47 protein-coding genes (2 of these 47 running past the window's edge) are annotated in these 57671 nt (G+C 63.0%); 36 read left to right on the top strand and 11 right to left on the bottom strand.

Translation table 11 applies throughout. The features are described from left to right. The 5 genes in view from BLU15_RS14305 to BLU15_RS14285 are tightly spaced (at most 32 nt apart) and all read right to left on the bottom strand, a layout consistent with a single transcriptional unit that may run on beyond the window. On the bottom strand, window positions 1-717 hold the 5' portion of the coding sequence (locus tag BLU15_RS14305) for a TfuA-like protein (RefSeq protein WP_090296022.1). 9 nt of this gene lie to the left of the window's left edge; 717 of the gene's 726 nt are visible here — the first part of the coding sequence; it begins with the start codon at window positions 715-717; the stop codon falls past the left edge of the window. Continuing rightward, entirely contained in the window at window positions 714-1961 is a 1248-nt protein-coding gene (locus BLU15_RS14300; RefSeq protein WP_090296020.1) for a YcaO-like family protein, read from the bottom strand. Before BLU15_RS14300 ends, BLU15_RS14305 begins: the two co-directional genes overlap by 4 nt. Window positions 1962-1968: 7 nt before the next feature. Next, entirely contained in the window at window positions 1969-2190 is a 222-nt protein-coding gene (locus tag BLU15_RS14295; protein ID WP_034799164.1) for a hypothetical protein, read from the bottom strand. Window positions 2191-2222: 32 nt separating this feature from the next. Continuing rightward, a complete protein-coding gene (locus BLU15_RS14290) occupies window positions 2223-4094 on the bottom strand; it encodes a hypothetical protein (RefSeq protein ID WP_060521791.1) in 1872 nt (623 codons plus the stop codon). A gap of 27 nt (window positions 4095-4121) precedes the next feature. Beyond that, a complete protein-coding gene (locus BLU15_RS14285; RefSeq protein WP_060521790.1) occupies window positions 4122-4571 on the bottom strand; it encodes a helix-turn-helix domain-containing protein in 450 nt (149 codons plus the stop codon). A 427-nt stretch (window positions 4572-4998) separates the two neighbouring features. Here BLU15_RS14285 and BLU15_RS14280 point away from each other — a divergent pair, with 427 nt between their 5' ends. The 6 genes from BLU15_RS14280 (at window position 4999) to BLU15_RS14255 (ending at window position 13722) form a co-directional block, all read left to right on the top strand. Further along, window positions 4999-7596, top strand: a complete 2598-nt coding sequence (locus tag BLU15_RS14280; protein ID WP_090296018.1) for an SH3 domain-containing protein — start codon at window positions 4999-5001, stop codon at window positions 7594-7596. A 108-nt stretch (window positions 7597-7704) separates the two neighbouring features. After that, window positions 7705-9840 carry a mechanosensitive ion channel family protein gene (locus BLU15_RS14275; RefSeq protein WP_082566551.1) on the top strand — a complete coding sequence of 712 codons (2136 nt, stop codon included), beginning with the start codon at window positions 7705-7707 and terminating at the stop codon, window positions 9838-9840. 36 nt (window positions 9841-9876) lie between these two features. Further along, a complete protein-coding gene (locus BLU15_RS14270) occupies window positions 9877-11331 on the top strand; it encodes an MltF family protein (RefSeq protein ID WP_060521787.1) in 1455 nt (484 codons plus the stop codon). A 103-nt stretch (window positions 11332-11434) separates the two neighbouring features. Then, complete coding sequence (locus BLU15_RS14265; RefSeq protein ID WP_034799172.1) at window positions 11435-11716, top strand: hypothetical protein; 282 nt, start codon at window positions 11435-11437, stop codon at window positions 11714-11716. 147 nt (window positions 11717-11863) lie between these two features. Next, window positions 11864-12961: a glycosyltransferase family 4 protein gene (locus tag BLU15_RS14260; RefSeq protein ID WP_060586098.1), complete on the top strand. Its 1098-nt coding sequence runs from the start codon at window positions 11864-11866 to the stop codon at window positions 12959-12961. Continuing rightward, window positions 12958-13722, top strand: a complete 765-nt coding sequence (locus BLU15_RS14255; RefSeq protein WP_060601577.1) for a polysaccharide deacetylase family protein — start codon at window positions 12958-12960, stop codon at window positions 13720-13722. The genes BLU15_RS14260 and BLU15_RS14255 overlap by 4 nt, the downstream gene beginning before the upstream one ends. Window positions 13723-13847: 125 nt before the next feature. Here the strand turns inward: BLU15_RS14255 and BLU15_RS14250 are convergent, their stop codons facing one another. Together BLU15_RS14250 and BLU15_RS14245 are read right to left on the bottom strand one after the other, a co-directional pair. Continuing rightward, the gene (locus BLU15_RS14250) at window positions 13848-14030 is read right to left on the bottom strand and encodes a hypothetical protein (protein ID WP_034799175.1); all 183 of its coding nucleotides are present in this window, start codon (window positions 14028-14030) and stop codon (window positions 13848-13850) included. A 96-nt stretch (window positions 14031-14126) separates the two neighbouring features. Next, window positions 14127-14960 carry an MBL fold metallo-hydrolase gene (locus tag BLU15_RS14245; protein ID WP_043613689.1) on the bottom strand — a complete coding sequence of 278 codons (834 nt, stop codon included), beginning with the start codon at window positions 14958-14960 and terminating at the stop codon, window positions 14127-14129. A 279-nt stretch (window positions 14961-15239) separates the two neighbouring features. On the opposite strand from BLU15_RS14245, the gene BLU15_RS14240 reads away from it, so the two are divergent. Continuing rightward, entirely contained in the window at window positions 15240-16433 is a 1194-nt protein-coding gene (locus BLU15_RS14240; protein ID WP_090296016.1) for a DUF3095 domain-containing protein, read from the top strand. 35 nt (window positions 16434-16468) lie between these two features. Here BLU15_RS14240 and BLU15_RS14235 read toward each other — a convergent pair whose 3' ends face one another. Continuing rightward, window positions 16469-17806 carry a nucleotide sugar dehydrogenase gene (locus BLU15_RS14235; protein WP_060530245.1) on the bottom strand — a complete coding sequence of 446 codons (1338 nt, stop codon included), beginning with the start codon at window positions 17804-17806 and terminating at the stop codon, window positions 16469-16471. A gap of 382 nt (window positions 17807-18188) precedes the next feature. Between BLU15_RS14235 and BLU15_RS14230 the strand changes: the two genes are divergently transcribed. The 10 genes from BLU15_RS14230 to BLU15_RS14185 all read left to right on the top strand — a co-directional run bounded on the left by BLU15_RS14230 (window position 18189) and on the right by BLU15_RS14185 (window position 31920). Further along, the gene (locus BLU15_RS14230; RefSeq protein ID WP_090296014.1) at window positions 18189-19538 is read left to right on the top strand and encodes an adenylate/guanylate cyclase domain-containing protein; all 1350 of its coding nucleotides are present in this window, start codon (window positions 18189-18191) and stop codon (window positions 19536-19538) included. Window positions 19539-19546: 8 nt separating this feature from the next. Then, window positions 19547-20497 carry a polysaccharide lyase gene (locus BLU15_RS14225; protein WP_060521781.1) on the top strand — a complete coding sequence of 317 codons (951 nt, stop codon included), beginning with the start codon at window positions 19547-19549 and terminating at the stop codon, window positions 20495-20497. 123 nt (window positions 20498-20620) lie between these two features. Next, complete coding sequence (locus tag BLU15_RS14220; protein ID WP_060521780.1) at window positions 20621-22513, top strand: ABC transporter ATP-binding protein; 1893 nt, start codon at window positions 20621-20623, stop codon at window positions 22511-22513. Further along, window positions 22510-24411 carry an ABC transporter substrate-binding protein gene (locus BLU15_RS14215; protein ID WP_060521779.1) on the top strand — a complete coding sequence of 634 codons (1902 nt, stop codon included), beginning with the start codon at window positions 22510-22512 and terminating at the stop codon, window positions 24409-24411. Before BLU15_RS14220 ends, BLU15_RS14215 begins: the two co-directional genes overlap by 4 nt. Window position 24412: 1 nt before the next feature. Further along, complete coding sequence (locus tag BLU15_RS14210) at window positions 24413-25411, top strand: ABC transporter permease (protein WP_043613700.1); 999 nt, start codon at window positions 24413-24415, stop codon at window positions 25409-25411. Beyond that, the gene (locus BLU15_RS14205; protein ID WP_060539369.1) at window positions 25408-26583 is read left to right on the top strand and encodes an ABC transporter permease; all 1176 of its coding nucleotides are present in this window, start codon (window positions 25408-25410) and stop codon (window positions 26581-26583) included. The genes BLU15_RS14210 and BLU15_RS14205 overlap by 4 nt, the downstream gene beginning before the upstream one ends. A gap of 70 nt (window positions 26584-26653) precedes the next feature. Then, a complete protein-coding gene (locus tag BLU15_RS14200; protein WP_060521778.1) occupies window positions 26654-27871 on the top strand; it encodes a glycosyltransferase family protein in 1218 nt (405 codons plus the stop codon). Between the two features lie 4 nt (window positions 27872-27875). Beyond that, complete coding sequence (locus BLU15_RS14195; RefSeq protein ID WP_176960292.1) at window positions 27876-29120, top strand: glycosyltransferase family 4 protein; 1245 nt, start codon at window positions 27876-27878, stop codon at window positions 29118-29120. Next, the gene (locus BLU15_RS14190; protein WP_176960291.1) at window positions 29120-30256 is read left to right on the top strand and encodes a glycosyltransferase family protein; all 1137 of its coding nucleotides are present in this window, start codon (window positions 29120-29122) and stop codon (window positions 30254-30256) included. Before BLU15_RS14195 ends, BLU15_RS14190 begins: the two co-directional genes overlap by 1 nt. 497 nt (window positions 30257-30753) lie before the next feature. Continuing rightward, complete coding sequence (locus BLU15_RS14185; RefSeq protein ID WP_090296008.1) at window positions 30754-31920, top strand: SGNH/GDSL hydrolase family protein; 1167 nt, start codon at window positions 30754-30756, stop codon at window positions 31918-31920. A gap of 97 nt (window positions 31921-32017) precedes the next feature. On the opposite strand, the gene BLU15_RS14180 is transcribed toward BLU15_RS14185, so the two are convergent. Next, the gene (locus BLU15_RS14180; RefSeq protein ID WP_060521771.1) at window positions 32018-32692 is read right to left on the bottom strand and encodes a methyltransferase domain-containing protein; all 675 of its coding nucleotides are present in this window, start codon (window positions 32690-32692) and stop codon (window positions 32018-32020) included. 302 nt (window positions 32693-32994) lie between these two features. Here BLU15_RS14180 and BLU15_RS14175 point away from each other — a divergent pair, with 302 nt between their 5' ends. The 8 genes from BLU15_RS14175 to nadE all read left to right on the top strand — a co-directional run bounded on the left by BLU15_RS14175 (window position 32995) and on the right by nadE (window position 42504). Beyond that, window positions 32995-35685 (top strand): ABC transporter transmembrane domain-containing protein, encoded by a 2691-nt coding sequence (locus BLU15_RS14175; protein WP_034799202.1) that lies wholly within the window; start codon window positions 32995-32997, stop codon window positions 35683-35685. Between the two features lie 91 nt (window positions 35686-35776). After that, on the top strand, window positions 35777-36241 hold the full coding sequence (locus BLU15_RS14170) for a cyclic nucleotide-binding domain-containing protein (protein ID WP_034799203.1): 465 nt from the start codon (window positions 35777-35779) through the stop codon (window positions 36239-36241). 137 nt (window positions 36242-36378) lie between these two features. Then, window positions 36379-37140, top strand: coding sequence for an FkbM family methyltransferase (locus BLU15_RS14165; RefSeq protein WP_034799205.1), 762 nt, complete (start codon window positions 36379-36381; stop codon window positions 37138-37140). Window positions 37141-37348: 208 nt separating this feature from the next. Next, complete coding sequence (locus BLU15_RS14160; protein ID WP_034799207.1) at window positions 37349-37552, top strand: hypothetical protein; 204 nt, start codon at window positions 37349-37351, stop codon at window positions 37550-37552. Between the two features lie 146 nt (window positions 37553-37698). After that, the gene (gene asnB / locus BLU15_RS14155; RefSeq protein WP_090296005.1) at window positions 37699-39636 is read left to right on the top strand and encodes an asparagine synthase (glutamine-hydrolyzing); all 1938 of its coding nucleotides are present in this window, start codon (window positions 37699-37701) and stop codon (window positions 39634-39636) included. A 23-nt stretch (window positions 39637-39659) separates the two neighbouring features. Further along, window positions 39660-39926 carry an acyl carrier protein gene (locus BLU15_RS14150; RefSeq protein ID WP_034799210.1) on the top strand — a complete coding sequence of 89 codons (267 nt, stop codon included), beginning with the start codon at window positions 39660-39662 and terminating at the stop codon, window positions 39924-39926. Between the two features lie 20 nt (window positions 39927-39946). Continuing rightward, the gene (locus BLU15_RS14145; protein WP_090296003.1) at window positions 39947-41497 is read left to right on the top strand and encodes a class I adenylate-forming enzyme family protein; all 1551 of its coding nucleotides are present in this window, start codon (window positions 39947-39949) and stop codon (window positions 41495-41497) included. After that, on the top strand, window positions 41494-42504 hold the full coding sequence (gene nadE, locus BLU15_RS14140) for an NAD(+) synthase (protein ID WP_090296000.1): 1011 nt from the start codon (window positions 41494-41496) through the stop codon (window positions 42502-42504). The genes BLU15_RS14145 and nadE overlap by 4 nt, the downstream gene beginning before the upstream one ends. 25 nt (window positions 42505-42529) lie before the next feature. Here the strand turns inward: nadE and BLU15_RS14135 are convergent, their stop codons facing one another. Both BLU15_RS14135 and BLU15_RS14130 read right to left on the bottom strand, forming a co-directional pair. Next, window positions 42530-43642 (bottom strand): hypothetical protein, encoded by a 1113-nt coding sequence (locus BLU15_RS14135; protein ID WP_090295996.1) that lies wholly within the window; start codon window positions 43640-43642, stop codon window positions 42530-42532. Then, the gene (locus tag BLU15_RS14130) at window positions 43639-44304 is read right to left on the bottom strand and encodes a N5-glutamine methyltransferase family protein (protein ID WP_082573034.1); all 666 of its coding nucleotides are present in this window, start codon (window positions 44302-44304) and stop codon (window positions 43639-43641) included. Before BLU15_RS14130 ends, BLU15_RS14135 begins: the two co-directional genes overlap by 4 nt. Window positions 44305-44587: 283 nt before the next feature. Here BLU15_RS14130 and BLU15_RS14125 point away from each other — a divergent pair, with 283 nt between their 5' ends. From BLU15_RS14125 to BLU15_RS14075, 11 genes are all read left to right on the top strand, one after another. Then, window positions 44588-45907 carry a lipopolysaccharide biosynthesis protein gene (locus BLU15_RS14125; protein ID WP_089043724.1) on the top strand — a complete coding sequence of 440 codons (1320 nt, stop codon included), beginning with the start codon at window positions 44588-44590 and terminating at the stop codon, window positions 45905-45907. A 40-nt stretch (window positions 45908-45947) separates the two neighbouring features. After that, complete coding sequence (locus tag BLU15_RS14120; protein WP_371589941.1) at window positions 45948-47045, top strand: GNAT family N-acetyltransferase; 1098 nt, start codon at window positions 45948-45950, stop codon at window positions 47043-47045. A gap of 127 nt (window positions 47046-47172) precedes the next feature. Then, window positions 47173-48813 carry a GumC family protein gene (locus BLU15_RS14115; protein ID WP_090295992.1) on the top strand — a complete coding sequence of 547 codons (1641 nt, stop codon included), beginning with the start codon at window positions 47173-47175 and terminating at the stop codon, window positions 48811-48813. Between the two features lie 13 nt (window positions 48814-48826). Then, window positions 48827-50158, top strand: coding sequence for an O-antigen ligase family protein (locus tag BLU15_RS14110; protein WP_090295989.1), 1332 nt, complete (start codon window positions 48827-48829; stop codon window positions 50156-50158). After that, window positions 50151-50921 carry a polysaccharide deacetylase family protein gene (locus tag BLU15_RS14105; protein WP_090295987.1) on the top strand — a complete coding sequence of 257 codons (771 nt, stop codon included), beginning with the start codon at window positions 50151-50153 and terminating at the stop codon, window positions 50919-50921. Before BLU15_RS14110 ends, BLU15_RS14105 begins: the two co-directional genes overlap by 8 nt. Before the next feature lie 8 nt (window positions 50922-50929). Further along, window positions 50930-52174 carry a glycosyltransferase family 4 protein gene (locus BLU15_RS14100; protein WP_090295984.1) on the top strand — a complete coding sequence of 415 codons (1245 nt, stop codon included), beginning with the start codon at window positions 50930-50932 and terminating at the stop codon, window positions 52172-52174. Between the two features lie 344 nt (window positions 52175-52518). After that, a complete protein-coding gene (locus BLU15_RS14095; RefSeq protein WP_244496965.1) occupies window positions 52519-53619 on the top strand; it encodes a glycosyltransferase family 4 protein in 1101 nt (366 codons plus the stop codon). Between the two features lie 173 nt (window positions 53620-53792). Further along, complete coding sequence (locus tag BLU15_RS14090) at window positions 53793-54155, top strand: VanZ family protein (protein WP_034799228.1); 363 nt, start codon at window positions 53793-53795, stop codon at window positions 54153-54155. Window positions 54156-54232: 77 nt separating this feature from the next. Further along, window positions 54233-55231, top strand: a complete 999-nt coding sequence (locus BLU15_RS14085; RefSeq protein ID WP_060521752.1) for a glycosyltransferase — start codon at window positions 54233-54235, stop codon at window positions 55229-55231. Continuing rightward, window positions 55231-57396 carry a hypothetical protein gene (locus BLU15_RS14080; protein WP_060521830.1) on the top strand — a complete coding sequence of 722 codons (2166 nt, stop codon included), beginning with the start codon at window positions 55231-55233 and terminating at the stop codon, window positions 57394-57396. The genes BLU15_RS14085 and BLU15_RS14080 overlap by 1 nt, the downstream gene beginning before the upstream one ends. Window positions 57397-57479: 83 nt before the next feature. After that, window positions 57480-57671: the start of a CBS domain-containing protein gene (locus tag BLU15_RS14075; protein WP_034799235.1), read on the top strand. It continues 228 nt past the right edge of the window; only the first 192 of its 420 coding nucleotides appear in the window; its start codon is at window positions 57480-57482; its stop codon lies beyond the right edge, outside the window.

Genomic DNA, 57671 nt, shown 5'->3' with positions numbered 1-57671 from the left:
AGCGTCAGGTTGACCGAACAACCTCTTCCACATGCTGGTAGAATTGAATTTCCAGCCTTGCGTTGCAACCGTCCGTTGGGTTGGCGTGTGTCGCAGTGCGTCCAGTAAATGTCGCGCGTCGATGCCCTTCTGGTCGACATATTCGCTCGCGAGCAGCGCGGTGAGACGGGCGGGGTCCGTCCCCGCCGGCAGTGCAACGCGCGCGACGATGCCCGACCAGTTGCGCTCCTTGTAGAACATGGCGGACGCCGTCGCGCCCATCGATGCGATGAGCGCTGGGGCAAGGGCTTGGGTCTGCGAGAGGCGCTTGAGCGTCGCATCGACGTTGACCAGCGGGAGTGTCAGCGGCAGATAGCCGAGTTCGGCCGGGCCGTGGATCAGCGCAACGTCGGCGTCGTCCACGCGGGCTCCTTCGGCGTATTGCCGGTAGATCTCGCCAATGCCGACCATGCCGAAGGGCGCGCATTCCGCCGCGCGCAGCGCGCCCATGCTCGCCGCGCCGAAGACCTGCACGCCCAGCGACAGCGCAAAGAGGATTTCCTTGTGCCAGACGGGCGCAACATTCTCGAAGTTGCCGTCGATAAGCCCGATCGCGGTTGCACCGCCCTCAACTGCGCGCAGGACGTCGCCCTGAACGGCAGGCGGGAGGATTAGGACGCTCTTGTCCGCCGCGTTTCGTGCGTCCGGCAGCGTCGGGCCAACAAAGACAACGTTCATCCGGCCTCCAGAGCACGGGCGAGCGCGCGTTCTCCGAAGCGACGCTTGCGCAGGCCGTCGGGATTTTCGAGGGCCGGAACGATGACCTTGACCACCGAGAAAGGTGCAACGCCTTCCATCAGCGGAACGACGACAACCGTCCGGACGCCAGCCGCTTCAAGCCGCCGCAGTACGTAATCGAGCTGCGCCTGAGGCCCGGCCGGGACATCGGGGGCCGCCACGCTTGTCCGGAGCGGCACGGCGGCAAACAGGCCTCGCGTTTCCTCGGGAAGGTCGCGGGTGAAGGTTTCCGGGAACACATCGTCGCGGGCGCCGCTGATATAGGTAAGCCGCGACTGGGCGGCCTCGGTCACGGCACGGATGGCGGCGCGCCGCGCCACGGGGTGGGCACCGTGGCCGATCGTGACGTCGTGATAACGCGGCTGCCTGGCCGAGAGAATGCCCGCTTCGGCGAGGGTTGCGGCATAGCAGGGGATGCCGATGTCGCTGGTCATGTCGAACAGGCGCAACTCCAGACCTGAAGAGGCGATCCGTTCCGTAAGGGCATCGAGGACAGGATCCTCCAAACTTCCCGGATCGATGCAGCCTCGGTGCTTGCCGTTCAGCGGCAGCATTCGCCACAGCGTTTCGGCGTCGCGCTCGATGCGCTCGAGCAAGCCGTGCAGGGTCGCCTCGGTCTCGGTGTTGCCCGAGGCCAGGCCATCGGAGGACTGCCAGTAACGACAATCGACGATCGTCCGGTCGAGGATTGTCGCTTCGCGCGGGACCCAGGTGGTTGCGCCGTCAAAGAGGTCGAAGCCACGGAGCCAGTCGATCGTTTCGTCGTTCTGAAGGTCCGCTTGCCCCGCCGAGATGAGCCCCGGCAGATGCAGCGTTCGATCGCCCGTTTCGGAAAGAGCCCGGCTGGTGGCCGTTCTTGTCGCGGCCGACGGCGCGCAGGCCACTGCCCGCTCGATCGCCTCCATGGCCGCCGAAACCTTGGCGTCAACGTCGGTGATGCCTTTTCCCTGGTTGATGACGATCGATCGGGCGTTGGGCGACACGGCGCTCCACACGGGAATGCCGAGCCGGTCGAGGCCGGTCAGCCGCGCGAGCCGGGTGACGCCGAGCGCCGGCAGGAATGCCTCGATCCGCCGGAACGTTTCTTCTGGCGGGCAGGCGCGATCGCTGTAGGAAAGCGGCTCGGCCGCCGGACGGCTGGAATGCTCGTCCGACGGCCGGCCAGTTTCAGCGGCTTGTGCCACGCGTGGACTAGCCGTCCATGAACCCGCCGGAAACGGAGCCGGACGAGGCCGCAACCACGGCGAGATTGACGCCCTTGTGCACCATTGCCCCGCTGTTGTTACGCAGGTCGTTGGCCGCAGCCAGCGGCCCCTGCGTCGGCGTTGCGATCTGCGAGACCGTGCCCGCATCCAGATCCGCAACCCAAAGCCGGTTGTCACCCGCCAAACCGATCACCACTACTTTTGCCATTTTCCCCTCCTGGCCGTTGCTGATGTGAGAAATTAGAAGCCCGCCTTGCGCAGGCCCTCGCAATAATGAACGCGCTGCCATTCTTCCCTAAAGGGAACGATGGTCATCCACTTGTCGAGATCAAAGTCCGGATGCACGTCGAAAGTCTTACGGACGAACTGGCGCGCTTTTTTCCGGTTGCCGAGCATGCCCCAACTTGCCGCCGACAGCCGGTCGGCAGGGGTCGGATCGCGCATGCGCTCGATATAGGCGATCGCCTGCTCATACTGGCCAAGCGAGTAGCTGGCGCCGGCCGCGGTCCAGAAATATTCGTCCGGCGCAATCGGGTTGAGATCGATTGCTGCCTGGATCTTGCGCAGGCCACCCTCGGGGCGCGAAGCTTGCACCAGCGTGTCGGCGTAGCTCGCAATCACGTTGGCGTGCTGAGGGCTCAGCGCCTCCGCCTTGTCATGGTATTCCATGCTCTCGTCGAACTGTCTCAAGTAGAGCTTGACGACGCCAAGCTCGCGATAGCCCGTTGCCAGCGTGTCGTCGGCCACCACCGCATCGCGCGCATGCCGTTCCGCAAGCGCCAGCAGCTCTGCGTCGCCGCGGGCTGTCAGCAGCCACTCGAAAAAATAGCTGCGGGCGAGCCCGCTCATCGCCGGCGCAAAGCCGGAGTTCTCATAGAGCGACTGGCGGAAACTCTTGCGCGCGCGCCGCAGCTCCGGAAGGTTGAGCTGCTTGAGATAGCGCTGCCCGAGGAGGAAGCTGCGGTACGAGCCGACATTGGTCTCGTAGGTCTGGCGATGGGTCTCGTTGCGCTCCACCTGGTTGGCGATCGCCAGCGCGATCTGGCGGGCGATTTCCCGCCGTGAGGCCATCAGCCCGTCGCCATCGAGATTGAAACGGTCGGCCCAGATCACTTCGTCATTGGCAAAGAAGATCAGTTGCGTGAAGAGCGTCAGCCGGCTGCCTTCGTCGGTCAGGCGCGTGTCGAGAATGTAGCTGATGGCGTGCTTCTGGTAGGTGCTGGCCTTGTCTGCCTGCAGGCTGATCTGTGCGGCCGTGTAGGGCGCGATCACCGAAACCGAGCGAAGCGCGCAAAGCCCGATCGTCACGTCCTCGATCAATGCGCTTGCAAATTGTGTTGCCGGACTGTCGTTCGCGCCGTTGTTCGGCGGCAGAAGCACGACGCGCGGCGGGCGCGAGTCGGCTGCCGGCTCCGACGTCGGCGCGATTATCGTCGAGACCGATCGCAATTCCGGCCTGTTGATCGCGATCGCGCCGCCGCCATTCGAGACAGCCCGTGCCTCCAGATGGTTGCCCTCAAGCTGAAACGCCTGGGTCAGGATCTTGCGCACGTCCTCGTCGAGCGGGTTGCGCTCGAGCAGCCGGGTCGCTGCCGCCTTGACCAGCTTGCGATGATTGTTCGTCGCCTCCGCTGCCGCAAGAAGCAGGCTTTCGCGCAGCAGCGCCATATGCTCGCCACGCTGCCGCTCGATCCAGCCATGCAGCGCCTGGCCCTGGGACTTCAAGTCCTTGAGGAAGTCTTCCTGGAAGGTTTCGACGGCCCACTGGAGACGGGAAAGTGGATCGCCCGCCTCACGCCCGATGGTATCGAGGTCGCTCTTGAGCCGGCTGGCGTCGAAGCGCACGGCCGACGGCGAGAAACTCAGGAAGTGACAGCCGAGTTCTTCCTGGCGCGCGCTGATGCGGGAGACCGTCTTGCGCAGATTGACGAAGGCCTGGCTCGGGACGATCTCGTCCCAAAGGAGCTTGGCGACATCGTTTCTTGACTGCTCGCTGTGGCCGCCGACGATCAGATGACACAGGATCAGCAGACCCTTTTCGGGAAACGCTACCTCACGCCCGCCGTTATCGACGAGCCGCAAGCGCCCGAGGGTCTGCAGTCTGAATGTCATCCGGTCATTCCTGTCGGGCGCGGGTGCTTAGCCGTGCAGGTCCTGAGCGTGGCTCGTGCTTGAGCGGGCGGTCTCGGTCTCCGGCGTCTGGGCAACGGCGGCGACCAGCGAGATGATCTTCTTGCGCAGCACCGGGTCCGTGATCTTCAGGAAAGCGCGGTTGAGCGCGATGCCTTCCTTCGACGAAACGAAGGACGAGATTTCGCTCGGCTCGCGCGTTGTGTCGCCGTTGCGTGCGCCGGCAGGGTCTTCACCCTCCTGGAAGAAGAAGCTCGGGTGCACGCCGAGGATATCGGCGATCGCCTGCAGACGGCTCGCGCCGATGCGGTTGGTGCCTTTTTCGTACTTCTGTACCTGCTGGAATGTGATCCCGAGACCGTCGGCCAGCTTCTCCTGGCTCAGTCCGGCCATCAACCGACGCATCCTGACGCGGGAACCGACAAAGACATCGATCTGGCTGGGGGCTTTCGTGTTCACTTGTATTTCCTCCGCACGTAGGAGTGGTCAAATCATACATATGAGTTTGCTTGAATAAATGACTCTATGCAATCACTACGGGCTAAAACACAAAGATTTGCGACGCTTTAATGATTTTACCCGGGGAGACGGGATAGCGACCGTCGCGATCGGGACAGAAGCGGGCAACCTGAAGGACCGGGGAGGGGTGGTGAAACGGCATGCGCCCCTGCGGCGCTCCGAATCGTTCCGGTATCCGGCGTTTGCTGCGGCACGCTCCGCTCCGTTGCGTCTAACTTCTCGGCGACCCGTTACGGTCGCCGTTACTGTTACGTACTTGCGCTTTGGCGATGGGCAAAGATGTCTATGGCTCAACCAGTTCCGGTGCCAGCTTCGGCTTCAGTCGTTGCGGGCGCGGGTCGGCCGCCCGGGATCTCGGAGAACCGTAATGCGCAGACTGACACTCGCCTTCACCCTCCTCGCGATTGCCGCGGTTCCGGCGCGGGCCGGGCCGGCAACGACGAGCGCCTCAGTCAATTTCCGGGAAGGACCGGGAACCGCCTCCAACAGTCTGGGGACGATCGCCGAGGGAACCGAGGTCGATGTCAAGGAATGCGACGATGCGGGCACCTGGTGCGCGGTAAGCTTCAATGGCCAGAACGGCTTCGTGAGCGGCAAGTACCTGAACGATGCCGATCCCAAGGGGCTCGGTTGGCCGCGCGCCTACAAGACCGATAGTGGCGCGACCATCACGCTCTATCAGCCGCAGATCAACGCCTGGAAGGATTTCACCGAACTCGATGCGCTGATCGCCGCCGAATACAAGCAGTCCGACGACGCCAAGCCGATCTTCGGCGTGGTTGGCGTTACTGGCAAGACCGATGCCGACAGCGCCTCCGGCCAGGTCGTCGTTTCTGATATCAAGATGACCGAGATCAACTTCTCCGTCCTCGACCGGAAGGAACTGGCGGATCTGACGCTCGAGGTCGACAAGCTGATGCCGGTCGGGACGATCACCATTTCGGAGGACAAGCTGACGGCGAGCCTCGCCGACTACCAGCGGCTCGGCAATGTCGAGGGGTTGAAGGCCGACGCGCCGCCGATCTTTATCAGCAAGAAGCCGGCGATCCTGGTGCAGACCGACGGCAAGGCCGTGTTTGCCCCGGTCAAGGGCGTCGAGGGGCTCTCCTTCACGGTCAACACCAATTGGGATCTGTTCAAGGTCGAGGCTGACGCCACTTATTACCTGCGCAACGACAAGTCATGGCTGCAATCGAAGGATCTCGCCTCGGGATGGCAGTCCGCCTCGTCGCTTCCCGACATACTCAGCAAACTGCCGGACGACGACAACTGGAAGGATGCCAAGGCGGCGATCCCGCCGCAGGCGGACAAGGTGATCGTGCCCGACGTCATCTATTCGGACAAGCCGTCGGAACTGCTCGCCTTCGACGGTGAGCCGAAACTCGAACAGGTGCCGGGCACCGGTCTCAAGGTTGCGACCAACACCGAGAGCGACGCCTTTTACCGTGACGTTGACTCAAGCTGGTACATCCTCGTATCCGGTCGCTGGTTCGCGAGTACCGCGCTCGACGGCCCCTGGACCTTCGCGACGCCCAAGCTGCCGCAGGACTTCCAGAACATTCCGCAGGATGCCGCCTATTACACGGTGCGCGCGTCCGTTCCCGGTACCTCCGAAAACGCAGAGGCGCGGCTGAAGGCGAGCATTCCCGAAAAGGCGCGTGTCTCGCTCGATGGCTCCGTCACGGTGGACGTCGCCTATAGCGGCGACCCGAAGTTCGAAACGATCGACGGGACGTCCCTGACCTACGCGGTCAACACCAACGAGACCGTCATCAAGGTCGGCGACAAGTATTTCGTGCTCAAGGACGGGGTCTGGTTCGTCGGCGATGCACCGACCGGGCCGTTCGCTGTGGCAAAGGCGGTGCCGGACGAGATCTATACCATCCCGCCGTCGTCGCCGATCTACAATGCCACCTATGTGCGCATCTACGATACCGAGCCCGACGCGGTCTGGTTCGGCTATACGATGGGTTACCTGGGTGCCTATCTCGCCTGGGACACCTTCGTCTACGGCACCGGCTGGTACTATGACGACTATTGGGATTACGGCTGGGCCGGTGGCGGTTACTGGCCCTATTATCCACGCCCGGTAACCTATGGGGTCGGCGCCTTCTATAATCCGGCCATCGGTACGTTCGGCCGCTATGGATATGCCTACGGGCCCTATCGCGGCATTGCTGCCGGTGCGGCCTACAATCCGCGCACGGGCACCTACGTTCGCGGCGCGGCCGGCTACGGACCGAACGGAGACCGCGGCTTCGTCGCCGCCTACAATCCGCGCACCGGCAACGCGGCGATGGCCCGCGGCGGACATAACGTCTACGGAAGCTGGGGCACCGCGGCCGTCAAGCACGGGTCCGATTTTGCCCGCATCAGCGGCGGCTCGACCGCCAATGGCGCCGGCGTCAATTGGCGCACGTCGGACGGGAACCATGGCTTTGTCGCCGGCGGCAAGGGCGGCGACGTCTATGCCGGCCGTGACGGAAACGTGTATCGTCGTGACGACGGACAATGGCAAAAGCGTACGCCCGACGGTTGGCAGCCAGTCCAGAAGCCTTTGATCCAGGATAGGACCAAGGTGGGCGAGCAATTCTCCGCCAATCATCCGGATGCGGCGGCGAACCTCAACCAGCGGATCGACACGCGCCAGCAAGCCGGTCAAGGCGCGGACCGCGCTCGTGCCCCCGATCATCTGGCGATCGACAATATCGGACGTCAACTTGGCAACCAGCGCTCCTTCGAACGACAGTCTTTCGATCAGCGGCCGTTGAATTTCCCGAGCAGTGGCGGAGGCGGCTTTGACCGACCCGGTGGCTTTGGTGGCGGCGGCTTTGATGGCGGTGGTTTCCACGGTGGCGGCGGCTTCCACGGCGGTGGTGGCTTTGGTGGTGGCGGTGGATTTAGCGGAGGTGGCTTCCATGGAGGCGGTGGGTTCCATGGCGGTGGTGGATTCCGTCGCCGTTGACCGCGACGCTCTTGACGTTGGCGCAACAGCCCGGTGGTATGTTAGCCTTTGTAATGATTGAGAGTCGTGCCGGTCGGGGGACGGGCATGTTCGTCGGGGGTGCTGAGAATGGGCTGTGTCGGGTCGTCGGGTCGCTTGCTTGTGGGGCCGGTCTTCGGTCTCGTGGCTTTTCTTTCCGTTGTTTTTGGGCTGGTTTCGCCAGGGCTGGCGCAGGAAGCCGCGCCGGCGGCTCCGCCCGCAAAGGTCCAGCAGCTGATCCAGCTTCTCGATGATCCGGAAGTGAAACAGTGGCTGTCGACGAAACAGGCCCCGCCCGCCACTGCGGCCGAAGCTCCGGCCGGAACGCCCGCAACCGGTGTCGTGGCGCGTTGGACCGCCGAAATCAGGCGTCATCTGACCGGCATCGGCAACGCCGTGCCGCGTGTCCTTCCGGAAATGCAGGCGGCGCGCCAGCGCCTTTCCGGCGACATGGAGAGCCATGGCGCCGCTCCCATCCTCAAAGGGTTTTTCCTGATCCTGGCGATCGGCTACGGCGCCGAATATCTCCTGCGCTGGCTGCTCGGACGCAGCCTGAAGGGGGCGGTGCTGACGGGGCCGGCCCGCACCATGCTCACACGGCTTCTGCCGCTTATCGTTTTTGCGGCTGCCAGCATGTCGGTGCTGGCGATCGCCGACTGGCCGACGCGGCTGGAAACGACGATCGCGCCGCTGCTCGGCGCCTGGATCGGAGCACGCCTTTTGATGATCATCGCCTCGGCGGTCCTGACGGGGGGACCGGTCAACGAGGGGAATGCGGACGGGCGAGGCGGTTACCTCTCGCTCACGCCCGATGAGGCCAGCTTCTGGCACCGGCATGCCCTATGGCTGATCGGTGGCGGGGCGCTCGTCTGGGGTGTCGGCGACGCGATGAGCGCGTTGTCGATTTCCGCGGACGTGCGCAATCTCATCACCGCGCTTCTTGGGCTCGTGGTCCTCGCGCTCGGGATCCTCACAGTCGTGCGGCGTCCGGTGGGGGCCGTCGTCGGTTCGCGCCGTATCGTCGGCAACGTGTTCCTGGTTGCCTTCCTGATCGTGCTTTGGCTGCTTTGGGTCGCCGGCATGGACGTGCTGTTCTGGATCGGCCTTTACGTGATCGGCTTGCCGCCGCTGCTGCGTTTCACGAGCGCCTTTACCAAGACGATGCTGGATAGCTCGGCAGAGGACGATCCGCGCGTGGTGCGCAACATCTTCATCGAGCGCGGGGCACGGCTGCTGGTCATCGCGCTTGCCGCCGGCTGGCTGGCGCTCGTCTTCAAGGTCAGCGCCACGTCGATGATGCAGGACGACGCCTTCAATCGGGTGTTCCGCGGCGTCCTGGCGGGTATCGTCATCCTGCTGGCTGCAGATCTGGTCTGGCAGCTCGTCAAGGGTTTCATCAACCTGCGCGTCAAGCAGGCCAATCACGCGACCGAAGACCCGGCCGAGCGCGCCCGCAACACCCGCCTGATGACGTTGCTGCCGATCCTGCGTAACTTTCTGGCAGCCTTCATCGCGATCGTGGCCGTGCTGATGGTGCTCTCCGGCCTTGGGGTGGAAATCGGCCCGCTGATTGCCGGCGCCGGTGTCTTCGGCGTGGCGATTGGCTTCGGCTCGCAGACGCTGGTCAAGGACGTCATCAGCGGCATCTTCTACATGATGGACGATGCCTTCCGCATCGGCGAATACATCCAGAGCGGCAGCTACAAGGGCACGGTCGAATCCTTCAGCATTCGCTCGGTCAAGCTCCGGCATCATCGCGGTCCCGTGTTCACGGTGCCTTTCGGCTCGCTCGGCGCGGTGCAGAACATGAGCCGCGACTGGGTGATCGACAAGTTCCTGATCAACGTTTCCTTCGATGCCGACGTCGCCAAGGTGAAGAAACTGGTGAAGGGCATCGGCGCCAAGCTGCTCGAAGATCCGGATATCGGGCCGCTGATCCTGGAAACGGTCAAGATGAAGGGTGTCGAGAACTTTGGCGACTACGGCATGACCTTGAGTTTCGCCATGAAGACGAAGCCGGGGGCACAGACCCAGGTCCGGCGCCGGGCGCAGGTGATGATCAAGGAATCCTTCAAGGAAAACGGCATCAACTTCGCCTCGCCGACCGTGCAGGTGGCGGGCGACGAGCAGCAGCAATCCGTCGCCGCGGCCGCCGCGACCCGCGACGCCATCGCCAAGAAGAATGCGGCCGCCGCGCTTGGCGAAGGCGGTCCGCCGCAGGAATAGCATTTCGGCAACAGGGTTCTCGGGCTGGGGGCTGACATGAAACGCGTTCTCTTGGGGCTGCTGCTTCTCGTGTTCTTCACGGGAAGCGGCGCCTTGGCACAGTCGAATGAGCAATTCCTTCGCTCGATGTTCGTCCCCCACAAGGACGACTTCGACGGAATGGAAAAGCGGCGCGTGATCCGCATCATCGTGCCTTTCAGCAAGACCATCTATTTCCTCGATCGCGGCCAGCAATTGGGCACGGCCGTCGACTTCGGAACGGCGCTCGAACACGAACTCAACAAGGGGAGGAAGAAGCAGATCGACAAGATCCGCGTCGGGTTCCTGCCGATGCCGCGGGCGCGTCTGCTCTCGGCGCTCGAAGAAGGGCTTGGCGATATCGTCATGGCCAATCTGACGATAACCGAGACGCGGCTTGCAAAGGTCGATTTCACCGCGCCGCTGTTCGACGAAGCCAAGGAGGTGCTGGTCACCGGCCCTTCGGCGCCGGCGATCACAAGCGTCGACGATTTGAGCGGGCAGGAACTGCATGTGCGCCGATCGAGCAGCTATTACGAGCACCTGGCGGCGCTCAGCGCCGGCTTCGAAAAGGCCGGTCGCGCGCCGATCACGCTGAAGGACATGGATGAGAACCTCGAGGACGAAGACGTCCTGGAGATGATCAATGCCGGCCTGCTGCCCTGGACGGTCGTCGACAAATACAAGGCGGACATCTGGGTGAAGGTGTTCACCGACCTCAAGGTGCGCGACGACATCGTCGTTTCCGACCACGGGGAGATCGCCTGGGCGATCCGCAAGGACAGCCCCAAGCTTAAAGGTGTGCTCGACGACTTCGTCAAGACCCACAAGGTCGGGACGACCTTCGGCAACATCCTGAGGAGCACCTATTACAAGGGCGACAAGATGCTGAAGCGCGCCTATGCGCCAGCCGATGTCGAACGTTTCAAGCAACTCGTGGAAATCTTCCGCACGCACGGGAAGACCTATTCCTTCGACCACCTGATGCTGATGGCGCAGGGCTACCAGGAATCGCAGCTCGATCAGTCCCGCCGCAGCCACAGGGGCGCGGTCGGCATCATGCAGTTGCTGCCATCGACCGCTGCGGACAAGGCCGTCAACATTCGCGGCATCGATAAGGACGAGAACCTCAACGTCGAAGCGGGCTCGAAATATCTGCGCTACCTTGTCGATACCTACATCGACGACCCGGCCGTCACGCCGAAAAACCAGATGCTGTTTGCCTTCGCGGCCTACAATGCCGGACCGGGAAACCTGCGCAAGTTCAGGGCCAAGGCCAAGGATATGGGGCTCGACCCGAACCTCTGGTTCGGCAATGTCGAGAATGCGGCGGCGGCGATCGTCGGGCGCGAGACGGTGCAATACGTCAGCAATATCTACAAATACTATGTCGCCTATAGCCTGCTCTCGGAGCATGATACGGAAACCACGGTCGAGAAGGCCGGCAGCACAGGGGTGGCTGCAACGCCTTAGCGAACGCGGCGGCGCGATCTGGCCGCGCTGGAAGAAGAGAAACGAAACAAGGAGTGGCAGGCACGGAGCGGTCCACGGACGGCGATGGGGCTGCCAGGTGATCATGGTGAAAAACATCCGCAGCCTTGGCGGGCTGTTTGGTCTGCTTGCTCTGTCCGCGGTGACGCTTGCGGGCTGCACGACGCCGGACCTGGAGCCGATCCCCGGCAGCATCACCTATGGCGGGCAGCCGCGCACGAAGCTGACGAAGGCGCCCGTCGGCAGCATCGTCCCGCACCGCTTCACGAGCGGCAACAGCTTCGTTCAGGAAACCTATGTCATCGAGCCGGACCGTTCGCTGAAACTGATCCGCCGGGACTACTACGATTTGCCGATCGACCGATGAACCGCTGGCGGTCGGGCCTGGTATCCCCTTGGCTGCAGACGGCGGCGCGGACGCATGCTTTCCTCTCCCGCGATCCCACCGGAAAGCGGCAAGCTCCCGGCGCGGTCGGTTGACAGGCCGCCGCGGAGAAACGATAGCTCGCTGCGGATGAAGATCGCCTTTTACGCACCGCTGAAATCCCCAGACCATCCCGTTCCTTCGGGTGATCGCCTGATGGCGCGCATGCTGGTTGCAGCACTCCGTGCGGGAGGGCACGAGGTCGCGGTCGTCTCGGACCTGCGCAGCTTCATGGCGGCCGCGTCGGACGTAGATTTTCGTGAACTGGAGCAAGCGGCGGCAGGCGAGATCATCCGCCTCCGGCAGGGGTGGATGCGCGACGGCGCCCCCGATCTATGGTTCTGCTACCATCCCTACTACAAGGCGCCGGACCTGCTCGGTCCTTCGCTTGCCGCCGAATTCACCATCCCCTACGTGACGGCAGAGGCCTCCTACTCGGCGCGGCGAAACGAGGGCGTGCGCGCGATCGCCCAACGCCACGTGCTCCAGGCCATCGAGCAGGCGGCAGTCAACATCTGCCTGACGCGCCGGGACCGGGATGGCCTGCTGGAGGCCGCGCCCGACTGCCGCCACGCGATGCTTGCCCCCTTCATCGATGCCGCCCCTTTCGTGCCGGGCGGCGGAAGCACGGATGACCTCTGCCGCATGGTCGCTGTCGCCATGATGCGCAGCGGCGACAAGCTGGACAGCTACCGCATGCTGGCGCAATCGCTGACACACATCGCCGATAGCCGCTGGACCCTGACGATCGTCGGCGACGGTCCGTGCCGCGACGAGGTGCAACAGGCCTTCTCGGCCTTGCCGTCCGACCGGCTGGACTGGCTCGGCGAAAGGAGCGCTGCCGATCTGCCGGCTATTCTTGCCGGCAGCGACCTCTACGTTTGGCCGGGCTGCGGCGAGGCCTATGGGCTTGCCTATCTCGAAGCTCAGGCGGCGGGCCTGCCAGTCGTTGCGCAGAATACCGCCGGCGTGCCGGAAGTGGTCAGGGACGGCGAGACAGGGATCCTTACGCCCGACGGCGATGCCACCGCCTTTGCGGCGGCGATGCGCGCGCTGATAGAGGATCCGGTCCTTCGGCGGAGATTGGGTACGGCTGCCGGACGGTTCGTCCACGACGAACGTTCCTTCCCTGCCGCGGCGCGGCGGCTGCGCACGATATTTGACGAGCATCTGGAGGCGACGGCATGAGACGACCCCATTGGCAGCAGCTTGCCGTCGCGCTCGACCGCGTGGCCGCGTCCGGTCGACAGGTTGATTTCTGGCTGCGGGACGACGACGCCGCCGAGCCGACGGCAGCACTCGACCGCCTGTTGTCGCTGGTTGACAAGCACCTGGTTCCGGTGGTCATCGCCGTGCCGCCCGCGCTGACGGGCGAGGCGCTTGCGCGCCGCCTCGATGGACATGCCGGCGTCAGCGTCGCGGTGCACGGCTGGGCGCACCGCAACCATGCTCCGCCCGAGGAAAAGAAACAGGAACTCGGCGCGCACCGGCCACGCTCAACGGTTCTCGATGAACTCACGGAGGGTTGCGCGCGTCTCCAGGCGCTGTTTCCGCGCAGCTTCGTGCCGATGCTGGTGCCGCCGTGGAACCGGATCGACGGCGCGCTTCTGGATGACCTGCCCGGGGTCGGTTTTGCGGCGCTGTCGGTCTTCGGTCCGGAAAAACCCTCGCTCTTCAAGCTCGTCAACACCCATGCCGATGTGATGGATTGGCAGGGAACACGCGGCTGCCGCGAGCACGCGGCGATTGTAGCAGACATCATCGCCAGGCTAAGGCAGATCTGCGGTGACGATGAAAAGAGGCGGGATCAGGCCGGGCGAACCATCGGAGTGCTCACCCATCATCTGGTTCACGACGCCGGCGTTTGGTCCTTCATGGAGGAGCTCTTCACGCTTACGGCCGCGCATCCGGCCTGTCGCTGGCGGACCGGAGCCGATCTCATAGCTTAATGATCCTTTCGCTGGCGGAAGCGTAGTTTGGCCAGCTGCCGCGACAAACAGTAGGGACGCTTGCCGCCATGTCAGGGAGGCGCGGCCGTCGGATGCGACGGCCCATGTTTTGCTGGAACACCACCTCAGCCGCTACCGGGTACGACAGTGTCGTCATCGTTGTCCGGCAGCAACCCTGAGCCGGGGGTCTTGGTCTTGTCGGTCAGTCGATCCTTTGCATGAGGACCTGCGGTTGGAAGATGCTGCCCACCCGACGGATCCTTGCCGGTTTCCTCGATCGCCTGCTGGGCCTTCTTGTCCTTGCTCATGCGGTGCTCCTTCTTTGGAAAGAAGGAATCCACGAGGCGTGAAATAGTTCCGGCCCGAATTTCGGGTAAAGGACATCCCGACGCGATTTCAGATGCTCAATCGAGCTCGACGATCTGTCCGTCGCGGGCGGCAAAGGCGCCGGGGAATGTCGCCTGGACATCGCGTTCCATGGCGGCCAACGCCTCATCGGTGCGCGACGGATCGTGGTGGAACATGGCGAGCTGCTTGACGCCGGCGGCCATCGCCAGTCGTGCGCCATGCATGCCGGTCGAGTGTCCGTAACCCTGAAAATGCTCCATCTCGCTTTCGAGATAGGTGCAGTCGTAGACGAACAGGTCGGCCCCGGCGATCAGTTCGAGCACGCCGGGATCGAGGACGCCCGGCTCGTGCTCGGTATCGTAGACGAGAGCGACGGCGCGGCCGTTCCATTCGATCCGATAGCCGACGCAGCCACCGGGATGGTTGAGGCTCGTCGTGCGGATGGTGACGCCGGCACGCGGGGTCAGCACGTCACCGGGTTTGAAGTCCATGCCGTCGAGGCTCGCTTGACAGATGTCGGGATCGACCGGGAACCATGGTGGGCGCATGAAATCGCGGATCATCTCCCGCGTGGTCATGGTGCCGTGCAGATGGCCAGACCAGAAGCGCACCGAATTGCGACATTTGTAGATGGGTTTGAAATAGGGAAGACCGATAATGTGGTCGTAGTGGCTGTGAGTGAAGAACAGATCGAACTCTTCGACGCCTTCGGCGATCAGCGCATAGCCAGCCTCGCGCAGGCCAGAGCCGGCATCGAACAGCAATACGTCCTTGCCGCATCGAATTTCGATGCAGGATGTATTTCCCCCATAGGCGACGTATTGTTGGCCGGAGACCGGCAAACTTCCTCTTACGCCCCAGAACCGCACTCGAAAGTTGTCGTCACGCATTCAGTTTCGGCTTCACTACGCACGCTTGGACCATTTTGATCCTTGTGTGACTGTTAAACAAGCACAGATGGCCACACCCCTGCAATGCCATGGGTTATTATTTGGAAACTAACCATCGCGTCGCCAAGTCCCCCTCCGGCCAAATCCGCTCCTCGCCTATCTTCTAGGCTGCAGAAACGGACTGAGGTGTCTCCTTGGTAACAGCCAATGAAACTTTTTGTTGCGCTCCCGCGTGAATTATCTGACGAACGTTAAGGGCGAGCGAAGATCGAGGCGCTGATGGCTGAGGCAATGGAAGGCCGATTTTACGATAGCGTGCCGTTGTTCGACGCCTTCGAAGGCGTCGCGGACGAAGCGAATTACCGGCCGTTGCCGGACGGCTGGCTGCTGGCCGTGGCCGATATCGTCAACTCGACCGGTGCGATTGCCGACGGCCGCTACAAGACGGTCAACATGGCCGGCGCCAGCGTCATATCCGCCCTGATGAACGTGCTCGAAGAAAAGACGATGCCCTTCGTATTCGGGGGGGATGGCGCCTTGGCGGCGCTGCCGGCATCAATGGCCGACAGGGCCTGCGACGCGCTGGCCGCGGTGAAGACCTGGGTGGCGGAGGAACTTGACCTTGAGTTGCGGACCGCGCTCGTTCCGGTCAGTGACATCCGCCAGCACGGGCTCGACATGCGCGTCGCCCGCTTCAAGGCCAGCGACGAGGTTTCCTACGCGATGTTTGCAGGCGGCGGCGCAAGCTGGGCCGAGGCGGCGATGAAGGCCGGGCGCTATCACGTCGCGGCGGCGCCTGCCGGCAGCCGGCCGGACCTGACCGGCCTTTCCTGTCGCTGGAACCCGATCGAGTCCCGCCACGGCACGATTGCCTCGATCATCGCGGTGCCGGGCGCGAAGGGCAACGGACCGGAATTCCAGGCGCTGATCGCCGACATCGTCGCGCTTGCCGACGAGGAAGGTCGCGGCGGTCACCCCGTTCCCGAGCTTGGTCCGACCGCGCGGTTCTCCTTCCAGGGGATCGACACCGAGACGCGCGCGGCCGCTCCGCGAGGGCGACGTTTCCTGAAGCGTTGCGTTATCACCGTGCAGACGCTGGCACTTTTCGTCTGCCTTCGGATGGGCTGGAACCTTGGGCCCTTCGATACGAACCGATACCGCCGCGACCTTGCCGACAACACCGACTTCCGTAAATTCGACGACGGCCTAAAAATGACGATCGATATCAGTGCCCCGTGCCTCGAACGGATCGAGGCGCGGCTGCAGCGGGCAGAGGCAGAGGGCGTCGGACACTATGGCCTGCACCGGCAGGATTCGGCGCTGATGACCTGCATCGTGCCGACGCCGATGACCCGCGACCACATACACTTCGTCGACGGCGCCTCTGGAGGCTATGCGGTGGCGGCGAGCAATCTCAAGGCCGCGCTGGCGCGCAACAAGGCTACTCAACCCTTTGCGGGTGGCGCCGGCTAGCTGTTGTGGCCACAGGGATGCGCACGACCGTTGCGCTATGCCTTGATAATGTGGCTGCCCGTCAGGCCGTTTCGATGGAAGACGTTGCGGGTATCGACGACGAGCGGCGCCCACTTGGCGAGGGCTGCGTAGTCCACCTGGTCGTGGTCGGTGGCGATCAGCACGGCGTCGAACGCCGCCACCGTGGGCTCGTCGAGCGTCACTGAACGCCGGCCCTTCAGAGCGGCATATTCGCGCGTCGGCGGGATCTCGGTAACGTAGGGGTCGTGATAGGCGGTGTGGCCGCCGCGCTCCTCGATCAGTTCGATCAGGCGCAACGATGGGCTCTCGCGAATATCGGGAACGTTCTTCTTGTAGGCGAGGCCGATGACGAGAACGGTGGAGCGGCTGAGCGCCTTGCCGGCGTGCCGGTCCAGCGCCTCGGCCAGTCGGCTGACGACGTGGCGCGGCATGGCCGAGTTGATCTCGCCGGCAAGCTCGATGAAACGCGTCGGCAGTTCGTATTCGCGCGACTTCCAGGTGAGGTAAAAAGGGTCGATCGGAATACAGTGGCCGCCGAGGCCGGGGCCGGGATAGAACGGCATATAGCCGAACGGCTTGGTTTTGGCGGCCTCGATCACTTCCCAGACGTCGATGCCCATCGCCTCGTAGACAATCTTCAATTCGTTGACGAGCGCGATGTTGACCGAGCGGAAGATGTTTTCGGTGAGTTTCACGGCTTCCGCCGTGGCGTTGGACGAGACCGGAACGACCGTCTTGACCACGGAAGCGTAGAACGCCTCCATCAGCTTTGCCGCCTCGGGGCCGTCGCCGGCGACGACCTTCGGAATGCTCACGGTCTCATAGACCGGGTTGCCCGGGTCTTCGCGCTCGGGTGAAAAGCCGACGAAAAATTCGGCGCCGGACTTGAACCCGGTTTCCTCGAGGATGCTGCGCACGATGCCATCGGTCGTACCGGGGTAGGTGGTCGATTCCAGGACGATGAGCTGCGCGGGACGCAGGGTTGCGGCGATCGCGCGCGACGTCTTTTCGACAAAGGAAAGGTCCGGGTCGCGATATTTGGTCAGGGGCGTCGGCACGCAGATGATGATGACGTCGCAGCCGGACAGTTCGAGGAAATCCGTCGTGGAACGGAAACGGCCAGCACCGCTCTCCCGGGCAAGGACAGCGTCCGAGACCGCCCCGATGTAGGACTTGCCCGCATCGAGCGCGACGATCTTGCCGGGATCAATGTCGAAACCGATGACGGAATAGCCCGCGCGCGCTGCCGCAATCGCCAATGGCAGGCCGACATAGCCGAGCCCGATGACGCCGGCCTTGGCGCTCCGGGCGGAGATGGACGACAGCAGGCTTTCGAAATGAGGTGAGGTCAAGTTTCGGTTCCGGATCTCGTGGACAGACAGGCGCGGCGCGCGAACATGTCGTGGTTTGTTGGAGAGAAACAAGCCCCAAGTCAAGCGAGGCCCGGCACCAGGGCCGCTGGCAGGCCGTTGAGCCGGCTATCAAATCTTCATGCTGCAACAGGTCGGAAAAATCTTCGTTCGCCTCTGGAAATTGGCGGCGCGCGTGAATATCTGCAACATATAAGTGCCGCATTCCGGGTGCCTGCACGTCATCGACGCCGGAATCGGTTGGAGCATTTTCTTAACGGGCACGGCTCATCATCATCCACCGCGAACATGAACCGGCAAATTGCCGGGGCGTTCGCCGTCTCCGGATGCTGACGCGGGACGGTCTGTCATGCGAGGACGCGAAATGGGCCCGACGAACGACAACGTATCCGAAATCCTCATCGACAAGGTCGCCGACTGGCTGATGCGCACATCGCTGAGCGACGCGCCGCTGGAGAGGATCGTCAAAGGCTTCTGCGAGCGGCTGGCGGCCGCCGGCTTGCCGCTGATGCGCGTCCATCTTTCCTTCTCGATGCTGCACCCGCTTTACGATGCTCTGGGCTTCACCTGGGTGCGCGGCAAGGGCGTGGAGGTCAGCGGCCTTCGGCACGAGGAACTGGCGCTTAATCCCGAGCGGTTCCTGCAGAGCCCCTACTATTACCTGCTCAACAACAATCTCGAGCATGTCCGCCGGCGCATCTACCAGGATACCCCGTCCGAATTTCCGATCTTCGACGATCTGAAGGAGCAGGGTGCGACGGACTATCTCGCCTTCATGCAGTCTCTCGGCGCCGATTCCGGCCACGGCATGGTCGGATCCTGGACGACCGATCGGCACGGCGGCTTCACGGACGATGTCATTGGCGCGCTTTTGAAGCTGCAATACCATCTGGCAGTCGCCGCGAAGATGGCGGTGCTCGGCAAGCTCGCCGACAACATGCTGACCACCTATCTCGGCTCCAGCGCTGGCCGGCGTGTGATGAGCGGCCAGGTTCGCCGCGGCGACGGCGAGACCGTGCGCGCCGTCCTCGTCATGGGCGACATGCGCCGCTCGACGATGCTGGCGGAAAAGGAAGGGCGTCAGTCCTATATCGAGACCCTGAACACCTATTTCGATGCAATCGCAGCCCCCTTCAATCGCAACGGTGGCCATATTCTGAGCTTCGTCGGTGACGGCTTCATCGCCGTCTATCCCTGTGGGCGCCACAAGGAGCCCTCGGAATATGCCGCCCGCGAGGCCTTTGCCGCCGTGCGCGCGGCAACCGCACGCATGGACATGCTGAACGGCGAGCGGCGCAAGCAGGCACGCGATCCGATCGGCTACGGCATCGGTCTGCATGTGGGCAACGTGATGTTCGGCAATGTGGGCCTGCGCGACCGGCTGACGTTCTCGGCCTTCGGCTCGGCCGTCAACGAAGTCCAGAGGTTGCAGAACCTGACCAAGAAATACGCCCACAGCGTCGTCGCGAGCGAAGCCTTCGTCAATTATTGCGGCGGCGACTGGACGGCCCTCGGCCAGGAAAAGCTCCGCGGCGTGCGGCAGAAATTCACGATCCTCTACCCCAACGACGCTGCCTTGCTCGCAAGGGCCGATGAACGATTCGACGACGTGTTGCAGGATGGACTTTCCGAGGCGGAGCATGTCATGCTGCTTCATCGCAATACGCGTCCGCTCCAGCCGCCGCGCGGCCTTATCGACAAGATGCTTCAATAGGGGGAAGAATGTTTCGCACCGTCCTTTTCGTCGCTTCCATCGTCATGGCCGGGAGCGCGATGGCGCAGCCATGGGAAACCAAGCTTTCCGACGACTTCGAGGGGCGGGATTTTGCGCCTGAGGGCGGGCTCTACTATCGCGAGAACTTCGAGCAGACCGCCGGCACGGTGGAGTTTCAGAACGAGGTCAAGCATAACGGTAATGGCGCGCTCAAGCTGAGCGTCGTTCCGACCTGTCCCGATTCGCTCGACGGTTGCAGCGAGCGGGCCGAGATCTGGGAAAAGACGGCGCTGCGCGTGCCATACGACCAGGGCGTCTGGTATGGTTTCGCGGTCAAGTTTGCCGACCCGATCCCGAATGAGGACCATCGTTATCTGATCGCCCAGTGGAAGCGCGAGATCGATCCGGGTGCCGAGGGCGATTTCAGCCCGTTCCTTGCCTTGAGGCTCGAGGCCGGCAAACTTTTCGCCACTGTGGAAACGAACTATATCGCGCCGCTCTGGGCCGGTCCTGAGGGGAAGCCGGCGAGCTGCAAACCGGGCGAGATCCCCGTATGGGGGCGGCCGGGCGTCAACCAGATGCGCATGCTGGTCGCCGCAGACAGCAACTGGGAGCTGATCGACGGCAGTCTCTTCAATGCATGCACCGATGCGATCAAGGTGACGAACCACGGCAATCCGTTGCCCGACCCGAAGTCCGGCTGGATCGATTTCGCGATCTACACGCTGCCGGGAGCCAATGGCACGGGTCGCATCGAACTCTTCGCCAACGACAAGCCAATCATCACGGTGACGGGTCATATCGGTCACGACGACAAGGGGCTCGGCAAGAACCAGTACTTCAAGTTCGGCCCCTACCGGGCGGCCGATAAAACCGACTGGACGCTGTTTTACGACGACTTCCGACGCTCGGCCAATTGCGCCGACGTGTTGAAGGGCGGTGCCTGCCCTTCGTTCTAACCATCTGAAGATGCAGGTGGGTAGAGCCTCGTCTGCAACCGGGTGTGCTGGACAGCCCTTGGAAGCTGCGCTAGTCTTTTTTTAGAGGCGGCGGATAAAAAGCAATGAGGGAAGCGTGCTGCTATGACATCTGGGGCGGACCTGCTTCGAGTTGAAGGTCTGCGGATCACATTCTCGGTGCTCGGCGGCGAAGTTCAAGCCGTCAATAACGCGAATTTCAGAATTTTGCCCGGCAAGGTGACGGCGCTCGTCGGCGAGTCCGGATCGGGGAAATCCGCAATCAGCCAGGCGGTGATGGGCATCTTGCCCAATGTCGCCAAGGTTGGTGGCAAAATTTTGTTCAACGACCCGACGACGGCTGCAAAGCCGATCGACCTGCTCTCGCTGGAGCGGGAAGGGGAGGAGATCCGCAGCCTGCGCGGCACGCGCATCAGCAAGATCTTCCAGGAGCCGATGACATCGCTGTCGCCGCTCCACACGATCGGAAACCAGATTTCCGAAGTGCTGAAGATCCACACCGACGCGGAAAAGGCGGAACGTCGGGCGCGAACGGAAGAGCTGCTCGGCTATGTGGGCTTTGCCAATCCGAAGCGCGCCTACGACATGTATCCGTTCGAGCTTTCCGGCGGCATGCGGCAACGCGCGATGATTGCCATGGCATTGATCTGCCGGCCGGCGCTGTTGATCGCCGACGAGCCGACGACGGCGCTCGACGTGACCGTTCAGGCGCAGATCCTGAAACTCCTGCGCGAGCTTCAGGTCAAACTCAACATGGCCATGCTGCTGATCACCCATGACCTTGGCGTCGTCGCCAACATGGCCGACGAGGTTGTGGTGATCTATCACGGCCAGATCGTCGAAGCGGGTCCGGTCGAGGCGATCTTCCGCAACCCGCAGCATCCCTATCTCAAGGGCCTGATGGCCGCGGTTCCGCATTTCGACATGAAGCCTGGCGAGCGGCTGAAGGCACTGCGCGAAGTGCCGGTCAAGGCCGGAACGCTGCTCGGGACCTCGGCCGCCGACCGGCGCACCGGTCCCGACGTGCTTTTGTCCGTCCGCAATGTCTCGAAGACCTATGGAACGCGCAAATCGTCCTGGTTCGGTGGTGGCGAAGATACGCTGCATCGCGCCGTCGACGATGTCAGTTTCGATATCCGCCGTGGCGAGTGCCTCGGCCTCGTCGGGGAAAGCGGCTGCGGCAAGACCACCGTCAGCAAGATCCTGATGCGGGCCGTCACGCCCGACCAGGGCTCGGTGATCTTCGACAATGGCGAGGGGCCGGTCGATGTGCTGAAAGTGCAGGGCGACGACCTTAAGGCCATGCGGTCCAAGATCCAGATGGTCTTCCAGGATCCGGTCTCCTCGCTCTCGCCGCGCATGACGGTCAAGAACATCCTCAGCGAGCCGCTCGAGATTCACGGGCGCGGAACGGGCAAATCGCGCGAAGAAACGGTGCGTTCGCTGCTGCAGGCCGTCGGCCTCGATCAGCGCTTCATCAATCGGTACCCGCACAGCTTCTCCGGTGGCCAACGCCAGCGCATCGGCATCGCCCGGGCTCTCGCGCTGGTGCCCGAACTGCTGATCTGCGACGAGCCGGTTTCCGCGCTCGACGTCTCCGTCCAGGCGCAGATCCTCAACTTGCTGAAGGACCTGCAGAAGGAGCTGGGGCTGACCTGCCTGTTCATCTCGCACAATCTGGCTGTCGTCGACTATATGGCCGACCGCATCGCCGTGATGTGTGCAGGGCGTATCGTCGAGCTGGCGCCACGCGAGGTGCTGATGCGCAATCCGGTTCATCCTTATACCAAGTCGCTGCTGGCGGCGGTTCCTTATCCGGATCTCGACCGGCCGCTGGATTTCGAACTGCTGAAGGACAGCGAAGGTTCGGACATGCGGCGTTGGGGAGCACAGTTCCGGGACGATGATGCCGGCGACGCGCTGATCCCCGCGGATCTCGGTGGTGACCACATCGTGCTGGCACGCCGATCCGTGGATGCAAGGGAGTTGCGGCCATGATCACCCGCCGAACTGTACTGGCATTGCTTGCGACCGTGGCTCTGCCGACGCGGCTCTTTGCAGCTGCAGGCGAGCCCGCATTCTGGGAAAAGCAGATTGCCGACGGCAAGCTGCCGCCGCTGGCCGAGCGCCTGCCGAAGACGCCGCGTGTCATCAACGTCGCGGCCATGGGGCGCCAGCCCGGCAAGTACGGCGGCGAGGTGCGGATGCTGATCGGCAGCGCCAAGGACATCCGCCTGATGACCATCTACGGCTATGCCCGTCTGGTCGGCTTCGACGAAGCGCTGAAGATCGAAGCGGACGTTCTCGAAAGCTTCGAAACGGTCGAGGACCGCATCTTCACCTTCCACATCCGTGAAGGCCACAAGTGGTCCGACGGCACGCCGCTGACGTCGGAGGATTTCCGCTATTGCTGGGACGACGTTCTCAACAACGAGAAGCTGAGTCCGGCCGGGCTGCCGACGGCGCTGGTCATGGATGGCGAGGCCGCCAAGTTCGAGATCATCGACGAACGCACGGTGCGCTATTCCTGGTCGACACCCAATCCTGACTTCCTGCAGAAGCTCGCCGCCCCCCAGCCGATGGTGGTGGTGATGCCGTCGGCCTACCTGAAACAGTTCCATGAGAAGTATCAGGAAGAAGACAAGCTCAAGGCGCTGATGAAGGAGGAGCGGGTGAAGAAATGGAGCCAGCTGCACATGCGCATGGCCCGTTCCTACCGCCCGGAAAACCCGGACCTGCCGACGCTGGACCCCTGGCGCAACACGACGCCGCTTCCGGCCGAACAATTCGTCTTCGAGCGCAATCCCTACTATCATCGCGTCGACGAGAACGGCCTGCAGCTACCTTATATCGACAAGTTCGTGCTTAGCGTCAGCTCCTCGGCGCTGATCCCGGCGAAGACCGGCACCGGCGAGAGCGACTTGCAGGCGACCAGTATCGACTTCGTCGACTACACCTTCCTCAAGGATTCCGAGAAGCGCTATCCGGTGAAAGTGCTTCTGTGGAAGAAGACGCAGGGCTCGCGCCTGGCGCTGCTTCCCAATCTCAACTGCTCGGATGAGGTCTGGCGGGCGCTGCTGCAGGATGTGCGCGTTCGCCGCGCGCTGTCGCTTGCGATCGACCGTACCGAAATCAACAAGGCGGTGTTCTACGGCCTGACGAAGGAAAGCGCCGATACGATTCTGCCGGACAGCCCGCTCTTCCGGCCCGAGTTTGCCAGCGCCTGGGTCGCCCACGATCCGGAACAGGCCAATGCGCTGCTCGACGAGGCAGGCCTTACGAACAAGGGCAGCGACGGCATCCGCATTCTCTCCGACGGCCGCGCAGCGCAGATCGTCGTGGAAACGGCCGGGGAAAGCACACTCGAGACGGACGTGCTGCAGCTCATCACCGACTACTGGCAGAAGGTCGGGATATCGCTCTTCATCCGGACCTCGCAACGCGACACGTTCCGCAGCCGCGCCGTCGGTGGCGAGATCATCATGTCGATGTGGTTCGGCATAGACAACGGCGTGCCGACGGCCAGCATGAACCCCGGCCAGCTTGCGCCGACCGCGGACGACCAGCTGCAATGGCCGGTCTGGGGGCTGAATTATCTTTCCCACGGTGAAATGGGCCAGGCCCCGGACCTTCCGGCAGCCGTCGAATTGACGGAACTGCTGCAGCGCTGGCGGCATTCGGCCGAGGATGCCGAGCGGACGGAGATTTGGAGCCGGATGCTCTCGATCTACACCGACCAGGTGTTCTCGATCGGCATCGTCAACGCCTCGCTCCAGCCGATCCTCGTGGCAAAGAAGCTGAGGAACGTGCCCGACACTGCGCTCTACGGTTTCGACCCCACGTGCTATTTCGGTGTCTACAAACCCGACACCTTCTGGATCGAACAGGAAGGCTGACATGCTGCGATATATTCTCTGGCGTATCGCGGCGATGGTTCCGACCCTCCTCATCATTTCCGCTCTTGTCTTCACCATCATCGAGCTGCCGCCGGGTGATTACTTCGAAAGCTATGTTGCCGAGATCAAGGCGCAGGGCGAAGGCGTCGACATGGAGCAGATCGAGGCGCTCCGGAAGGAGTACGGCTTCGATCAGCCGCCGGTGCTGCGCTACGTCTACTGGCTCGGAGGCATGCTGCAGGGCGATTTCGGCTATTCCTTCGAATACGAGCTTCCCGTGAGCGCCGTCGTCGGCGACCGCCTGTGGCTGACGATCCTCGTTTCCTTCGTCACCATCATCTTCACCTGGCTGATCGCTTTCCCGATCGGCATCTACTCGGCGACCCATCAGTACAGCTGGGGCGACTATGGCCTGTCGCTGATGGGCCTGATCGGCATCGCCATCCCCAACTTCATGCTGGCGCTGATCCTGATGTACTTCGCCAACATCTGGTTCGGGATTTCCATCGGCCACCTGATGGACCAGAAATATCTCGCTGAACCCATGAGTTGGGAAAAGGCGAAATCGATCCTCGAACACATCTGGATTCCGGTCATCATCGTTGGCGCGGCGGGAACCGCCGGCATGATCCGGCGCCTACGCGCCAACCTGCTCGACGAGTTGCAGAAGCAATATGTGGTGACGGCACGCGCCAAGGGGCTTTCGCCGATGCGCACGCTGGTGAAATATCCGCTGCGCATGGCGCTGAACTTCTTCATCTCGGATATCGGTTCGATCCTGCCGGCGATCATCTCCGGCGCGGAAATCACCGCGATCGTGCTTTCGCTCGAGACCACCGGCCCGATGTTGATCAAGGCGTTGCAGAGCCAGGACATGTATCTTGCCGGGTCGTTCCTGATGTTCCTGGCCTTCCTGACGGTGATCGGCGTGTTGATCTCCGACATCGCGCTCGCCATTCTTGATCCTCGAATTCGGCTGCAAGGCAGGAGCACCAAGTGACGTCATTTCTTCCGGCGCCCGGCGAGCCCATGCCGCACTACGTATCGACGGCTCCGTTCGATCCCTATTCCGTCGAGGCGATGACGGACGAGCAGGTGCGCGTCAACCAGGCTTCGCAGCTGCGGCTGATGTGGTGGAAATTCCGCCGTCACAAGCTCGCGCTTGCGTCCGGCGTCTTTCTCGTCGCGCTCTACCTGATGATCGTCGTCTGCGAGTTTCTGGCGCCCTATAACCTGCACACCCGCAACATGGACTATATCTATGCACCGCCGCAGGCGGTGCATCTCTTCCATGAGGGCAAGTTCGTCGGTCCCTTCGTCTACGGCCGCACGATGACGCTGGACATGGATACGCTGAAGCGCAACTACGCCGACGATACTAAGGATGTGCAGCCGCTTCGCTTCTTCTGCCGCGGCGACGGCTATCGCTTCTGGGGGCTGTTCGAAAGCAACGTGCATTTCGTCTGCCCGGCAACGGGCGGCGAGGCCTTCTTCCTCGGAACGGACCGCCTCGGGCGCGACGTGCTGTCGCGCATCATCTATGGCGCGCGGATTTCGCTGACGATCGGCCTTCTCGGCATTACCGTCAGCTTCGTGCTCGGTATCGTCATCGGCGGCCTTGCCGGCTACCACGGCGGCGTCTTCGACCTCATCGTCCAGCGTGTCATCGAGGTGCTGCAATCGATCCCGAGCATCCCGCTCTGGCTGTCGCTGGCGGCGATCATGCCGGCGACCTGGAGCCCGATCTTCATCTATCTGGCGATCACGATCATCCTCGGCCTGCTCGATTGGACCGGGCTTGCGCGCGCTGTCCGCTCGAAGCTGCTGGCCTTGCGCGAAGAAGACTATGTGCTTGCGGCCCAGCTCATGGGTGCAAGGAGCAGCCGCATCATCGGCCGGCACCTCGTGCCCGGTTTCATGTCGCATCTGATCGCCACCGCGACCATCTCTATTCCCGGCATGATCCTCGGGGAAACGGCGCTCAGCTTCCTTGGCCTCGGTCTCAGGCCGCCGATCACCAGCTGGGGCATTCTGCTGACGGAGGCGAAAAGCGTCAGCGTCATTGCCTTCTATCCCTGGCTCCTATTTCCCACAATTCCGGTCATTCTTGTGATTTTGGCGTTCAACTTCTTGGGAGATGGGTTGCGTGACGCGGCGGATCCCTACAAATGAAGCCCGGTTTGACGCAGCCATACGGCCCGCGTGAAACGGTTCATCGTACCCTGAGTGAAAGGTTTCTTGCATGATGCGGCGTTTTGAAGATGCCCGGATCCTCATGTATAGCCATGACACGTTCGGGCTCGGACACCTCAGGCGCTGCCGCACGATCGCGCATTCGCTGGTGGAAGACTATCGCGGCTTGAACATCCTGATCATTTCCGGGGCGACGATTGCCGGCGCGTTCGACTATCGCGCGCGCGTGGATTTCGTGAAGATCCCGAGCGTGATCAAGCTGCATAATGGCGACTACACCTCGCTCGACCGCCATATCGAACTCGATGAAACGCTGAAGATGCGCCAGGCGATCATTCGCCATACGGCAGAGACCTTCAAGCCGGACATCTTCATCGTCGACAAGGAGCCGATGGGCCTGCGCGGCGAGGTCGAGGAAACGCTGACCTATCTGAAAGCGCACGGCACGACGCTCGTCCTCGGCCTGCGTGAGGTCATGGATGCGCCGCACCTGCTCGAGGCAGAGTGGAAGCGGCGCGATACCATGCGCAAGATCGAGCAGTACTACGACACGATCTGGGTCTACGGCCCGCCTGATTTCTACGACCCCCTGACCGAACTCGACGTGCCGCCCGCGGTGCGCGAGCGCATGAACTTCGTCGGGTTTCTGCAGCGCAGCGTCCCGCGCGAGGAATTGCCGGGTCATAAGCCTCAGGGCGACTACATCCTCGTCACCACCGGCGGCGGCGGAGATGGGGCGGACCTGATCCACGACGTCATCCATGCCTATCAGCAGGATCCGGAGCTCACGCACAAGGCGCTGATCGTGCTAGGGCCCTACATGCCGGTCAAAAAGCGGGAAAAGCTGATCCGCAAGGGCAGCAAGATCCCCTATATCAAGATCATCGAGTTCGACAATCGCATGGAAGAGCTCATTGCCGGCGCCAAGGGCGTCGTCGCCATGGGCGGCTACAACACTTATTGCGAAATCCTCTCCTTCGACAAGCCGGCGCTGATCGTGCCGCGCATCCAGCCGCGCGAGGAGCAACTGATCCGCGCGCGCCGGGCTGCCGAGCTGGGGCTGATCGAGATGCTCCTGCCGGACGAGGCGGAGGATCCGTTACGGCTGGCGGCGGCGCTGAGGGCGCTGCCCTATCGTGAGCCACCGTCGAAAAGTAGCGCCAACGGCCTGCGGCTGGAAGGCCTCGTGCACATCTCCGAGATCGTCGGCAGATGGCTCGACCGGCCGTCGAGCGACCACCTGAACATCGTGAAGAAATCGAGCTGAAGCATTGCCGACAGACCGCAAGATTGCAGTCGTGCTGAAGGGCTACCCGCGTCTTTCGGAAACATTCATCGCCCAGGAACTGCTTGGCCTCGAGCGCGCCGGGATGGAACTCGTCCTGATCTCGCTTCGGCGTCCGACGGACGGCAAGCGCCACCCGGTGCATGACGAAATCCGCGCCGACGTCCACTACCTGCCGGAATATCTGCATGAGGAGCCGTTAAGGGTTCTGTGCGGGCTCGTGCGCTGTCTGCCGAAACCCGGATTCTGGCGCGTCCTGGGTCTGTTCCTCAAGGCCCTGCCGCGCGATTTCAGCCGCAACCGCTTTCGCCGGCTCGGCCAGGCGCTGGTGCTCGCCTCCGAATGGCCTGGACAGCCGCGCTGGCTGCACGCGCACTTCATCCATACCCCTGCTTCGGTGACGGCCTATGCCAGCGTGATCGCTGGCACGCCCTGGACCTGTTCGGCGCATGCAAAGGACATCTGGACCTCGCCCGACTGGGAACTGTCCGAAAAGCTCGGCCTTGCGCGCTGGACCGTGACCTGCACACGCATGGGATACGAGCATCTCCGCAGCCTTGCCAGCGACAAATCGAAGGTTCATCTGAGCTATCATGGCCTCGACCTCGACCGCTTCCCGCATTTCGACGGCACGCATTCCAATCGCACCGGTTCCGATCCGGCCGATCCCGTCCGCATCGTCAGCGTCGGCCGTGCCGTTGGAAAAAAGGGCTACGACGTGTTGCTGAAGGCGCTGGCCAAGCTGCCAGCAGAGCTTCATTGGCGGTTCGAGCATATCGGCGCCGGCGAACTGACCGGCCAATTGAAGACGCTCGCCACGGAGCTCGGCGTCTCCGACCGTATTGTCTGGAAGGGCGCGCTCGACCAGACCGATGTGCTTGCGCACTATCGGGCAAGCGACATCTTTGCGCTCGCCTGCCGGATCACCGCGGACGGCGATCGGGACGGGTTGCCGAACGTGCTTGTCGAAGCATCGAGCCAGCGGCTGGCCTGCGTCTCGACGGCGATATCCGGCGTTCCGGAACTCCTCGAGGACGGCGAAAACGGCCGTGTCGTTCCGTCGGAGGATCCGCAGGCACTTGCGGCCGCGCTTGAGGAACTGATCCGCAATCCGGCACTTCGCCACAGGTTCGGCGATGCGGCCGAGCGGAAGGTTCGCGGCCAGTTCGACCACCACACCAGCATCGAACAACTCGCCGGCCTGTTCGCCAGCGAATGGAGAGCCGCCTGATGTCCGCACGTCGCGTCTTCTTCTACGTACAGCACCTGCTCGGCATCGGTCACCTGGCGCGGGCAAGCCGGATCGCGAGCGCCTTGGCGGCCAAAGGCTATGACGTGACCGTCGTGACGGGCGGCAGCCCGGTGCCGGGGTTCCCCGCAAACGATGTGAAACACGTGGCCCTGCCGCCGGTGCTGGCTGGCGACAAGGGGTTTAGCGGACTTGCCGATGGCGAGGGAAACCCGGTCAGCGAGGCTTTCAAGCAAGAGCGCCGCGACCTGCTGATCGAGGCATTTCTTGCCTGCAAGCCTGACATCGTCATCTTCGAAGCCTTCCCCTTTGGCCGCCGCCAGATGCGTTTCGAGTTGATGCCGCTGCTGGAGGTGATCGAGAAGCAGGAGCCGCGGCCCCTCGTTGCCGCATCGCTGCGCGATATCCTGCAGGAGCGGACGAAGCCCGGGCGCGCCGAAGAAACCCTCGACGTTGTCAGGGCGCATTTCGACCTCGTGCTCGTGCATGGCGATCCTGCCTTTGCGCGGCTAGAGGAGACCTATCCGTATACGGCGGAGATCGAAGAGAAGATCGTCTATACCGGTCTTGTCGCCGGCCATGCCCCTGAACCTCCGGCTGAAAGGTTCGACGTGCTTGTTTCGGCTGGCGGCGGCGCGGTCGGCAAGGAGCTGATCGGCGCGGCACTACAGGCGGCCGGGCTGCTTGCGGGCGACCTGAAATGGTGCCTGATCACCGGGCCGAACCTGCCGCAGGACGACTATGATGGCTTTGCCGCCGCAGCGCCCGCAAACGTGCATCTGTTCCGCTTCCGCAAGGATTTTGCGAGCCTTCTGTCGGGTGCGCGGCTCTCGGTTTCCCAGGCCGGCTACAACACCGTCTGCGATATCTTCCGTGCCGGCTGTGCGTCGCTGCTCATTCCCTTCGTCGCCGGCGGCGAGACCGAGCAGTCGACGCGCGCCGAAAGGCTCGAAAAGCTCGGCCTTGCCGGCGTTCTGCCAGAAGCGGACGTGACACCGGAGAGGCTGGCCCGCGACGTCGAGACGATGCTGGCGCGGCCAAGGCCGGAGATCCCACCACTCGACCTGAACGGCGCCGCTAGAACGGCGGAGATACTTGGGCTTCAGACGGTCCGCTAGCCGTAGTCGGTGGTGCCCATCGGTCTCCGCTGAAGGCCGCCCTTGAGCGGAACCACCGAAATAGAAAAGTCGCTCGGCAAACCAATGGTCGGGCGACCATTCGACTATCTGCCAGTATGTACGGAGCCTGGATATTTTCCTCGCGTTCTGCGTGTCCCGGCTGGCTGTCTCCGGAATGGTATGTTAGTGAAATCAATAATACTGATTCTGAATATACGCAGTGCATTTCCACCGAACGATAACCTGGGTTCCTGTGTGCACTAAACTCAAGGTCTTGCCAGGACTGGGTCATACTCTTGGCGAAGAGTTTCCCGTACGGCTTTCCTGCCTTGTCTACCTCTCCAACATCCGCCGGCCTCTCGCGCACGGCATCGCCTGTGCGCTGCAGCGGCGCCGGCTGGCGAGCGTAGAGGCAGCGGGGCACCCGCGATGAACGGCGGCCGCAGAGCAATGCAAGGGGATTTCGGCGCGTCGAGCGCGTAAGGCAGGAGGGGCAGTTGAGAAATCTGATCGCGCTGTTGATCTCAGTGACCTTGGCATTGGGGGCCGGGGAGGTAATGCTGCGCATGTTCACGCCGTTTCCGATCGGAACGCAGTCGCACCGAAGCATCGACGAAAAGTATGGCTATCGTCTCGATCCTACCCTTTCCGGCGTTGACGAGGACGGCTTCCGCGACCCGGCAGGCGCACGGCAGGGCTTTCAAGTCGCCGCAATCGGCGACTCGATGACCTATGGCAACAACGTCGAAAGCGGTCAGACCTGGCCGGCCGTCTTCCAGGCCATCACCGGCGAACACACCTACAATTTTGGTGTCGGAAGTTACGGCATCTACACCTACCACGCGATCGTCCACGACGCGCTGGCAAATGGAGCCAAAGGCGCGATCGTCGCCATTTTCCCAGGCAACGACTTCGCGATCGTTTTTTCGGCATGCGATATCATGAACGCGCGTTCCGACTTCTGGCTTGCAGAGCAGGCACGGCTTCACCTGCAGGCTCTCTTCAGTCCGACCGGAAGCCATACGCAATGCACCAAGGCGCGATCGGCGAGCATCAAGACGAAGCTGTTCGAGAACGTCGCGCTTCTGAGCGCTTATCAATATGCGATAAAGGACCGTGTGACGAGCTTGTATGCGCGCTTCCTTGGCACGGGCAGCGATGAAGCGTCCGAATATTACCGGTTCCTGGACGGGATCCCACCGGTGTCGAGGCGCTATGTGGATGATGCCGGTCGCATGAGCGATTTGGCCTCGTCCGAGACAGCGGCGATGTTTGCGGACTTTGAACGTTTTGCGGCCGACTGGGCCGCGCAGGGACGGGGACGGGTAGGACTGTTGCTGATTCCGTCCAAGGAGCGTGTGGTTTTCGAACACCTTCGGCGCGGTGGCCAGCTGGCGGTTGCCGATCCCGCCTTCATCCGCAGTGTCGAGCGTCAGATCGCACTCGAGGACAAAATTCGGGAGGTCGCCGGCCGGCTTGATCTGCCGTATCGTAGTGCGGTGGATGCAACGACTGACGCCTTGCGGGATGCGATCCTGGCCGGGCAGCGCTTTTATCCTGATAACGACGGACATCCGTTTGAGGCAGGCTACAAGGCGTTCGCAGGAACCGCGTCGTCGCTCTGGAACGAGATGAAAACAAGGGTCGCCGAGACGCATGACTGAACGTCGGGGGGCGGCGGTACCCGTGGAGGCCGAAGACAGACAACGGTGCCGGAGCGCACGGGTGCTGTCCCGGCAAACAAGTGCGATCTCGATCGGTTCAGACCGTGCCGATCAGCATGAAGCGGGTGTATTTTTTGGTCGGCAGCGCGCCGGCGAACTCGACGGTCGTCAGTGCCGCCTGCTTGGCGAATTCCTCGACCGAGGCCACGCAGTTGATATGCGTCGGCTCGCTGAAATAGTCGTTGGACTGGAGCAGCACCCGCGTACCGGCCGGAATGCGATCGAGCCATGCCTTGAGGTCTGCGATATGCTCGCAGCTCGTATTGATCACCACGTCTGCCGCGAGCGCCGCGTAGTCGATCGCATACATGTCCGCCGTCACGGCGTGAAACTTGTCCGGAAAGGCCGCGTTCAGCGTCCGCGCCACTGCTTCGACGTCCGGATCGATGTCGAAGCTGTCGACTGCGGCCACATCGAAGCGCTGGTCTTCTAGCAGCATGGCGCCGAGAATGCCGTACCAGCCGCCGAGGATGGCGATCTTGCCGTAGGAGGGGCCGGCCACCTCAAAGAGCGTATCGCGCGCCCAGACCTTGCAGGCAACCTGCTTGTGGTTGAAGGCATTGGCGATGTGGGCGTCGGGATGTTTGGCGATCACCCGGCCGATCCCTTCGATCAGCGGACTGCGCGTATAGGCGGCGATGCCACGCGCGAGATCGAAGGCATGCTCGTACCAATCGCTGGTTTGGCAGGGGGGATGGCTGGTTTGTTTCATGCGGTCGTTGTAAGCTGCGCATCGAGCGAGTGCAATAACGGCGTGTGCTTTCGGGAGCGTCGACCTCTGCCGGTTGACTTCAAGGCCGCCTGTTGGAAACCGCGTCCATTGCAGATTTCCCTCGCACCTGCATAATCGATCAACCGGATTCGGCGCCGGGCGGAATATGCAGGCGTCCCTTCAGGAGCGTGCCTTAGGGTACCCGTCCGGAGGTGTCGCCGAAGAGTGATGCGTGCTGGGGACATATGGCAACCCGGCCCGCCAGCAGCAGTCGTGTTCAATAAGGTCCTATCGCCAGTAACATGGAACCACGCCTTTCCCGCTATATCTGGACCCACACGCGCAAGGACCAGCTTTGGATCCTGGTTGTCGTCGCGCTGTCGATGATCCCTTACTTCCTGTCGTTCGATCTGCCGAAGCAGATCGTCAACGGGCCGATCCAGGGCGATGGCTTCGACAGCCCGGAGGCCACCCAGGCCTTCCTGCCGATATCCTTCGACCTGCCGTATTTGGGCACGTTCAACGTCTTTGACGGCTTCCAGCTCGGCCGCGAAGGTATGCTGCTCGCCCTCAGCTTGGTGTTCCTGGCGCTGGTGGTGGTCAACGGCCTCTTCAAATTCTACATCAACACGTTCAAGGGCCGGCTCGGCGAGCGGCTCTTGCGCCGCATCCGTTTCGAACTCGTCGACCGGGTCCTGCGTTTTCCGCCCAGCCATTTCAAGCGGGTGAAGCCCGCCGAAATCGCGACGATGATCAAGGACGAGGTCGAGCCGCTCGGTGGTTTCACCGGTGATGCCTTCGTCTCGCCCGCCTTGCTCGGCGGCCAGGCCTTGACGGCGCTCGTGTTCATCCTGCTGCAGAGCTTCTGGCTCGGGCTGATCGCAACGCTGATCGTCGCGGTTCAGGCGGTCATCATTCCGCGCATGCGCAAGCGGCTGCTCGTGCTTGGGCGCGAGCGGCAGTTGACGGCGCGCGAGCTTTCCGGCCGCGTCAGCGAAATCGTCGACGGCATCGGCGCGATCCGTGGCCACGATACGTCGAACTACGAGCGCGCCGACATCGCGGCGCGGCTCGGCCGAATCTTCAAGATCCGCTACGACCTCTACCAGTGGAAATTCCTCGTCAAGTTCATCAACAACTTCCTCGCGCAGGTCACGCCTTTCCTGTTTTACGCGATCGGCGGCTATTTCGCCCTGCAGGGCCGCCTCGACATCGGCCAGCTCGTTGCCGTCATCGGCGCCTACAAGGACCTGCCGGGTCCGCTGAAGGAACTGATCGACTGGGACCAGGCCCGTCAGGACGTCCAGGTGAAATATGCGCAGGTGGTCGAGCAGTTCAGCGTCGACACGCTGCTCGATCCCAAGGTCCAGGCGGTGGCAACCACCGCTGCCGTGCCGCTCGCAGGCCCGCTTGCCGCCGTCAATCTGACGGTGATCGACGATGGCGGCTCGACGCTGCTTGACCACGTCTCGCTGCAGGTCCAGCCCGGCGAGAAGGTGGCGCTGATGGGGGGTGGCGAAGTGCTCGCCGAGGCCTTCGGCCGGCTCGTCTGGCCGGCAAGCGGCAAGGTGCTCGTCGGGGGCCAGGACATCTTGGAGCTGCCGGAATCGGTGACCGGCCGACGGATTGCCTACGCCTCGTCCGACGTCTACGTCTTCCAGGGCAGCCTCGGTGACAACATCCTTTACGGGCTGAAGCATGCGCCGCTCACGGACGAGATCTATGAGGGCGAGCGTGCGACGCACCGCAAGTGGGAGGTGACCGAAGCCCGGCTGGCCGGAAACCCGTATCTCGACGTCAACAGCGACTGGATCGACTATGGATCCGCCGGGGCGAACGGGCCGGACGATCTGCTCGTGCAGATCCGGCCGGTTCTCGACGCGGTGCTTTTGACCAACGACGTCATGGCGCTGGCCGTGCGCTCGACCATCGATCCCCACGAGCATGCGGAGTTCGCCGCAGGCATCGTCGAGATGCGCAGCGCGCTCCGGCAGCGTCTCGAAAAGGAAAAGCTCAGCGACCTCGTCGTGTTCTTCGAGCCCGGGACCTACAATGTCGAGGCGACGATCGGCGAAAACATGCTCTTCGGCACCATCACCGATCAGGTGATGTGGGCAGATGCGCTGGAGAACCATCCGTTCTTCAAGACGATCCTGCAGCGGGTCGGCCTGCGCGACACCTTTTATGAGATGGGCATCGAGATCGCCGAGAACGTCGTCGAACTGTTCCGCGACCTGCCGCCGGATCACCCGTTCTTCCAGCAGTTGACCTTCATGACCGCCGAGGAAATCCCGGTCTATGAGGCCATCCTCCAGAAGGTACGCACGAAGGGCAAGGGCGAGGTCTCCGAGGACGACCAGATCAAGGTGATCAGGCTGTGCTTCGATTACATCGAGCCGCGGCACCGTTTCGGTCTTTTGACCGATGAGGTCATGGCGAAGATCGTCGCCGCCCGGCGCGAGTTCGACGAAGGCCTGCCGGCGGATCTCGCCGGGATGATCGAGCACTACCGCCCGAACCGATTCATCGCGTCCGGCAGCATTATCGACAACGTGCTCTTTGGACGTATCGGTCACAAACACGCCGACGGCTCGGAGAAAATCCGCGCGATCGTTCGTGATCTCTTCGAGGCGGGCGGTCTCTACAACGAAGTGCTTGCTTTCGGCTTCGACTTCAATGTCGGCGCCGGCGGCAAGCGGCTGACGGCCGCGCAGCGGCAGAAGCTCGACCTTGCGCGCGCGCTGATCCGCAATTGCGATTACTACATCTTCAATCAACCGCTCCTGGCGCTCGACCAGCGCGTCCAGGAACAGGTCGTCCGCAACGTCTTTGCGATGCTCGATCAGGGCGGGCGCGATCCGGCGGTCATCTGGGTTCTCGCCAATCCGGCGCTGGCGGACCTCTTCGATCGCGTCGCCCGGTTCGAAAACGGGCGCCTACTGCACGACGCCAATGTGGATGAACGACCTGACTACAAGGAAATGGCATCTTGATGTAATATTAATGTCAGGGCACGAGCATATGGTCCCGCCGCGATGCGGGAGGCAAGTTGCCCCCGACGGGAACTCGGAGACACGGATTGTGATGTTGCTCAAAGATGAAGTCGAAATGCTGCGCCGAATAACCCTGTTCTCGGGATTGCCGCCGGCAAAGCTGAAACTTCTGGCCTTCACGTCCGACAGGGTCATGTACAGCGCTGGCGAAGCGCTGTTCTATCAGGGTGACATCGGCGACGCGGCCTATGTCATTCTTTCCGGCAAGGCGGAGGTGCTCATCAATACGGCGGGTGGGCCTTTCAAGATCGCCGAAGTCGAGCAGAATTCGATCGTCGGCGAAATCGCCATTCTCTGCAACACGCCACGCACCGCGACGGTGCGCACCAGCACGCCGCTCGAGGCCCTGCGCATCCGCAAGGACGATTTCCTCAAGCTTCTGGCCGATTTCCCCGAGATGGCGGTGGAAATCATGCGCGTTCTCGCCGACCGCCTCGCGCAAACGACGGCGGAGCTCAGCGAGGCCCGCGGCTCGATGGAGCCGGTGGACGCCTGACGGCGGCACCTCTCTTGTACGGGCGAACCTTCACGAAAATGCAGGCGGCGATGTGCCGGGGCAGCCATTCGCCTCGGTCATATGAGCCCTTCGCAAAATCCATTCCGCTTCGTCCGGATATGGGTTAGAGAAACGCTATGCGTTCGATCACCTATTTCCACAAGACCGTTCAGTTTCCCGACAAGCCGGAAAAGAAGCGCTTTTTCGCGCGGCTGCAGAACGGCGACTGGGAGCCTTGCACGTTCCAGAACATCGCGCGCCTGGTCGACGCCAAGACGACTTTCATCGACATCGGCGGCTGGATCGGCGTGACGCCCTATTGGGCGGCGCAGATTGCCGACAACGTCATCACGGTCGAGCCCGATCCTGTCTGTTTCGGCATCCTCAAGGAAATGCAGCCGGAGAATTGCGGCGAAGTGCGGGTCATCAATGCCGCGCTATCGGAGGATGACGTTCTCGTGCTGCATTCCGTCGGTGGCGGTTTCGGAAGCTCCGAAACATCGGCCCTGATCGCCGACGACGACGGCGAGGCGATACGTGCGCGCACCGTGACGATCGCAGCCCTTCAGGACATGGCGCGGACCGAAAGGCTCTGTTTCAAGATCGACATCGAAGGTTACGAGTATCGCGCGCTGGACCAGTTCCGCACGATCGATCGGATGCGGACGGCCGGCGTGCTGCTGGCGGTTCATCCGCAGATCCTGTTTGCGTCGCTGACGGGCTCCAGGCTGTCGCGCGTCCTTCGCACCATGACCGCCACTATCGGATTGATCCGTAGCCTGAAGGGCTTCCGCCTCGACAATCCCTCGGCAATCTGGACGGCGCTACGCAAATCGATCGCGCGCCGGGAGTTTCGCGGTTTCGACCTGCTGTTCGTGGCGCGCGAGGGTAGCCGCTAAGGAGCCTTTGGCGGCTCAAGTCCTTTCATGCATGAGGACAAGGACGGTAATGTCCGGGCATCCGCCGAGAACCGAAACGATCCTCGGTTCGGTTAACCATGCCCCCGCTTAAAGTTAACTCTTCGTTTCAAAATGTTACTTCCGGTGGTATAGGTTCGCTGCTGCTATTTCCTGGTTTTGGTTGTGGCGCGTCGCGGAGGGCGGTTGCATGTCCTGGTTATACGTTGCCGGTGTCGCCTATGGCCTGACGGCGTTTTTTCTCGTGGGGATGACCTACCTTGAAGGATTGCAGGCGCATGCACCTTGGAACATGTACCGCGTGGCCGGGCTTCTGGTCTGCGTTTTCTGGCCGATTCTGTTTCTGTATCTGATGCTCAGGATGGCATCGAAAAGACGAATTCCGGAGCGCTGACGGCAAGGGCCAGCGGCGCTTATCCTCAACGCGGCGCCTGAACGGCGGTATTTACCATACAACTAGAAAATGCCGGAGATTAACCCATGATTCCGTCATGCGGTTTATGGTCCGGCAGTGATCGAACGGTGTGAAAGTATCTCGGCATGTGCGGTTACGGTGGCTATTTCGGGTCGGTCCCGGATGCGGAAATCCTTCTCAAAAGGATGGCCTCTGCGATCGCGCATCGTGGCCCGGACGAAAACGGCGTTCTTGCCGCACCGGAGGCCGGGCTCGCCCATGTACGGCTGTCGATTGTCGGTCTCGGCGACGGCCAGCAGCCGATGTCCGACGAAACCGGCGACCTTTCGATCGCCTTCAACGGCGAGATCTTCAACTACGTCGAATTGCGCGAGGAACTGCGCGCCAAGGGGCGACGGTTCCGCACTGCGAGTGACACCGAGGTCATCCTGCATCTCTACGCCGTGATGGGCGAGGACTGCCTGTCCGTCCTCAACGGCGATTTCTCCTTCGCGATCTGGGATAGACGCCGTCAGCGCATGGTGTTGGCGCGCGACCGCATGGGCGTGCGCCCGTTGTTTTACACGACCCATGCCGGGACGTTCTATTTCGCCTCCGAAATCAAGGCGCTGCTCCAGGTTCCCGGCATTTCCGCCGAACTCGATCCCGTTGCGCTCGACCAGATTTTTACCCTTTGGGCGCCGATCGCGCCGCGGACCGGCTTTCGTGGCATTCACGAGCTCGAGCCGGCTCACCTGATGATCGTCGAGAAGGGCAAGACGTCGATCCGCCCCTATTGGCAACTCGACTATCCGGACCACGACGCGCCGCCGCTGTTTGCCGATGAGCGCAGCGCAGCCGAGGAACTACGCGCCCTTCTTACCGATGCGACCCGGATCCGCATGCGGGCCGACGTGACCGTCGGATCCTATCTCTCGGGCGGGCTCGACAGCTCCATCGTCTCGGCGCTTGCGGCCGGAATGGCGCCGCAGGGTCTGCGCACGTTTTCCGTGACGTTTGATAGCGTCGAACACGACGAGAGCGCCTTCCAGATGGAAATGGCGAAGGCGCTCGGCACGCATCATAGCGCGGTCGCCTGTCGTGCCGGCGACATCGCGAAGGTCTTTCCGCAGGTCGTCCGTTTCGCCGAACGTCCGATTATCCGCACGGCACCCGCCCCGCTTTACCAGCTCTCGGGTCTCGTGCGCGAGCAGGGATTGAAGGTCGTGCTGACGGGCGAGGGCGCCGACGAGGTCTTCGCCGGATACGATATCTTCAAGGAGGCGCGGGTGCGCCGCTTCTGCGGCCGCCAGCCCGGTTCGCGAATCCGGCCGCACCTGTTCCGCAAGCTCTACCCCTATCTGCCGGGCCTGCAGCAGCAATCGGCGGAATATCTCGCCGCTTTCTTCGGCGCCGGCGACGTGCCGCTCAACGACCCGCTGTTCTCGCACCGCCCGCGGTTCAAAAGCACGGCCGCGACCAAGATTTTCTTTTCTCCCGACCTGCGCGCCACGCTGAAGGACTACGACGCGGCCGAAGATCTGGCGAGCCGGCTTCCTGCTGCCTTCGGTCGCTGGCATCCGCTGCACCAGGCGCAGTATCTCGAAAGCCGTTTCCTTCTGCCCGGCTACATTCTCTCCAGCCAGGGCGACCGTATGGCCATGGCGCACGGGATCGAAGGACGCTTCCCGTTCCTGGACCACCGCCTCGTCGAGTTCGCGACGCGCCTGCCGCCGGAAATGAAACTGAAGGGGTTGGCGGAAAAACACATCCTGCGCGAAGCGACGAAGGACCTGCTTCCGCCGACCATCGGTCAGCGCACCAAGCAGCCCTACCGCGCGCCCGACAGCCATTCCTTCACCGGCGCCGGCGAACTGGAATACGTTCGCGATGCCATGAGCGAGACACGCATCGGTGACAGCGGTCTGTTCAATGCCAAGGCCGTGAGCAAGCTCTACGAGAAATGCCAGTCGCAACCGACCACCGGCTTTAGGGACAATGCCGCCTTCGTCGGCATCCTGTCGACGCAGCTCTGGCTGCAGACCTTTACCGGCACCAGCATCCGCGCCGCTCAAGCGGCCTGAAACCCATTGGGAAAGGAAATGAAATGACGGAAACCATCAAGGACAAGGTCAGGGCCTTTGTCATCGAGAACTTCCTGTTTGGCGATACCTCGTACGATCTCGCCGACGGCGCCTCTCTGATCGAGAACGATATCATCGACTCGACCGGCGTTCTCGAACTCGTCGCCTTTATCGAAGACCAGTTCGGCATCGCCATGGCCGACGCAGACATCGTGCCGGCGAACCTCGATTCGCTCGCGCGCATCTCGGCCTTCATCGAGGCAAAGGCCGGAGTGCCGGCCACGGCCTAACCAAGACCCGAGGGCGTTCCATGCGGTTCGAGCAGTTTCTCATCGGCAATGCGGCAAGGCATGCGGCCAAGACGGCGCTGGTCACCGATCGCAAGCGCCTCAGCTACGGCGAGTTCGACGATCTGTCGAGCCGGCTGGCGGCCGCGTTGGCAAAGGCAGGCGTCAAGCGCAACGACCGCGTCCTCGTGTTCATGGACAATTGCTGGGAGGCGGCCGTCTCGATCTTTGCGATCCTGAAGGCGGGCGCGACCTTCAGTCCGATCAACGCCTCGACCAAGGCCGACAAGCTCGCCTACATCATCGACGACTGCGAGGCGGCTGCGATCCTGACGCAGGCCAAGTTGATGCCGGTGGTGGCGGACGCCCGGGCGCAGAGCAGCGGCAAGGCGGATATCTTCGTCGCATCGACCGCGGCGCCCAATGGCCAGTCGCCTGCCGGAGCGGTGCCCTTCGAGGGCTGCCTGTCGGCGGAGGCGACGCCGGTGCCGCATGGCGGCATTGACGTCGATCTGGCGATGCTCATCTACACATCGGGGTCGACCGGCCGCCCGAAGGGCGTGATGATGACCCACCGCAACATCGATGCGGCGTCGGAATCGATCACCACCTATCTGCGCAACGGGCACGACGATATCATCCTCAACGTGCTGCCGCTCGCCTTCGACTATGGGCTCTACCAGTTGCTGATGGCGATCAGGCTCGGGGCGACGCTGGTGCTCGAAAAGTCCTTCGCGTTCCCGCATGCGATCTTCGAGCGTATTCGCGAGGAGGGCGTCACCGGCTTCCCGCTGGTGCCGACGATGGCGGCGATGATCCTGCAGATGCGCGACCTTGAGCCGGGTTTCCTGCCGAGCCTGCGCTACCTCTCCAACACCGCCGCCGCCCTGCCGCCGCCGCATATCGCCCGCCTGCGCGAGCTTTTCCCGGGCGCACGACTCTATTCGATGTACGGGCTGACAGAGTGCAAGCGCTGTACCTACCTGCCGCCGGAGGAACTGGATCTCCGGCCGGGCTCCGTCGGCATTGCCATCCCCAACACGGAAGCCTTCGTCGTCGACGACGAGGGCAGCCGCGTGCCGCCGGGCGTTCCCGGCGAACTCGTCATCCGCGGGCCGCATGTAATGCAGGGCTACTGGCGCAACGACGTGGCGACCGAGCGCATGCTGCGGCCCGGGCCGAACCCTTGGGAGAAGGTGCTCTATACGGGCGACCTTTTCCAGACGGACGAAGAGGGCTTTCTCTATTTCGTCGGCCGCAAGGACGATATCATCAAGACCCGCGGCGAGAAGGTCGCGCCCAAGGAAGTCGAGACCGTGCTCCATGCCCATCCCGGCATTGCCGAGGCCGTCGTCATCGGCATGCCGGATCCGGTTCTCGGCCACGCGATCGCTGCCCTTGTGGTGCGCACGGATCCTGACTTGACCGACAAGGACATCATCCGCCACTGCACCCGCCACCTCGAAGATTTCATGGTGCCGAAGATCATCGAATTCCGCACCGAACTGCCGAAGACGGATACCGGCAAGGTCAGCCGCCGACTTGCCGCCGAGACGATGGAGCCTGCACAATGAACATCAGAACAACCGGGGGCAATGGCCCGTTTTCGGCCGAAACCCTGACAATCGACCACGCGGCCGAGACCGATCGCATCGTTTCCGCCTTGCGCGGACAGTTGCGCTCCATGAAGAAGCGCGGTCTGGTGCTCGGGCTTTCGGGCGGCATCGACTCCAGCGTTTCCGTGGCGCTTGCGGTGCGCGCGGTCGGCGCCAAGAACGTCTTCTGCCTGTTCATGCCGGAAAGCGATTCCGATCCGGAAAGCCTGCGCTTCGGCCGGCTGGTCGCTGAAACCTTCGGCGTCGAGGCGATCGTCGAAGACATCGGGCCGATCCTCAAGGCCATGGGCTGCTACGAGCGCCGCGACGCCTTCATCCGGGAACTGGTTCCGGACTATGGCGACGGGTGGGCCTCGAAGGTCGTCATCGCCAACGCGCTTGAGGGAGAAGGCTACAACATCTCCTCGCTGGTCGTTCAGAGCCCGGAAGGCGTGCAATCGAAACATCGCATGCCGCCCTCGGTCTATCTCGGCGTCGTTGCGGCCACCAACATGAAGCAACGCACTCGCAAGCAGGTCGAGTACTATCATGCCGACCGGTTGAACTTTGCCGTACTCGGCACGCCCAACCGGCTGGAATACGACCAGGGATTCTTCGTCAAGAACGGCGACGGCGCCGCCGACGTAAAGCCGATCGCCCATCTCTATAAGTCGCAGGTCTATGCGCTTGCCGCCCATCTCGGCGTTCCCGCGGAAGTTTGCCGTCGCCCGCCGACGACCGACACCTATTCGCTGGAACAGACGCAGGAGGAGTTCTATTTCTCCCTGCCTTACGACCGCATGGACCTCTGCCTTTATGGCCTCAATCACGGGATCGAGATCGAGGCCGTCGCCAAGGCGGCCGGCTTGACCGTGGTCCAGGTCGAAAGGGTCTGGGCGGATATCGCCGCCAAGCGCAAGGCGACGCGCTACCTGCATCTCGGGCCGCAACTGGTGCAGCCCGTGGAGGAAATTGCCGGCTATTGAGGCCTGGCCGCACCGCCGCCCATCGTCAATCGAAGCTGCCGCCGATCAGCCGGCTCCAGTATTCGCCGGAAATGCCGTTGAAGAAGCCCTGTCCGTCGCGGCAGGCTTCGACGATGGTCTGGTCGCGCGAATGCACAACGGTCGAGGCGACGTGCACGAAGGCGATGCGTCGGCCGAGCATGGCTTCCATCAGCGCCGGTTGCGTGCGCCCGCGCAAACCCGCAAGCCCACGTCTCGACGCCTCGTCGACCAGGCAGTCAATGACCGGCCCGGCCTGCCCTGGCCGCGCCAGGATCTGCAGTACCCGACCGATTTCACCGGCTTTGACGTAGTAGGCGAATGCACCGACCACGGCGCCCGTGCGCGCCGTCACCAGCGCGTAGGCGAGTTCGCCCTGCTCGGGCTTCTTTTCGGCATCGGCAAGGATGTGGTCGAGCTGCCCGTCGCTCCATTCGGGGCGAAGCGGAAACGGCGCGGTGAACTGGTCGACGACGGCGGCAAAGCCGCTGCGGTCCGTCTCGGTCGCGGTGAAGCCGGCCGGTGCCGCCCCCGCCTCGGGCAGGGCGGACCAGCGCTGCTCGCCCTGGCCCATGCGCTTGCGATAGAACCTGTCGAGTGCGCGCGCGAAGGGGGCGGCGAGCCGGGCGGGCTTGATGCGGTTCGAGGCGACGCTCAGGCCAAAGGTCGCCGGACGGATGACGCGCACCCAGTCGAGGCTGTATTGCGGCAGGACCACGCCCCGAAGCCGCGTCCACATCTGCACAGAGACTTCGCTTGCTGTCTCACTGAAGGATAGATCCTGCGGACCGGCGAGGAAGGCCTTCATGAGGCGCGCTCCGGCCAAGGGGTCGCTTTCCCGGTCTTCCGCCATCAGCGATCCGCAGATCGCGGCGCGCAAGTGCCGGCCGTTCAGTGTCATCGGCAGCGCATTGACGCCGACGAAGCCGGTAATCCGACCCTCGTCGTTCACATGCACGAGAGGTCTGATTTCCGGATCGCAGCCTGGCCCGTCGAGATAGAGTTGCCGCATATAGTCGGCGAGCGCGGGCGAAGTGGTCCGCTCGTCACGGAACACCCGCTGGAACATTCCGGCGACCGCTGGAACGTCCGCGTGGTCTAGCGAACGGATTTCGCTCATCGGGCCTGCTCTCCGGCGCCGGCCTCTGCCGGGCCGGCGATTTTCTGGACGATGGCGACGCGCGGCTTGCCGTCACGGTCGGATGCGAAGGTGACCGGTGCATAGGCTTTCGCCCGTGAGAGAAGTGCAGCCGCCTGCCGCTCCTGGCCCTCGCCGAACTCGAACAACAGCCAGCCTCCCGGTTTCAGGAAGGCAAGGGCGTCCCGGATCAGGCGCTGGTGTATGGAAATGCCGTAGGGGCCTCCGTCGAATGCCTCGCGCGGCTCGTTGTCGAGCAGATGCGCGCGGTCCCCCTCCAGCCGGCCGGTCGAGATATAGGGTGGATTGCAGACCACCATGTCGATCTTGCCCTGGAGATCGTCGCTTTCGAGCGCCGCAAAAAGATCGCCCTGCCGGACAAAGACGCGCGACCCGAGGCCGAGCCGATCGACGTTGCGGCGGGCAAGCGCCACGGTGCTGTCCGTCAGGTCAGCGCCCCAGACACGCGCCGACGGGATCTCTCTGGCGATACCAACGGCGAGGTTGCCGGAACCGCAGCACATGTCGATGATGGTGACGTCGAGGGGGGCGCCTTCAAGGATTGAGACGGCTCTTTTTCCAAGAAGCTCTGTTTCTTCCCGTGGAACCAGGACGTCGGGCGCAAGTTCCAGTTCGACACCCATGAAGCGGTGCAGTGTTGCGGCCCGGTCTTCGGTCGGTCGGTCGGTCTGATTGCTGTCGTTTTGCGCCACAGCCACTCCTCATGTCGCTGGAAAACTCTGTAGACGTGCGGACCGCAGCCTAGTGCAATTGAGTAAACGGAAGCTGAAATACAATTGCCGCGAGCACGTTAACCGCGCAATCATTTCTGCCTGTTACCTTGCGCGTGATCAGAGGCGGGTGCTCGCTGTCATTGAACGCTTTTTGCGCGCAACAATGACGGGTTGAGATCAAGGGCAGATCGGAATGGCTTCGGAAGGTGTGAAGGAACGCGCGCACAAACCGTTCCTCTCGATGATCATATCCTATGCTGCATCCGGCGGCAGCCTTGTCATTGGCTCGGCTGCGCAGCTTCTGACCTTTGCGATCCTCGCGCGCTTTCTCGGCGTGCATGAATTCAGTGTCTTCGTCGCAATCACGGCCGTTGCCAACATCGCGGTTCACCTTTGTGGTCTCGGCGCGATGGAGTGCCTGGTGCGCCGTGTCGCGCGCGACCGGGGCATGTACCCGCAGATGCTCGGCCACAACATCATTCTGACCTCGATCAGTGGCGTGCTGCTGGTGTTGCTCGGCGCAGCGGTGTTGCCGTTCTTCTTCACGCTTTCGCCCGATCCCGCGGCCAATGTCGCGGTGATCACCTTGATGCTCGTGACCAACATCATCTTCGTGCGGGTCATCGTGCTGGCGGAGCAGATCTTTCTTGCGCATTCGAATTTTGCCTCGGCCAACAAGGTGGTCGTCGGTTTCGCCCTGGCGCGCACCATAGCTGCAGCGCTCGCCTGCATCGCCTTCGGGGTCGCGACGGTGGCCTCCTGGGCTGTATGGCAGTTCGTATGCCATGTAATCGTGGCCCTCGGCTGCTGGCGGGCGGTCAAGGGGTTGGGACGCCCGACCTATGGCATCGTGCGGGAAGAGCTGCCGCTCGGTCTCTATTTCAGCATCCCGTTCATCCTGCGCGCCGTCCGGCAGAACGCCGACCTTCTGGTCCTGAGCCTCGTGGCGAGCGCCGAGGTCATGTCCAGCTACAGCGTCGCGCGGCGCATGCTGGAGAGCAGCTATCTGTCGGTTGAGGCCTTGAACCGGCTGATCTATCCGGGTTCGGCAAAGGCAACGGCAGCCGGCCTGCACCACGCCTTCGAGCGCGTGCGCAAAGTGCTGTTCGCGGCCACCTCGATCAGCATTGCCGCGGCCGTTGCCGTTTTCGTGCTGGCGCCGGTGCTGCCCTATCTCTTCGGCAAGGACTACGTCTCCCTCGTTTCCTTCGTTCGCATCCTGTGCTGGGTTGTGGTGCCGCTCGCCATGTGGTCGGTGGCGATGGAGGCCCTTGGTGCGTCCGGCCACCATCCGGCGCGCGCTTCGGTCATGGGCCTTGGCAGCGTGCTTGGTGCGGCACTCACCGCCTGGGCGACCTGGTACGCACCGCCGACAGGCACGTTCATTTCCTTCTACGTGATCGAGACCGCGATGGTGATCGTCTCATGGGCGGTCTTCCTGCGCTTCGTGCGGCGCGATCGGGAACAGGCCGGCGCGGCCTCCCTGTCGACGGGGGTGGTGCATGGAGGTTGAGCTCGGGAAGATCCAGGCCGCACGGTCGTCCGGACGGGAAATGCCCCGGATGGGCAACGTGCGCGCCATGGAACCCCGGGATATCCCAGCCGTCAGCAGCATGTTCACCCGGATCTTTCGCAAGCGGGAGCAAGAGGCGAGCGCGGAGCTTCAGAACTATGTCGAGACCATCTTCTTCGGCAGCCCGCTTTATGCGCCGGAACACGGCAGCATCGTCTACGACGACGGGACCGGCGGCATCGGCAGCGCCATTCTAGCGATTCCCATGGAGTTCACGGTCAACGGCCGCCGAACGGTGGCGAAACTTCTCTGCGCCTTCATGTCCGAGGGCAAGGCCGGTGCGGTCGGCGCCGCCTGCCTGGCGCGCGCCATGCGGGCGACACGGCAAGACATGTGTTTTTCCGACAACTCGTCTCCGGTCAGCGCCGATCACTGGGTCGCTGGCGGTGGCGTCGTGCTGCCGATCCAGAGCCTCGACTGGCGCCGCTCCTTCCGTCCGTTCAGAGCCTGGGGGCTAACGGTTGGCAGGCAAGTGCGCCTGCTCAGATCCCCGATACTTTCCAAGCCGCTTGCGCTTGCGGACCGGCTTTTGCGCCGCCGCCGCCCGCGCACGAAACCCGATCCGGTGGCCGGCTGCACGACGCACGCCATTGATCCCGCTGCCTTCGTCGATCTCGCAGAACCCATGCTGCAGCGATTTTCCGTCAGGCCGGTCTGGTCGCGCAGCGAATACGACTGGCTGGTAACGGTCGCGCGACTGAACACGCCGCTCGGCGAGCTTCTCTGCCGCGAGGTCCGGGATGAAAGCGGGCGCGTCATCGGCGCTTATCTCTACTTCGGCAAGGCCGGCGAGCGGGCAACGGTGCTCAACGTCGTCTGCGAGGCCGGCCGTGAGTTCGCCGTCACCGCACAGATGTTCCATGCGCTTGACGCCGAGGGTTACGCGCTCGCCGTCGGCAGCTCGCAGCCGTTCCTCATGAATGCGATCTCGCGCCAGAGATGGCTGTCCTTCCACCATCGCGGCTATTTCTGCATGGTGACGCGGCATGCGGATCTGAAAGACGCGGCCCAGCGCAACGATATCTATGTGGGCGGTCTGGCATCGGAGAGCTGGAGCCGGTTGTTGACCGACTTCTGAAGCGACGGGTTAAGCGGCAATCCTGCCGTTTAACGGAATATTCACCGTACAACCTTAATTCTGCGCTAGAAGGCGGCTCGCGGGGTCACGATCTTCGCGTCTTGATGGGCGTGCGTGAGGGATGCTTATGTATAGGCCGGACGAGGCCGGAAAACAGGGGGCCAGCCAACCGGCACGCGAGCAGCGTGCACCGGTCGAAAGAGGCTCGCTGCTCGATCTGCTCTCGTCAGACCTTCACGAAGCGAAGTCTGGCGCTGACGGTTCGGCAACAGACCGGCCTGCCGAAGTCCAGCATCAATCCAGAGATGTTCCGAAAGCCTCGCCCCATCCGGCTGACTTGGTACCGCCCGTGTCCAGTGCGGCCGGCGCGCGTCGCGACAGCTATTTTCCCGGGTTGAGCGGCCTCAGCCGGATCGGCGTCGACGATATCATCGGCTGGTTGCGCGACGGGCTCATCTGGATAGTGCTGGCGCTCGTCCTGTGCGTGGGGGCCGCGCTCGCCTATGCGATGACGGCGACGCCCCGCTATACGGTCTACACCGATATCGTCGTCGATCCGTCCAACCTCAATGTCGTCAGCGATGACGTCTTCACCACCAATCCGCAGCGCGATGCGCAGTTGCTGGAAGTGGAAAGCAAGCTGCGTATCCTGACGTCGCGCAATGTGCTGTCGCGGGTGATCACCCAGATGCGCCTCAGCGAGGACCCGGAATTCGTGAAGCCCTCGGCCTTCAGTTCGCTGAAGAACCTCTTCTCGACGAAGGCGGAGCAGCAGGCCGGAAACGAGCTTGCTGCCATGCGGGCCTTGTCGGAGCGGGTGGAAGCCCGGCGCGAAGAGCGGTCCTTCGTGGTGGTGATGAAGGTCTGGAGCGAAGAGCCTGCGAAAGCGGTGACGCTGTCGGATGCGATCGTCGCGGCTTTCGAGCAGGAGCTGTTTCAGTCCGCCGCCGAGAGCGCCGGTCGCGTCGCGCAGAGCCTCAACGCCCGGCTCGACGAGTTGCGCCACAACGTCACCGAATCCGAACGCGCGGTCGAGGATTTCCGCCGCAAGAACGGGCTGCAGTCGACCAATGACGGTCAGCTCGTGAGCAATCAGCTTTCGAACGAACTCAACACCCAGGTTCTCGACGCCCAACAGCGCTTCATCCAGGCCGATACCCGCTACCGGCAGATGAACGACGCGATAACACAGGGGCGGACCGCAAGTGCATCCGAGTTTGAATCCGTCAACATGACGAACCTGCGAGAGCAGTATAACGTGCTGCAGCAGCAGATCGCCTCCATGCAGCGCACCTATGGGGAGCGCCATCCCCGCCTCGTCAATGCGCGCTCGGAGCGTGCGAACCTGGAATCGGCCATGGCCGACGAGGCGCGCCGCATCCTCGATCGCGCCAAGGCGGACATGGACCGGGAGCAGCAGGCCTTTTCGGCCTTGCGCGCCAAGGCGAGCGACGAGAAGTCGAACGTGTTCTCCGACAACGAAGCCCAGGTGCAGCTGCGAGACCTCGAAAGGGACGCGCGCGCCAAGGCTGCCATCTATGAGACCCACCTGGCGCGCGCCCAGCAGATCACCGAACGCCAGCAGATCGACACGACTAATGTTCGCGTGATCTCGCGCGCCTTGCCGCCGAATGCGCGCAGCTGGCCGCCGCGCACCGTGGTTCTGGTCGCCGGCGGCGGTTTCCTGGGGACTATTCTCGGCATATCCCTCGCGCTTGCCCTCGGTCTGTGGAGATACATCCGTCGTCCGCAGCCCCTGGCGCCGTGAGAGGGCGGCCATCGTGCCCGATCTCATCGGCAGCCCGGCCAATTCTGCAGAAACCTTGAGGGTCCGCGTCGGGACCTTCCTGTTCCTGGCCATTTCCATCTACTACTGGATCCCCTTTCATTCCTTCGTCGACCTGACCAAGGAAAGTCTGCTGGAACCGGGCGGCGACAATTCCAGCCGGCTGAACCAGATCGTGGCACTGCTGCTGTTTGCGGGCGCCTCCTGCTACGGTGTGCTGCATCCGATGCGGCGTGGGCTTATGCAGCCGCGGGTGCTGCTTGCGATCCTGCTTTTGTGGGTGCTCTTTGCCTGCCTGGTCTCCGCTCATCCGGCCAACGGCATCAAGGCGATCATCCTGACGACGATGGTTGCGGTCAACGCCAACGTCTATCTGCTGCTGCCGGCCAACGAGCGGCACTTCGCCAAGATGCTGGCGGTCTCGACGCTCGTCATGCTCGCGGTTGCCTATTACGGCGTCCTGTTCAAACCGCTTCTGTCCATTCACCAGGCCAACGAAGTGCTGGAGCCGATGCATGCAGGGCTGTGGCGCGGCCATTTCCGTCACAAGAACGAAGCGGCGGTCGCCATGGTGCTTGCCTCGTTTCTCGGCCTGTACGTCCTGCGCCGGTGGTCGAAGCTTGTCGGCCTGACCATCGTTAGTCTAGCCTTCTTCTTCCTCATCCATACGGGAGGAAAGACCTCGACGGCGATGTTGCCGGGCATTCTGCTTCTGGCGTGGCTCTTCGAACATGTGCGCTTGCTGCGCATCCCGATCGCGATCGGCGGCGTGGCCCTGTTCAACCTTTTCGCCGTCGGGTCGGCCGTCTTCCGACCGCTCGGCGAATTCGTCTCGTCGCTCGGCATCGACGCGACCTTCACGAACCGGGCCGATGTCTGGCGCTTCGCCTTTTCGGTGATCGCCGAACAGCCGTTTATCGGGCGAGGCTTCAAGGCCTTCTGGCAGACCGAGGAAGTGGTGTTCAGCGGCGGTGGCATCGAGACCTGGGCGGTTCGTGCGGCCCATGCGCACAATTCGTATCTCGAGACGCTTCTCGTCATCGGCATTCCGGGGTTGATCCTCACGCTGCTTTGGCTGGTGGTGCTCCCGCTCTATCATATCTCGCGCATTCCGCCGGCCCGGCAGCACAGCGACCTCACGCGGCTGTTCCTGCGGATCTGGCTCTATTCGATCTACAGCGCCAGCCTTGAGGCCTTCTTCTTCGATGGTCCGAATGTGCTGTGGTTTACCTTGCTTTTCGCGATTTGCGGTTTGCGCCTGCAGTCCTCGGCAGCGCTTGCAACCGAACCACGCCCGCTTGCACAAAGGATGGTGGCGCATGCCTAGTTTTTCACAGGCTCGGTCGAGGGTCGACGGCCTTGTCGACCGCGTCGCCAACCGGCTGATCTGGCGTCTCGCGTCGAAACCCCGTGACGTCATAACCGACGCGCCGCTCGTGTCCTTCACCTTCGACGACGTGCCGGACACAGCACTTCACAATGGCGCCGCTATTCTCGAACGTCACGGCGTGCGCGGCACGTTCTACATCGCCGGGGGGCTTGCGGGGCGCGTCGAAACGGATCGCACCCTGATCTCGCCCGAGGGCTGCGCGGATCTCGCCCACCGGGGTCACGAGGTCGGCTGCCACACCTATTCCCATAGCAAGATCAGGCGTTTGGGCGGAAGTGGGCTTGCCCGGGATCTCGACCGCAATGCCGCCTATCTCAGGCAAAGCGGCGTCGGCCCGGCCGCGACCAACTTTGCCTTTCCCTACAACGCCGCCTGGCCGCCGGCGCGCCGGGAGTTGGCGCGCCGCTACCGCACCTGCCGCGCGGCCGGCGAGGGCATCAACCGCACGGCCGTCGATCCGCTGATGCTGAAGGCCGTCGAGATCCGGCAGCCGGAGACGGACGCGCAGGCGCTCACGGGCTGGATCGAAGATGTCGTCGATCGGCCTGGCTGGCTCGTGTTTTTCACCCACGACATCGCCCCGCGCCCGACGCCCTATGGCTGCACGCCCGAGACCTTCGAGAACCTGGTTCGCTACGCGGTTGAGAAGGGCTGTGTCGTGTTGCCGGTCGAGCAGGCGCTCGACAGGCTCGGCTGGTAGGAGGACGCATGTCGCGGCAGGGAAACGGCGGCAACAGGCTGCTCGCCATCAACAATTACTTCTATCGCCGTGGCGGCGCGGAGGCGGTCTTTTTCGACCACATGAAGATGTTCTCGGACATCGGCTGGGACGTGGTGCCCTTCGCCATGCAGCACGAGGATAACGAAGCCTCTCCATGGTCCGAGTATTTCGTCTCCGAGATCGAGTATGGTCGGCGTACCAACCTCCTGCGTAAGGTGGTGCAGGCGGCGAGCGTCATCTACTCGCGCGAAGCGCAGAAGAACGTCAGCCGGCTGATCGAGCGCGCTCGGCCCTCCGTCGCCCATGCGCACAACGTCTACCATCATCTTTCGCCCGCGATCTTCTCGACGCTGAAGGCGGCCGGCATTCCGGTCGTCATGACCGCCCACGATCTGAAGCTCGCATGTCCCTCCTACAAGATGCTGCGTGACGGTGCCGTCTGCGAGGACTGTCGCGGCGGGCATATTTACAACGTCTTGCGTCATCGCTGCATCAAGGGGGAGACGACGCTGAGCGCGGTCGTGCTCGCTGAAACCGTGGTCCACCGTGCGCTCGGTCTCTACCGCAACAAGGTGGACCGCATCGTCGTGCCGAGCAAATTCTATGTCGAGAAGCTGGTCGAGTGGGGCTGGCCGCGCGAACAGATGGTCCATATCCCGAACTTCGTCGATGTCGACGTCTATTCGGCCGACTGGGTCGAGGGCGACTATTTCGTCTTTGCCGGACGCCTGGCCCCGGAGAAGGGGTTGGCGACGCTGATCCGCGCGGCGGCCACATCAGGCCAACGGCTGGTGATCGCCGGAACCGGCCCCGAGGAAGCGATGCTGCGCCAGTTGGTTGCGCAAACCGGCGCCGACGTGACCTTTGCCGGCTATCTCTCAGGCCAGTCCCTGCATCGTCTGATCGGAGAATCCCGGGCGCTGGTTCTGCCTTCCGAATGGTACGAGAACGCGCCGATCAGCGTGCTTGAAGCCTATGCTTTGGGGCGACCGGTAATCGGCGCCTCGATCGGCGGCATTCCTGAAATGATCCGCGAGGGTGAGACGGGCATGACCGCGATTTCGGGCGACGCCGATGATCTCGCCCGCGTGCTCTCGACGATGGCCGGTCTGCCAGTTGCCGAACGCGCTGCGATGGGTGCTTCGGGCCGACACTGGATCGCCAGTGAGTTCTCCGCGGCCGCCTATCGTGAAAGAACGGTCGACCTCTACTCCAGGCTGGGAGCGGTCTGATCTCGTCCGGCATTAACGTTACGATACAATTTGTAGTAACCTGGGCTCGCCCTATGGTTTTCGGTCATTTATATAAGGGGTGAATGAAATATCTTGGCGATGATTAAGTATATCGCCCTAGTAAACGGAACGGGCAACCTTCGAGGCGACACATGAGCAGAAAGCCTGATGTTTCGCGAAGTCATCGCCAGCAACAGCCGGTGATTGCGCAGGAGATGGTGCAGACCGGACTGTCGGACGGAGCCGGCCGGTTGCCTCGGCATAGCGCCGCGCTCGCAGGCCGGCAGCATGGCCACCCCGTTCAGAGCGGCGCGCTGGCCGCGCGCGGCGAGCGCAAACGCGTGATGATGCTGGGCTTGCGCGGCATCCCCAACGTTCAGGGCGGCGTCGAGAAACACGTCGAAATGCTGGCGAGCAAGCTGCTCGGATACGGCTGGGACGTCGAGGTGGTCGGACGTCGTCGCTATCTGGAGGATCGCAACGCCTACGCCTGGAACGGCGTCGACGTCGTCCCTCTCTGGGCACCGCGCCGGATGGCGTTGGAAGCCATTGTACATACCTTCCTCGGTGTCTGGCTCGCCGCCTGGCGGCGCCCGGATGTCCTGCACATTCATGCCATCGGCCCCGCGCTGATGACGCCGCTTGCGCGCATGCTTGGGCTCAAGGTCGTGGTGACCCACCATGGCTACGACTATGACCGGCAGAAATGGGGCGGTTTCGCCAGGCGCACGCTGAAGCTCGGAGAGCGCCTCGGCATGCGGTTCTCGAACGGACGCGTGGCGATCTCGAAGGACATCGCCGAGACGATGCATGCCCGGCACCATGTCTCCATGACGCTGGTCCCGAACGGCGTCCAGGTCACTCCGCCGACCGGCGAGGCCGGCATTCTCGCGGAGTTCGGCCTGGAACGGCGGCGCTATATCCTGCTCGCTGCCCGGCTGGTTCCGGAAAAGCGACAGCTTGATCTCATCCGCGCTTTTGCCAAGTGCGACTTGGCCGATATGAAGCTCGTTATTGCCGGCGGCGCTGAATTCGAAACGCCCTACGTCAAGGAGGTGAGGGCGCTTGCGTGCGACGTGCCCGGCGTCGTGCTCACAGGTTTTCAGACAGGCGACAGACTGGCGGAACTCTTCGACAATGCCGCCCTTTTCGTTCTGCCGTCCAGCCACGAAGGCATGCCGATTGCGCTGCTTGAGGCGATGGCCTACGGGCTGCCGGTCCTCGCAAGCGATATCGTCGCCAATCAGGAGATGGAACTGGCGCCCGACGAGTATTTCCCGTTGGGCGACATCGACGCGTTGGCGTCCGGTATCGTGGAAAAACTCGCAGCCCCGCTCAGCGACGAGGAGGTGCGCGAGCGTGCGGCGCACGCGGAAGCCGCCTATAGCTGGACAAATGTGGCACAAAGGACCGCGGCGGTGTATAGCGCGTTGCTGGCGAAATAGCCGGACGTTCGCGTCCACCGTGTCGCCGGCCGGAGCTTGCCCCGTGCGTTCACCGCGCACCGCTCTCCTCAAAAATGCGGCCGCGCCCCCGCAACGCGATGAACGCGCAGGCGCCGTCGCCGATCGTTCGATGATTGCCGTGCCTCGCACGCCTCCTGGAAGACAAGCCGACAATGACTATCAAACGCGCCGCCAGCCTCTTCGCATGGATCCTCTTTGCCGTGATCGCCTATTCGACGATGTCGCCGCTCGACCTGCGGCCCCGCATCGGGCACCTGGTCCATCTCGAACGGTTCGGTGCCTTCGGCCTGCTGGGCCTGCTTTTCGCGATCGCCTATCCGAGGCGGCTGGGGCTCGTGCTGGTTCTGGTCTTTGCGACGGCCATCGGCTTCGAGCTGCTGCAGATGGTTTCGGCCGATCGCCACGCACGCGTGACGGATGTGATGGTCAAGCTTCTTGGCGGCGCCTGCGGCGTCTTTGGCGGCTGGTTCCTTCATCGCTTTCGCTTGCCGCTGCTGCGACTGCTGGGGCGGTAAACCAAAACGCAAAATATCGCCGCTAAGATCGGCGGCAACCGGAGCAGGTCTGCGCTCCGTCGAGACTGGGGGATCGCGTGGCAGTATCCGTCATCATCAAGACGCTGAACGAAGAAAAGCGCATCGCCGCGACCATTGAAAGCGCGCTGAAGGCGCTCGAAACCGTTGGCGGCGAGGTCATCGTCGCCGACAGCGGCTCCAGGGACAGGACGGTGGAGATCGCCTCGCGCTATCCGGTCGTGATCGCACAGATCAGCCCGCCGGCACTTCCGAGCTGCGGCATCGGCCCGCAACTCGGCTTCCAATACTCGCGCCACGCGCATATCTGCCTGCTCGACGGCGACATGTTGCTGGACGACGATTTTCTCGAAGTGGCGGAAGCGTTCCTCGCCGACGACCCCGATGTGGCTGGTGTCACCGGCCATGTCCAGGAGATGCTGACCTCAAACCTCGAATTCTCCCGCCGGGTCACACGCAATTCACCAGAAAACCGGATCGGCGCGATCGACCGCATGAATGGCGGCGGCCTCTATCGCCGGGCGGCGATCGAGGCGGTCGGTTACCTCTCGGACCGTAATCTGCACGGTTATGAGGAGTTCGACCTCGGCATCCGGCTCAGAAGTGCCGGCTTTAAGCTGCATCGCCTCGACCGACGCTTCGTCCAGCATTTCGGCCACACCGACAATTCCTATCGCCTGCTCGTACGCCGCTGGAAGAGCAAGTATCTGTTCGGCATCGGAGAACTGCTGCGCGCCTCGCTCGGCCAGCCCTATTTCCTCCAGCTCATCAGAGAGCTGCCGGAGCTCAAGCTTTGGGCGCTGGTCTATCTCTGGTGGGCGGCGTCGCTTGCGATCCTGCTCTTCGTGCCCGACAAACTCCTTGCGCTCGGCATCGTTCTTGCGATCCTTGCCGGCGTGGTGGGACTGATGAGCCTGCGCAAAGGCGGTTTCAGCATGGGGCTTTATACCGTCGTCGCCTGGTTCTTCCATGCAGCGGCGCTGCCGGTCGGCTTCGTCCGGGCGCGCCGAAAGCCTGACGCGCCGATCGAAAGCAAGCTGCTCGGGGCCCCGGCATGATGCGGCGGCCATTGCTGGCAGCCGCGGCAGCGCTTGCTGCTGTCTGCTCGCCGGCGCAGGCATCGGACCAGTGGCTTGCCGTGCGGGAAATTTCCCTCGAGTTCGAGGCTGGCAGCCCTCTCGATTTTTCGTCTTTCCTGCCGAACGGCACGATCGATGCGGATCACCGCCTGGTCGCCGGTGCCGGCGGGCGGCTTGCCTTCGCGAAGTCGCCGGACAAGCCGGAGCGCATGCTCTGCGCATCGCTTGCCTGGAGCCCAGCCTCCGGCGGGTTTCCGGATCACGAAACGGCTGACCGCTACGCCCGGCAGCTGGCGATGCGCGGCTACAATCTCGCCCGGCTGCATTTCGTTGATGGCAGCCTGATGTTCGGCCGGGACCGGGATTTCGATTTCGACCCCGAGACGCTCGACCGTATCCACTACCTGCTGGCGGTGCTGAAGAAGAACGGCATCTACTGGATGATGGATGGCCTGTCGTCGCTGCGCGGCGTTTATGGCGGTTTTGACGATCGCTGGGACGATGGCGGAAACCTCAAGCTCGAGCTGTTTGTCGACGAGCGGGCGTCCGACCACTGGAAGCGCATGCAGGAGACGATCCTCGGGCGCGTGAACCCCTACACGGGCGTGGCGCCAATCCGCGACGATGCGCTCGCGGTCGTCATTCTCGCCAACGAGAACGGCATGGAGTTCGACACCGTCGTGCACGATCGGCCGGGCAAGCCGCCCTATGATCCGCAGCTTGCCAAGCCGTTCAACGTGTGGCTCGCCAAACGCTACGGATCGACCGAGGCGCTTGCCAAGGCGTGGCCTGACCTCCGCCCGGACGAGACGATCGAGGCGAGATCCGTGGCGCTGCCGGCGGACCGCTACATCCCTGCTCCGCGGCTGCGCGACCTGCAGGCCTTCTTCACCGAGACGGAAGAGGCCACGACCGCGCGCATGAGCGAGGTGCTCCGCAGGCTCGGCTACCGCGGCTTGATCAGCAACTACAACAACTGGCCGACGGTGCAGGCGTCGCTCAGCCGCCGCGGCCTCGAAGCCGTAACCATGAATACATATCACGACTGGGTCAGCGGCTACGCCCCGGGAAGCAAGACGACGCAGGTCAGCTCGATCGCCGACGGTGTTAATTATATCCGCATGATCGCGGCAACGCGCTGGCTCGACCGGCCGTTCCTCGTCAGCGAATATGATCATCTGTTCTGGAACCGCTACCGCTACGAGGCCGGGCTGGCGATGCCGGCCTATGCGGCGCTGCAAGGCTGGGACGCGCTTTGCCGACATGGCCATGGCCCGATCGTTCTTTCCTATGGCGAGCCGTTCCCGCACAAGAAGGCGATGCTGCCTTATGCCATCGCGCTCGATCCCGTCGCGCGCGCCGGCGAGACGCTGTCGGCGCTTCTCTACCGGCGCGGCGACGTGGCGACCTCAGCCGTCACCGTCCCGTTTGCGGTACGTGGCGAGGAGGATCTTTCCGACGACATGCAGGCCCGCGAACCGGAACGCCTGACGGACCTGGCGTTGGTCGGGCGGATCGGTCTTGAAGACGTGAACCGGCTCGGCGATGTGCCTGCGGTGAAGCAACCGCGCCAGCAAGACAGCGAAGGGATACTCGGCAGCCTGCGCCAAAGCGGCGCGCTTTCTGATGAAAACGGTACCAGCATCGATACCGGCATTTACCAGAGCAGCACCGGCGAGATCCTGTTGAATCGCTTTGCCGGACAATTGCGCGTCGTCACCGACAATACGGAGGCATCCGCCTTCTCGACGCTGCGAGAGCCGATCGATCTCGGCCTGCTCAGGGTTGAGCGGGCCGATGGCAATGGGCTCGTTGCGCTCTCGGCGCTCGATGCGGATGGAGGGCTCGCAAGGGGCCGGCGCCTACTGCTGATCTTTGCGACGGATGCACAAAACACCGGCATGGCGTTTCGCGACACCGAGGAGAAGGTGATCGAGGACTTTGGGCGGCTGCCGGTTCGGCTGCGTGAAGGCTATGTCGATCTGACGTTGGCGCGAACCGCAAAGAACTGGAGCGTTTCGCCCGTGGGCCTCGACGGCAAGGTGCATGCGCCGGTAGCGCAAGGCACGGGCGACGTCGCCTTCCGGCTCTCCAACAATGGGCCCTTCGGCCCAACCACCTATTTCCTCCTCGAATTGCGGTAAGGAGTGGCGCGGCACATCGCTGGATCAATGAATGGCCACGATGTCAGTCTATGCTCCGCCCCTTTCACGTACAGGAGGTTGAGATGAGAATATCGGAAGCCATGCATCCCGGCGCTCGCTGGATCTCTCCCGAAACCGATCTGAAGACAATCGCGCGTATCATGCGCGACGAGGACATCGGTGCGCTGCCGGTCGGCGAAAACGACCGCCTGATCGGCATGGTCACGGACCGCGACATTGCCTTGCGCGCCTTTGCCAACGGGCGGGACCCGGCG

Source organism: Ensifer sp. YR511 (genome assembly GCF_900103045.1).
Classification (GTDB): Bacteria; Pseudomonadota; Alphaproteobacteria; order Rhizobiales; family Rhizobiaceae; genus Ensifer; species Ensifer adhaerens.
The sequence above is the reverse complement of the archived record's forward strand: the minus strand, read 5'-3'. Positions and strand labels throughout refer to the sequence as shown.

Bases quoted from the DNA above. Each gene is read 5' to 3' on its own strand.
- BLU15_RS14295 (WP_034799164.1), bottom strand. From the start codon at position 2,190: ATGGCAAAAGTAGTGGTGATCGGTTTGGCGGGTGACAACCGGCTTTGG.
- BLU15_RS14290 (WP_060521791.1), bottom strand. From the start codon at position 4,094: ATGACATTCAGACTGCAGACCCTCGGGCGCTTGCGGCTCGTCGATAAC.
- BLU15_RS14280 (WP_090296018.1), top strand. From the start codon at position 4,999: ATGCGCAGACTGACACTCGCCTTCACCCTCCTCGCGATTGCCGCGGTT.
- BLU15_RS14275 (WP_082566551.1), top strand. From the start codon at position 7,705: ATGGGCTGTGTCGGGTCGTCGGGTCGCTTGCTTGTGGGGCCGGTCTTC.
- BLU15_RS14270 (WP_060521787.1), top strand. From the start codon at position 9,877: ATGAAACGCGTTCTCTTGGGGCTGCTGCTTCTCGTGTTCTTCACGGGA.
- BLU15_RS14265 (WP_034799172.1), top strand. From the start codon at position 11,435: ATGGTGAAAAACATCCGCAGCCTTGGCGGGCTGTTTGGTCTGCTTGCT.
- BLU15_RS14260 (WP_060586098.1), top strand. From the start codon at position 11,864: ATGAAGATCGCCTTTTACGCACCGCTGAAATCCCCAGACCATCCCGTT.
- BLU15_RS14255 (WP_060601577.1), top strand. From the start codon at position 12,958: ATGAGACGACCCCATTGGCAGCAGCTTGCCGTCGCGCTCGACCGCGTG.
- BLU15_RS14250 (WP_034799175.1), bottom strand. From the start codon at position 14,030: ATGAGCAAGGACAAGAAGGCCCAGCAGGCGATCGAGGAAACCGGCAAG.
- BLU15_RS14245 (WP_043613689.1), bottom strand. From the start codon at position 14,960: ATGCGTGACGACAACTTTCGAGTGCGGTTCTGGGGCGTAAGAGGAAGT.
- BLU15_RS14240 (WP_090296016.1), top strand. From the start codon at position 15,240: ATGGCTGAGGCAATGGAAGGCCGATTTTACGATAGCGTGCCGTTGTTC.
- BLU15_RS14230 (WP_090296014.1), top strand. From the start codon at position 18,189: ATGGGCCCGACGAACGACAACGTATCCGAAATCCTCATCGACAAGGTC.
- BLU15_RS14225 (WP_060521781.1), top strand. From the start codon at position 19,547: ATGTTTCGCACCGTCCTTTTCGTCGCTTCCATCGTCATGGCCGGGAGC.
- BLU15_RS14220 (WP_060521780.1), top strand. From the start codon at position 20,621: ATGACATCTGGGGCGGACCTGCTTCGAGTTGAAGGTCTGCGGATCACA.
- BLU15_RS14215 (WP_060521779.1), top strand. From the start codon at position 22,510: ATGATCACCCGCCGAACTGTACTGGCATTGCTTGCGACCGTGGCTCTG.
- BLU15_RS14210 (WP_043613700.1), top strand. From the start codon at position 24,413: ATGCTGCGATATATTCTCTGGCGTATCGCGGCGATGGTTCCGACCCTC.
- BLU15_RS14200 (WP_060521778.1), top strand. From the start codon at position 26,654: ATGATGCGGCGTTTTGAAGATGCCCGGATCCTCATGTATAGCCATGAC.
- BLU15_RS14190 (WP_176960291.1), top strand. From the start codon at position 29,120: ATGTCCGCACGTCGCGTCTTCTTCTACGTACAGCACCTGCTCGGCATC.
- BLU15_RS14180 (WP_060521771.1), bottom strand. From the start codon at position 32,692: ATGAAACAAACCAGCCATCCCCCCTGCCAAACCAGCGATTGGTACGAG.
- BLU15_RS14175 (WP_034799202.1), top strand. From the start codon at position 32,995: ATGGAACCACGCCTTTCCCGCTATATCTGGACCCACACGCGCAAGGAC.
- BLU15_RS14170 (WP_034799203.1), top strand. From the start codon at position 35,777: ATGTTGCTCAAAGATGAAGTCGAAATGCTGCGCCGAATAACCCTGTTC.
- BLU15_RS14165 (WP_034799205.1), top strand. From the start codon at position 36,379: ATGCGTTCGATCACCTATTTCCACAAGACCGTTCAGTTTCCCGACAAG.
- BLU15_RS14160 (WP_034799207.1), top strand. From the start codon at position 37,349: ATGTCCTGGTTATACGTTGCCGGTGTCGCCTATGGCCTGACGGCGTTT.
- asnB (WP_090296005.1), top strand. From the start codon at position 37,699: ATGTGCGGTTACGGTGGCTATTTCGGGTCGGTCCCGGATGCGGAAATC.
- BLU15_RS14150 (WP_034799210.1), top strand. From the start codon at position 39,660: ATGACGGAAACCATCAAGGACAAGGTCAGGGCCTTTGTCATCGAGAAC.
- BLU15_RS14145 (WP_090296003.1), top strand. From the start codon at position 39,947: ATGCGGTTCGAGCAGTTTCTCATCGGCAATGCGGCAAGGCATGCGGCC.
- nadE (WP_090296000.1), top strand. From the start codon at position 41,494: ATGAACATCAGAACAACCGGGGGCAATGGCCCGTTTTCGGCCGAAACC.
- BLU15_RS14135 (WP_090295996.1), bottom strand. From the start codon at position 43,642: ATGAGCGAAATCCGTTCGCTAGACCACGCGGACGTTCCAGCGGTCGCC.
- BLU15_RS14130 (WP_082573034.1), bottom strand. From the start codon at position 44,304: ATGGGTGTCGAACTGGAACTTGCGCCCGACGTCCTGGTTCCACGGGAA.
- BLU15_RS14125 (WP_089043724.1), top strand. From the start codon at position 44,588: ATGGCTTCGGAAGGTGTGAAGGAACGCGCGCACAAACCGTTCCTCTCG.
- BLU15_RS14120 (WP_371589941.1), top strand. From the start codon at position 45,948: ATGCCCCGGATGGGCAACGTGCGCGCCATGGAACCCCGGGATATCCCA.
- BLU15_RS14115 (WP_090295992.1), top strand. From the start codon at position 47,173: ATGTATAGGCCGGACGAGGCCGGAAAACAGGGGGCCAGCCAACCGGCA.
- BLU15_RS14105 (WP_090295987.1), top strand. From the start codon at position 50,151: ATGCCTAGTTTTTCACAGGCTCGGTCGAGGGTCGACGGCCTTGTCGAC.
- BLU15_RS14100 (WP_090295984.1), top strand. From the start codon at position 50,930: ATGTCGCGGCAGGGAAACGGCGGCAACAGGCTGCTCGCCATCAACAAT.
- BLU15_RS14095 (WP_244496965.1), top strand. From the start codon at position 52,519: ATGATGCTGGGCTTGCGCGGCATCCCCAACGTTCAGGGCGGCGTCGAG.
- BLU15_RS14090 (WP_034799228.1), top strand. From the start codon at position 53,793: ATGACTATCAAACGCGCCGCCAGCCTCTTCGCATGGATCCTCTTTGCC.
- BLU15_RS14080 (WP_060521830.1), top strand. From the start codon at position 55,231: ATGCGGCGGCCATTGCTGGCAGCCGCGGCAGCGCTTGCTGCTGTCTGC.